The following is a 56,467-nucleotide window of genomic DNA, read 5'->3' as shown; positions in this document are numbered from 1 at the left end:
CCGGCTTTCCCCGTCGCTTCGAATGGGTGCTCGACGACCTCAGCGCCCTGGTCTCCGGCCGGCGGGTGGTGGCCGAGGGGTGGGGGCTGCGACCAGAACTTGTCGCGCCGCTCGTGGAGTCGGTACGGCAGATGGTGGTGCTGGTGCCAACCCCCGGGTTTCGCGCCGACCAGCTCAGTCGGCTGCCCCGGGCCAACGCCCCGGTGGCCGGGGTCAGCGATCCGAGTCGTGCGAACCGGCACCGGTGGGAACGCGACGAGTTGGTGGCGGCGGACGCGGTCGTGCAGGCCGAGCGACTCGCGGTCCGGGTGATCCGGGTCGACGGCAGCCTGGACGGGGAAGGACTTACCGACCTGGTGGCCGAGCACTTCGCCGCGTACCTCTGAATCTCCTTCAGGACAGTGGCGTCGGATCGGCGGGCAGGGCGGTGGGTGCGGTTGCCCGGCGGCCGGCGCGAGCACCGCCGAGCACCACCACCGCCACCCCGACCAGCAGCAGCGCCATCCCGACAAGCGCGTACGGGCGGGGCAACTGTCCCAGCCAGGCCCAGCCGAGCAGGGCCGCGCCGGGGGCTTCCAGCAGGATCAGCACGCTCACCGTGGTCGCCGAGATCTTCTGCAGGGCGTAGTTGAACATCGAGTGCCCGAGCAACTGCGCGCCGGCCACCAGGGCCAGGATGGCCAGCCAGGTGCGCCCGTCGAACCCGGTCAGCCGTACCCCGCCGACCAGGCACAGGGCCAGCAGGATCAGCGCGCAGATCCCATAGCAGATGGTGGTGTAGGTGGTGGTGCTGATGCTGGCACGGGCCCGTTCGCCGAAGGCGGTGTAGACGGCGGCGAACATGGCCCCGACCAGCGCCAGCACGTCGCCGAGGACGGCCCGACCGGAGACTCCCACGTCCACCCCGGTGGCGATCGCCGCACCGCCGACCGCCACCGCGATGCCGATCCACACCACCCGGGGCAACCGCCGCCCCTGGGCGCGGGCGATCAGCCCCTGCCAGACCGGTTGGGTGGCGACCAGGGCGGTGGACGTGGCGACGGTGGTGAGCTGGGCGCTCGGCACCCAGGTCGCGAAGTGCCCGGCGAGCGCGACCCCGGACAGCACGCAGAACAGACCCTCCCGGCGCCCCGCCCCGACGGTCAGCCGGCGGAACTCGGCGCGGCGTCGGGCCAGCGCGAACGGGCTCAGCACGGCCACCGCGAGCAGGTTGCGCCAGAACGCGATGGCCAGCGCGGGGGCCGCCGCGTACGCGATAAGCGGCGCGGACGACGACACGGCGACCACGGCCAGCCCGACCGCGCCGGTCGTCAGTGGATCCACTGTCGGTCGGGATGAAGGTGGGGGCACGGGACGTAATCCTCACACGTATGACGGTCAGCACGGAGGGTCATCACTCCGTTACGATCACGCGGTTCCGCGCCGGCGACCCCCGACCGCCCGGAGGCGTTCCCCCATGCCCAGCTACCAGGCGGTGCTGTTCGACTTCTTCGGCACCCTGACCCGCCCGGTGCAGCGCGGTGTCGCGCACCTCGGCACCGCCGAGCTGCTCGGCTGCCACACCGATGCGCTCACCGAGGTGCTGAACCGCACCTACTACGAACGGGCCACCGGCCGGCTCGGCAACGCCGAGGCGACCCTGCGGTGGGTATGCGCCCAGGTCGGCGTACACCCCACTGACCACGCGGTGCGGGCGGCGGTGGCGTCCCGGCACCGGGCGGTCCGCGCGGACACCTGGCTGCGGGCCGAGGCCGTGCCGGTGCTGGCGGCCCTGCGCCAACGCGGCCTGCGCACCGGCGTGATCAGCGACTGTACGCACGAGCTCCCTGCCTTCCTGCCCCAACTCGCGGTCGCCCCACTGCTCGACGTGCGGGTCTTCTCGGTGCAGGTAGGACGGTGCAAGCCGGATCCGGTGCTCTACCTGACCGCCTGTCAGCGGCTCGGGCTCACGCCGGCCGACTGCCTCTACGTCGGTGACGGCGGCAGCCAGGAGCTGACCGGCGCCGAGCGGGCCGGGATGACCGCCGTCCGACTCGCCGCCCCGGATCTGGCCACACACATGGTGTTCAACGCCGACCTGGACTGGCAGGGTCCCACGCTCGGCGCACTGGGTGAGGTGCTCACCCTCGTCGACGTGGTGGGCGTCGGCGGCCGGGCCGGTTGACCCGAGCAGCGGCGGCGGTCCGGTCGCGGCGGGCCGTCGCGGCCGGCGTTGATCGAGGCGCGGTCGCGGAAGACCGGCAGCGGACCGCGGGGATCGAGGCGCGGTCGCGGTCAGCGCCGGCGGACCCGGTGCAGGCGGAACGGCTTGCGGGTGGCCCGCACCGCCGGGGTGGCCCGGGGTGGCTCGGCCTGCGCGTCGGCGGGCAGCTCCGCGCCGGCCAGCGGCGTACCCGCCGGGGTGAGTCGGTTCACCGCACACCCGTCGGCCGCCCAGCGGGCCACCAGGTCGGCGGTCGGACCCGGCGCGTTGAGGCGCTTCGCCGCCACCAGCGGCGCGGCGGTGTCCCACGCCTCGGTGCCCGGCCGCACCCGGCTCACCCGGGCCGGCCAGGTGACGATCCGACCACCATGATCACCGCGCAGGGTGACCTGCGCCTCGGTCGCGTCGGCCAGACCCGGCGCGGCCTGCTCGCCCGGCCCGGAGACCACGAGCAGCGCACCCTCGAGCGGGGCGCACCAGAGGGCGAGCGACGGCCCACCGGCCACGCTGACCCAGGCCACCGCGGCCTTCTTCATCGCCTCGTCGACAAGCGGTGTGCCCCCGGGGGCGTTCTCGTCCGTCACACCCGCATCCTCCCGCATCGGCATCGCCGCTCAACCCACGAAGGGCGGAACGGTGATCTCGCCCCGGGCCACCGGCATCACCTGACCGGCGACCGTCGCCCCGACCGCCACCCCGTCCGCCGCGGTGACAGTGCAGGCCAGCGCGGACGGGCGGTTGATCTCCACGCCCTGACGCACCGCGTACCGGGACAGCCCGGCACCGGGCAGCAGCCCGGTCGCCACCAGCCAGACCCCGAGGCCGAGCGCCGCCGAGCCGGTCGCCGGGTCCTCCGGGACACCCAGCCCCGGCACGAACACCCGCGCGTGCGCGGTTTGCGCGGCGGCATCCCAGGAGAAGACGCTGACGTGCGACACCCCGTACCGCTGCGCCGCCGCCGCGTCCACCCGCGCACGGGCCACCGACTCCGCGCGCACCGGCAGGTACGGGAACTCCAGCCCGCAGCCCGCGACGCGGGGAGCCGGCCCGACGTGGTCGGCAGCGGTCAACCCGGCGATCTCCAGCAACGGCTCCGGGTCCAACTCCGGCCCGAGGGTCGGCGTGCCACCGGTCAACGTCGCCCCGGTCGCTGTCACCTCGACCGGCAGCACCCCGGCTCCGCACTCCTGGGTGACCTGCCCCACACCGAACATCCCTCGTCGGCTCGCGGTGACCGCCGCGCCGACGCTCGGGTGCCCGGCGAACGGCAACTCCTCGGCCGGCGTGAAGATCCTCGCCCGGTAGGTGGCACCGACCTGGGTCGGCGGCAGCACGAAAACCGTCTCGGAAAGGTTGAACTCAAGCGCGAGCGCCTGCATCTGCTCGGTGGCCAGCGCCTCCGCGCCGAACACCACGGCCAGCGGGTTGCCGGCGAACGGGCGGTCGGTGAAGACGTCCACGATCTCGTAGGCCAAGGTCGACATGTTGATAAACACTAGGCGCTTAGGCTGGTGCGCGTGAGCACGCCGACCCGGGTCTACATCGCCCGTCTCGCCGGAGTCGCCGTCTTCGACCCGAACGGCGACCAGGTGGGGCGGGTTCGCGACGCCGTGGCCCGGCTACGGGCGACCAAACGACCTCCGGAGGTGGTGGGGCTCGTCGCCGAGATGCCGATGCGTCGCCGGATCTTCCTGTCCATCAACCGGATCACCTCCATCGACGCGGACGCGGTGGTGCTCGGCTCCGGCACCCTCAACCTGCGCCGCTTCGAGAAGCGCCCGAACGAGCTGCTGGTCCTCCAGGAGTTGCTCGATCGGCGGGTGCAGCTCGACCCGGGCGGCCAGCCCGGCGCGGTGGTGGACGTCGCGATGGAGTGCAGCCGGGGCGACGAGTGGTCGCTGACCCGGGTCGCCGTACGCGAGCAGACCGGGCGACTCAGCCGCCGCGGCCACCTGCACCAGGTCGAGTGGGACCGGGTGCGCGGGCTCAGCGGCATCGCCGACAACCGGGGTACGGCGAATCTGCTCGCCGTCCTGGAGGACATGCGCCCCGCCGACCTGGCCAACGCGCTTCAGGACCTGCCCGACACACGGCGCAACGAGGTAGCGGCCGCGCTCGACGACGAGCGGCTGGCCGACGTGCTCAGCGAACTGCCGGAGCACGACCAGGTGGAGATCCTCGCCGCACTGGACCGGGAACGGGCCGCGGACGTCCTTGAGGAGATGGACCCGGACGACGCGGCCGACCTGCTCAACGAGCTACCCCCACCGGAGCAGGACGTGCTGCTGGACCTGATGGAACCGGACGAGGCCGACCCGGTGCGTCAGCTGCTGAAGTACACGCCGGGCACGGCGGGCAGTGTGATGACGTCGGAGCCGGTCATCCTCCCGCCGGACGCCACGGTCGCCGAGGCGCTGGCCCGGATCCGGGAGCCGCAGCTCTCCCCCGCCGTCGCCGCGCAGGTCTTCGTCACCCGGGCACCGCAGAACACCCCGACCGGCCGCTACCTGGGCATGGTGCACTTCCAGGCGCTGCTGCGCGAACCGCCGGCCGACCTGCTGGGCAAGGTGGTGGTCAACGACATCGACCCGTTGCGCCCCACCACACCGCTGCCGGAGATCACCCGTCGGATGGCGACCTACGACCTGGTCGCCATGCCGGTGATCGACCGGAACAACCGGCTGGTCGGTGCCGTGACGGTGGACGACGTGCTGGACCACTCGCTACCCCGGGACTGGCGGGACCGCGACGCCCTGACCGCCCCGGGCACCACCGACACCGTGCTGGACGGCGTGGATGGCTGAGCAGCGGCGGACCGAACGGCTGGACCAGCCGCGCGAACCCCGGGGCATCAAGCTGCCCCGGTTCGACGCGGAGGCGTTCGGCAGGTGGTCCGAGGGCATCGCCCGGGGCATGGGCACCGCGAACTTCATCGTCGTCATGACTGTGGTGATCGCGATCTGGTTCGCCTGGAACACGTTGGCCCCGGTGGACCTGCGCTTCGACCCGTACACCTTCACGTTCCTGACCCTGGTGCTGTCGTTGCAGGCCAGCTACGCCGCACCGCTGATCCTGCTGGCCCAGAACCGGCAGGCCGACCGGGACCGGTTGGCGTTGGAGGAGGACCGGCGGCGAGCCACCGCGCAGAAGGCGGACACCGAGTACCTGGCCCGGGAGATCGCCGCACTGCGGATCGCGATGGGCGAGGTGGCCACCCGTGACTTCCTCCGCTCGGAACTGGCCCGGCTGGCCGAGGAGCTGGACGAGGTGGGGCAGCGCCGGCAACGGTTGGAGCGCCGCCAGCAGGAGCGACGCGGGCAGCGGCCGACCGACGGCGGCGGCCTGGACGAGCCGCGCGACGACCTGGACGGCGACGTCGCCCCCGACCCCCGGCCGGACGGCACCGGGCCGCGCCGGTCGGAGAGCTGATCCGTGGGTCATCGATTGGCTCACACCGCCCCGGGCAGCAGCGGCAGCGGATGCCCCGCGACGTAGCATTGCGGGCATGTCAGCACCCGTGAGCACCGTCGAGGACGCGATCCAGGCCGCCCTGGCCACCGTCAACGACCCGGAGATCCGCCGGCCCATCACCGAGCTGGGCATGGTCCGCTCCGCCACGATCGCTGCCAACGGCGTCGTACGCGTCGAGCTGCTGCTCACCGTCGCCGGCTGCCCGCTCAAGGACAAACTGCGTACGGACATCACGAGCGCGGTCGCCGCGGTGCCCGGCGTGACCGGCGTGGAGATCGACTTCGGGGTGATGACCCCGGAGCAGCGGCAGTCGTTGCAGTCGCAGCTGCGCGGTGGGGGTGCCACCGAGGAGCCGGTCATCCCGTTCGCGCAGCCCGGCTCGCGCACCCGGGTGTACGCGGTGGCCAGCGGCAAGGGTGGCGTCGGCAAGTCCAGCGTGACTGTCAACCTGGCGGCGGCGCTGGCCGCCCGTGGGCTCTCCGTCGGCGTTGTCGACGCTGACATCTACGGCCACTCGGTGCCCCGGATGCTCGGCGCGGACGGCCGTCCCACCCGGGTCGAAGACATGATCATGCCGCCGCAGTCGCACGGCGTGAAGGTGATCTCGATCGGCATGTTCACCTCCGGCAACGCCGCGGTGGTGTGGCGCGGCCCGATGCTGCACCGGGCGTTGCAGCAGTTCCTGGCCGACGTCTACTGGGGCGACCTGGACGTGCTCCTGCTCGACCTGCCTCCGGGCACGGGTGACGTGGCCATCTCACTTGCCCAACTGCTGCCCAACTCGGAGATCCTGCTGGTCACCACCCCGCAGACGGCAGCCGCCGAGGTGGCCGAGCGGGCCGGCGCGATCGCCCTGCAGACCCACCAGCGGGTCGTCGGCGTCATCGAGAACATGTCCTGGCTGGAGTTGCCGGACGGATCCCGGATGGAGATCTTCGGTGCCGGGGGTGGCACGGCCGTCGCCGAGTCGCTGAGCCGGACCATCGGCGCCCAGGTGCCGCTGCTCGGTCAGATCCCGCTTGACACCCGGGTCCGCGAGGCCGGCGACGCGGGCAACCCGATAGTGCTGGCCGAGCCGGAGTCGCCGGCCGCGCAGGCCCTCGGCGCGGTCGCCGACCGGCTCGCGCTGCGCCGTGAGTCGCTGCTCGGCAAGCCGCTCGGTCTCAAGCCCGCCGGCCGCTGACCTCGACGCACACCGCCAGCCCGTCGGCCGCCCATCGGCCGACGGGCTGAGTCGTCTCGTGGTCGACTCGACTTTGAGGATGTCGGGGTATTCCACCCCGACGGAGAGGCCGACTTCCCGAAATCCGAGTTGATCACCGTCGGGCTGAGGCTCAGGCGGTGCGGAGCGGGTCCGTCAGGTGGCGTCGTCGTAGCTGGCGCGGGGAGCCGGCGCCGACGGGCTGCCGGTGGCCGTGCTGGGCCGGGAGCCGCCCGAGCGCACGTCCGCGGCGCTGGCCACGTCCTTCAGGTCGTCGTGCACGCTGCCGACGTCGGCGCGGAGGTTGTCGTAGACGCCCTGCAACGGCTTGCGGATCGCCGCCTCGTCCTCCTCGCTGAGGAGGTGCTTGCGGATGAAGGCCTTCGGGTGCAGGTCCTCCAGCTGGATGTCGGTGCCCAGCTCACGACTCAGGTCGCCGGTGGCGTTACGGGCCATGTTGCGCAGGTTGCGCACCAGCCGCAGGCCGTCGTTGATGACCGCGGGCAGCCGATCACCGAAGATCAGCAGCGCCAGGAGCAGCAGCGCCCCGATCTCCCACCAGTTCAGGTTCTCGAACATCCCGCTGGCCTCCTCTCCGCCTCAGCAGCAAGACTACGCACGCCGGGCGGCGTTCGGGCAAGGGGTTGAACGGTGTTCACTTCGCGTCCGCGGCGAGTGTTACCGAGGTGTTCTGCCGGGCGGAGCCTCGTCGAAACTCGACGGACACCACCGAGCCCGGCGCGAACTTGCGGACCAGCGCGGTCAGGTCCGTCGGCTCGGTCATCGGCCGCCCGTTGATCTTGAGGATGACATCGCCGGCCTTCAGCCCGGCGCTGTCCGCCGGGCCGGAGGGCTCCACCTCCGCCAGCCGCAGACCACCCCCGGCGACCCCACTCGGGCCGTCCGCCCGGGCACCGATCACCGTACGCCGGGCCTTGCCGGTGCCGATGATGTCCTGGGTGACCCGCTTGGCCTGGTTGATCGGAATGGCGAAGGCGAGGCCGATGTTGCCCGCCTCCTGCCCCTCGGCGACAAGCGACTTGATTGTCGAGTTCACCCCGACCACCCGTCCGGCTCCGTCGACCAACGGCCCACCGGAGTTGCCGTGGTTGACTGCCGCGTCGGTCTGGATGGCCGCGTAGTACCGGATCGGGCCACCCGGCTCGCCGGCCTGCATCGTCCGGTCCAGGGCACTCACGATGCCGGCGGTGACCGTGTTGGCGAGCGACAGCGGCGAGCCGATGGCGAGCACCGGGTCACCGACGGCCAGGGCGTCGGAATCGCCGAACTCCACAGGTCGCAGTCCGCTCCGACTCACCTTGATCACCGCGATGTCCGACTCCGGATCCTGACCGACGATCGTCGCCGGCGCGGTGCTGCCGTCGTTGAAGACCACCGAGGCCTTGCCGGTGCCACCGGCCACCACGTGGTCGTTGGTGATCACGTGACCGTCGGCGGTGGCGATGAAGCCGGAGCCCTCGCTGGTCCCGCCGAGGCTGCTCACCCGGATGGTGACCACGCTGGGCAGGACCCGTTCGGCGACCCCGGCCAGCGACTCCGGCTTGCGTTGGGCAAGCGCGGGTGCCTCCGCTGGCGCACCGCCGAGCACCACCCCGGCAGCCCCGCCACGGACCGCGAACGCGTAGCCCAACGCCCCACCGAGGGTGCCGGCCAGCAACGCGGTGATCACGGGAATGAGCAACAGTTGGCGTAACGTCGGCCGACCCGGCGCGTCCGGATCGGTGACCGGCTCGGGCTCGGAGCCGACCGCCACCGCCCCCGGCACCACCACCGCTGTCGGTGCCGACGGGTCCCGCCAGGGATCGGCGAGCGCGTCGGACCACCAGGGCGACGCCCCGGCGGTGCCAGGTCCGCCGGCCACAGGCACCTGCCAACCCGGTGCCTGTGCCACCGGCGGGTACCCGGAACCCGGCACGCCAGCCGGCGACCCGAACGGCACGCCGCCCGGCGGCGGCCCAACAGCCGTACCTCCCGGCGGCGGCCCAACCGGCAGGCTGCCCGGCGGCGGCACGGCGGCCGCACCCCCCGGCGGTGGTTCGGCGGGCAGGCTGCCCGACGGCGGCGCAGCGGGCGTGCTGCCGGCCCCCGGCGTGGTGGGCGATCCCGCTGGCGGGGCCCCTGCCCCGGGCGGTCGCGCCGGAGCCGGAGTCTCACCGCCCCGGCGCCAGTCCCAGCCGTCGGTCACGTCGGTGCCTCCCAGTCGGTCCCCGGATCCCGCGCCGCGTCGCCCGGCCACGGGCCGGTCTGGTCGCGGCTGACGGGATGCCGCTTCCAGGATTGCACGGATGCCCGCGGTGGAGTCAGCGGTTGCCCCTGTGATCGCGTCAGACGGAGGCCCGACTGCGCCCCCTGGCGGTCGCCTCTACGCTCACAGTGCCAACCCGCCCCCGCACCACGCACCGCTCCCGGAGGTGCCCCATCGCCACGGTCGCCGGTACCGGCAGTTCGTCGGCCCAGGCCCAGCAGTTCGCCGAGTCTTACGTCACCGAGGATCTCGTCCTGCGCACCGCCCGTAGCCTGGCCCTGGAGGTGGGCCTCGACGCGGTCACCCCCGGCGCCGGAGCGGCGTTGCGGCTCCTGGCTGCCGCCGGCAACGCCCGCGCGGTGGTGGAGATCGGCACCGGCACCGGGGTGAGCGGGGTCTGGCTGCTGCGCGGCATGCGCGCCGACGGTGTGCTCACCACTATCGACGTGGAGGTGGAGCATCAGCGGATCGCCCGGCGGATCTTCGCCGAGGCGGGCTTCGCGGCCGGCCGTACGCGGATCATCACCGGTCGGGCGCTCGACGTGCTGCCCCGACTCGCCGACGGCGCGTACGACCTGGTCTTCGTGGACGCGGAGGCGACCGGCTTCCACGCCTGCGTGGAAGCCGCACTGCGGCTGTTGCGCCCGGGCGGTGTGCTCGCCCTCAACGGCGTGTTGGCGAGCGGCCGGATCGGTGACCCGGCCGCCCGGGACGCGGAGACGGTGACGGTCCGCGAGACGATCAAAGCCGTCCGGGAGTCGGAGCACTGGATCCCCGCCCTGCTTCCGGTCGGGCACGGTGTGCTCGCCGCGGTGAAGTGCTGATCCGGGTCAGTCGACGCTGGCCAGCCAGCGCAGCAACCACCGCACGCCCCAACCGGTGGCGCCGCGGCTGACCTCGGCCTGGTCGCCGTCCGCCCAGGACGGGGCCGACATGTCCAGGTGCAGCCAGCGGTCCCGTAGTTCGCCCGTGAACTCGCGCAGGTAGAGGGCGGCCAGCACCGATCCGGCCCCCTGGGTCGGCGCACTGTAGAGATCGGCGATGTCGCTGCCCAGGTACTCGACGTAGTCGTTGTGCAGCGGCATCCGCCAGGCCGACTCGCCGGCCGCCTCGGTAGCGGCCAGCACGTCAGCGGCCAGTTGGTCGTTCTCGCTGTACAGGGCGGCGGTGCGCTTGCCGAGCGCCACGGCGTTGGCGCCGGTGAGGGTGGCCAGGTCGAGCAGCAGATCCGGTTTGAGCTCCCGCACCGCGTACGCCAGGGCGTCGGCGAGGACCAGTCGACCCTCGGCGTCGGAGTTGGTCGTCTCGCTTGTCGTTCCGCCGTAGTGCCGGACGACGTCGCCGGGGCGGAACGCCGAGCCGCTCACCATGTTCTCGGCGAGCGGGGCGAGCGTGGTGATCCGGACCGGCAGCCGTAGCGCGGCGGCGCCGAGGGTGGCGGCGACGACAGCTGCCGCGCCGGCCATGTCCTTGCGCATCAGTTTCATCGCCGGCACCGGCTTGATCGAGATGCCGCCGGTGTCGAAGGTGATGCCCTTGCCGACAAGCACCACATGGGTACGCGCGTCGGCGGGGTGCCAGTCCAGCTCGACGAGTCGCGGGCCGCTGGCCGAGCCACCGCCCACGGCGAGGATTCCGCCGAAGCCCTCGGCGGCCAACTCGGCCGGGCCGCGGACCCGCAGTCGCAGGTCCGGCAGGTCGGCTGCGGCGGAGGCCACCTGGTCGGCGAACCACTGCGGGGTCTTCACCGAGGCGGGGGTGTTGGTCAGGTCACGGGCGAGATGGGTCATCGCCGCGGTGGTCCGGGCCGTGGCGACGACGGCCTCGAAGGTGGCCGGGTCGGCGAGCAGCAGGTCGACGTCGGTGAGCGTCGGCGCGTCACCGGCCTCGGTCAGCCGGTACCGGTACGAGGCGAGCAGCAGCCCCTCGGTCAACCCGCGCACAGCGGTCGGAGTCAGCTCGGCCGGCAGCGCGATGGTGATATGCGTCTCACTCGCGCCGGTGCTGCGGGCCAGGGCCGCGCCGGCCGTCCGCCAGGCCGCCTCGCCACCGTCGCCGATGCCGAGCAGCAGGAGCCGACCGGGGGTACGGCCGGGGCGCAACTGGGTGTGGATCTCGCCAGCTCGGCCGTCCAGCCGGGCCGCCGACGCCAGCGCGGCTGTCTCGTCGGCCGTGCCGTCCGGCGGGGCCGCAGCCGTCGACACCGGCTCGGCCGAGGCGTCACCTCCCGCCGCCGGATCGGCGGGACGGACAGGCAGGACGAGGACGTCGAGCCGGTCGGGCTCGGCGATCAGACGGATGGCGAGCACGCGGAACCGTACCTCCAGGAAAGTGTCGCGGAGCGGGACTCAGCCCGCCTGCCCGCAGGAATGAAGACCCTGAGCCACCGGCGGTACCGGTGGCTCAGGGTCGCCGAACGCTCCGGGCGGTGGAAGCCGCCCGGACCACTCCTTACTCAGCCGGCCGCCGCCTTCAACGCGTCACCGAGCGCGTTGGCCTCGTCGGGAGTCATCTCGACGACGAGCCGGCCACCGCCCTCCAGCGGGACCCGCATGACGATGCCCCGCCCCTCCTTGGTGACTTCCAGCGGACCGTCGCCCGTCCGCGGCTTCATCGCCGCCATGTTGTCTCCCCTCAGACCTACACCAGGGTCGGTGGGTTGCCCCACAGCCACTTCGTCACGACCACCCGCAACTGTCGCGGAGGTGTCAACAAACGATTTTCCCTGATGAACACCGCCGGACCCAAACCGGAGCAGCATTGATGTAACAGCATCTAGCTTATCTTGAGAAGGCCTGTCACAATGTGCGGTCATGCAGGCACGGTCGGCACTCTTCGACCTGTACGGCGACCACCTCCGGCCGAGGGGTGGCCGCGCACCGGTTGCTGCCCTGGTCAAGCTGCTGGCGCCGCTGGGAATCGCACCGCCAGCCGTTCGCACCGCCGTGTCCCGGATGGTGCGTCAGGGCTGGCTCGAGCCGCTCCGGTTGATCTCCGGACCGGGATATTCGATCACACCGAAAGCCGCCCGACGACTCGACGAGGCGGCGTCCCGGATCTACCGGACCGGCCGGGTCACCTGGGACGGCCGGTTCGATCTGCTGGTGTTGGAGGCCCCGGGCTCCCGACGGGACCGGCAACGGCTGGCCGCGAACCTGAGCTTCCTCGGCTACGGCACGCTCGACGAGCAGACCTGGGTCGCCACCCGACCCGCCGACGACGTCGACCTGATCCTGGCCGAGGCCGGCATCCGGTTCGAGCGGTTCACCGCCTCCCACTTCTCCGGCACCCCCGGCGCCATGGGTGTGGTCCGGCGGGCCTGGAACCTGACCGAGATCGGCCGCGCCTACGAGCGGTTCGTCGCGGATCAGCGCCCCCTGCTCTCCGCCGTCACCGTGCGCAGCAGCGACGAGGAGGCGTACGCGACCCGGTTCCGGCTGGTGCACGCGTGGCGTACCTTCCTCTTCCGGGACCCGCAGCTGCCCCCGGCGCTGCTGCCCGAACGCTGGCCCGGCACCGCCGCGGCCAGTTTCTTCGACCGGCACGCCGCCCGCCTGCGGCCGGCCGCGGACCGGTACGTCGAGCAGTGCCTCGACGCCGGCAACCGCCTCGTCCGACAGAAGGGTCGTTAGACACGTGACCGAGCCGCTGCTCGTCGACCGGACCGACGCCGTCGTCACTCTCACGCTCAACCGGGCGAACGCGATGAACGCGCTCGACGTGGCGCTGAAGGAGGCGCTGCGGGACACCCTGGCGGAGCTGGAGACCGACCGGTCCTGCCGGGCGGTAGTGCTGGCCGGGGCGGGCGGCTCGTTCAGCGCCGGCCAGGACCTGCGCGAGCACGTGGCGACGCTGGAAAACGCGGCGAGCGATCCGCTGGGTACCGTCCGGGCGCACTACAACCCGATCGCCGCCCGGCTCGCCAACCTGCCCAAGCCGGTGATCGCCGCGGTTCGTGGGATGGCCGCCGGCGCGGGCGCGTCGCTTGCCTTCCTCGCCGACATCCGCATCGGTGGCCCGTCCACAAGCTTCCTGATGGCCTTCGCCAAGGTCGGCCTCGCCGCCGACACCGGCGCCTCGTGGACCCTGCCCCGGCTGGTCGGCCACGCCAAGGCGGTGGAGCTGCTGATGCTTGCCGAGCCGGTACGCGCCGAGGAGGCCTGCCGGATCGGCCTGCTCAACCGGCTGACCGACGACGACGAACTGGTGCTGCCGACCGCCCAGGAGTTGGCCGCGCGCCTCGCCGCCGGTCCGACTGTCGCGTACGGGGCGATCAAGCGGCAGCTCTCCATCGCCGACGCCGGCACCCTCGCCGACGCCCTCGCGGCGGAGGCGCAGGCCCAGTCGATCTGCGGCGCCACCGCCGACCACCGGGCGGCCACGTTCGCCTTCGTCGGCAAGCAGAAACCGGTCTTCGAGGGACGCTGAACGCGATTCGGACGCCGCCCTTACCGTCCTCGAACACGGGCCGCCTAGCGTCGGCGTCCATGAGCGACCGGGAAGCGGTGGCGCATCTGCTGCGCCGGGCCACCTTCGGGCCGACCGCAGACGAGGTGGACGCCGCCGAGCGGGCCGGACCGGCGGCGACGGTGGACCGCCTGCTCGATCCGGGGCGGGCCGACAGTGGCGCGGCGGCCACCCCGCCGCCGGCGCTGGCCCCGGATCCGTACGCCCGACTGACCGGCGAATCCACCCGCGAGCAGCGCCAGCAGGCCAACGCGGAGCGGCGCAAGCAACTCCAGCAGGTCACCGGCTGGTGGTTGGACCGGATGGTGGCCGCCGAGGACGGGCTGACCGAGAAGCTGCTCTTCTTCTGGCACGGGCACTGGGCGACGAGCGCGCAGAAGGTCAAGTCGGCCCGGATGATGCAGGGCCAACTGGACACGCTGCGCCGACACGGACGCGGGCCGCTGGCCCCGCTGGTGACCGCGATGGTGCGCGACCCCGCCCTGATCATCTGGCTGGACGGGCAGAAGAACACCCGCAAGGCCCCGAACGAGAACCTGGCCCGCGAGCTGATGGAGCTGTTCACCCTCGGCATCGGCGCCTACACCGAGGCGGACGTGAAAGCCGGTGCGCGCGCCCTGACCGGGTGGGTGGTCGACAGGCGGACCGGGGTGGCCCGCTTCGCGGCCAACCGGCACGACCCCGCCGAGAAGACGATCCTCGGGCAGCGCGGCCGGTTCGACGCCGAGTCGTACGCCGGGCTGCTGGCCGCCCAACCCGCGGCGGCGACGTTCGTGGCCGGGCGGCTCTGGTTCCGCTACGCCGGCACCGACGTCCCGGCCCCGGCGGGCCTGTCCGGCGCGGACACCATCGCGACCCTGCGGGCGATCCTCACGGCGTCGGCCTTCGCCCAGACCCGGGGCACGCTCGTCAAGCAGCCGGTGGAGTGGCTGGTCGGCGCGCTGCGGCAGCTCGGTATCCGACCGGCCGCCCTGCCGGAGCAGCAACACAAGCAACTACTGGCCAGCCTCAACGCGCTGGACCAGGTGCCGCTACGACCGCCGAGCGTCGGCGGCTGGCCGGCCGGGGCGGCCTGGCTGACCACCTCCTCGTTGCAGGCGCGGCTGCGGACCGCCGGACTGCTCGCCAGCGCGGTGAATCCGGCGGTGCTGGCCCGGCTGACCGCCGCGCCCACCGCCGGCCGGGCGGACGCGCTGGCGCGGCTCCTGGTGGTGGACGGCTGGAGCGCGCGGACCCGGGCCGCCCTCACCCCGCTGGCCGGCGAGCCCCGCAAGCTGCTGGCAGCCGGCCTGGTCAGCCCCGAATACACAGTCAGCTGAGCGGAGGAGTCGACATGGACACCCAGACCCGACGCAGGTTCCTGCTGACCAGCGGGGTGGTCGGCGCGGGCGCGCTGGCCGCCGGCGCCGGCGCGTACCGCCTGCGGGACCTGCTGGACACCGGCGGCGACCGTGATCCCCAGTCCCGCACGCTGGTGCTGGTGACCCTCTACGGCGGCAATGACGGGCTCAACACGGTCATCCCGTACGGCGACCCGGCGTACCGGGCGGCCCGTCCCGAGCTGGCCTATCCGGACGCGGAGGTGCGGCGGTTGGACGACGGCTTCGGCCTCAACCCGGCCCTGGAGGGTCTGCACCGGCGCTGGTCGAAGGGTGGGCTGGCGATAGTGCGCGGGGTCGGCTACCCGAAGCCGGACCGCAGCCACTTCCGGTCGATGGACATCTGGCACACCGCGCAGCCGGACCGGCCGGGCAACACCGGTTGGTTGGGTCGTTGGCTGGACCGGGCCGGCGGCGACCCCCGGCTGGCGGTCTCCTTCGAACCGGCGCTGCCGCCGCTGCTGGCCGGCGCGCAGAGCGCCGGCGCCGCCGTGCCGGTGACCGACCGGAAGGCAGCCAAGGGGCTGCCCGCGGAGACCCTGACCGCGCTCGCCGCCGCCGAGGCGGGTGAGTCGGCGGCCCGCAGCCGGGCAGCCGCCTGCTTCGCCGACCTACGGTCGGTGGACGAGATGATCCGCCAGGTCCGCGACTCCGCCGACCCGGACCCCGCGGACCCGGACGGCGAGCAGGCCCCCGCGACGGCCACCGGCGGGGCCCGCACGCCGCTGGACGCGCAACTGGACCTGGTCGCACAGTGCGTCGAGGCCGAGGTGTCCACCCGAGCCTTCTCGGTGTCGCTCGGCGGCTTCGACACGCACGCGGACGAGAAGCAGTTGCAGGCAGTCCTGCTGGGGCAGTTGGACCGGGCGCTCACCGGGTTCGCCGACCGGATGAGTCGCACCGAGGCGGGACGGAAGGTGGTGGTGGCGGTCTACTCCGAGTTCGGTCGCCGCGTCCGGGCCAACGCCTCGGACGGCACCGACCACGGCACCGCCTCGGACATGCTGCTGCTGGGTGCCGGCGTACGCGGCGGTTGGCACGGTGCGGCACCGAGCCTCACCGATCTCGACGACGGCGACCTGAAATACACCACCGACTTTCGGGACGTCTACGCCACGCTGCTGGAACGGGTGCTGGACACCGACCCGGGCCCGGTGCTCGCCGACTGGCGGGGACGCCTCGACAAGCTCTTCTAGTCGTCCTCTTCCGGGTCCTGGTTGGCCTGCTCGCCCAGCACGAACGCCTGCATGGCCAGCTCGTCGCCGGCCGGCGAGACGAAGGCGGGCAGCTCACGCGGGCCCAACTCCTGCACGTACGACCAGAACAACCGGACCGCCTCGGCCCGCGTGCCGGCCTCGATCGGCAGGTCGAGGCTGACCAGCCAGGTGCGCCGCGCCGGGGGCGGGCCGAGCTGGTCGGCAAGCGCCCGGAAGGCCGCCGGCTCCAGCGCGGTGACCGGCCCGTCGAGCGTCAGCAGATCGGCCGGCACCGGCTCGTCGAAGGCCCGCCGGGTGTACGTCACGACGACAGTCACCGGCTCGACCGGGGACTGCGGGTCGTCCGGGTCTTCGCGGTGGCGCTGACCCGGCGTGCGCACCCGACCCAGCGCGACCAGCCGCGGCGGGCCGTCGACAAGCACCGCCACCTGGTCTCCCGGGCCGGGCCGGGCGAGGTCGTCCAGCCCGGTCAGCTCCAGGGTGTCGTGGTGCACGAGCCGCTCTGCCTCGTACCGCTCGGCTGGCAGCAGCACGGCCCAGGCTCCCACGCCGTCGGCGCGGCCGGATCCGCCGGCCCGGTACGCGGTCTCGGTCGTCATGCCTGCCATCCCATCACGTCGCCGCGGGGAGCGTGACGTGACAGCCGACGATGTGATCGTCGACCATGCCGGTGGCCTGCATCAGCGCGTACGCGGTGGTCGGGCCGACGAACCGGAAGCCGCGCTTCTTGAGCGCCTTGGCCATCGCCGTCGACTCCGGGGTGATCGGCGCCAGCTCGGCGAACGAGGCGGGGCGGGCCGGTCGGGGCTCCGGGGCGAAGGACCAGAGCAGGGCGGACAATCCTTCCGGCACCTCCAGCGCGGCGCGGGCGTTGGCGATCGCCGCCTCGATCTTGGCCCGGTTGCGGACGATGCCGGCGTCGGCGAGCAGTCGGGTCACGTCGGCGTCGGAGTAGCCGGCGACGCTCGGGAGGTGGAACTCGTCGAAGGCCAGCCGGAACGCCGGGCGTTTGCGCAGGATGGTCAGCCAGGACAGGCCGGACTGGAACGCCTCGAGCGTCATCCGCTCGTAGAGCGCGTCGTCGCCACGCAGCGGCCGACCCCACTCGGTGTCGTGGTAGACGGCGTAGTCGGGGGTGCTCGACCCCCAGGCGCAGCGAGCCAGCCCGTCGGCGCCGATCACCAGGTCAGTCACGTCGTACACGCTAGGGCATCGCTCCGACACCCCATTGCCGCCGGCACCGGGCTGGCCGCCCGCGCCGGGCACGGTCAGGGCAGCCGGCCCTGCTCCACCAGCCTGGCGAACCTCTTCAGCGCCTGGGTGAGGCCGAGCTTCGAGCCGGGCCAGAGCACCGGCCACGCCAGCCGACCGGCGCGACCGCCCGGCAGGTGGAACCACTCGTGCCAGACGACCTGGGTGCGGTCCCGGCCCAACTGGGTGCAGCGCAGCACACCCGGGCCGCGCAGCAGCTGACCGTAGTGCACCACGCCGATCTCGTACGGTTCGTCGACCCGGACCACCCGCATCTCGTCGCGCAGCACGGCCCGGCCGAGCGCGGTCACCGCCTCCACGCGGCTGCCCTCGCGTCCGTCGCCCTCGACCACACGCACCCGGGTGAACGGGATCCAGTCGGACTGCCGGTCCCAGGCGAGCAGGGCGGCGAAGACCCGCTCGGCAGGCGCGTCGACGATCACTGTGGCGGTTACCTCACCAGCACCGGGTTGGGCGGCCTCACGAAGATCGTCGGCGCCCCCCGGGCCGGTCACGCCGACTCCGACCGAACCGTCGCGCCGTGCTGCCCGGTGCCGTCGGCGGGCTCGCCGTGGGTCTGCTCGCGATCGGCCGCCGCAGCGCCTGCCGGCGGGTCGGCCGGTGCCACGCCGTCGGAATCCGCAGATGACGAGGTGGCGGCGGGCAGCGCCTCGGCGCTTGTCGAGCCGACCGGGGCTGCCCCGGAGCCCGGCTCAGCGGCCGGCGTCACGACCGCCGCGTCGGTGTCGGCCGCATCGGACTCCGCCGCGTCGGAGTCGGCCGCGTCCGCGTTCACGGCGTCGGTGTCGGCTGCCTCGGACTTCGCCGCGTCGGGCTCGGCCGCGTCCGCGTTCACCGCTCGGCGGGCGGACTGTTCGCGGGCGTCGCGCAGCACGTCCGCGTCGTCGATGCGGCCCGCACGCAACGCGGTGACCTCCGCCTCCAGTACGCCGATCAGCTCCGACTTGTAGCCGATGTCGTAGGCGGCACGGCGCATCGCCTGATCGACCTGGGCCATCCGGTACCCGCGCAACCCGGTGTCGAAACGCACCGCCCCCACGTCGGATTCACGCAGTGGCCGGCTGCCGGGCAGCGCCACGGCCTGCGAATCCGGTTCGGCGGCCACCAAGCCGGGATCACGGCCGCTGACCAGCACCGTCACGCCGAATATCACCGCTGCGACCGTCAACGCCACGACCAGGAGGAGCAGAAGCTGACCCATGTACTGATCGTGGCACGGCAGCCGGCCGGGAGCGACCCCGCCACCCGTCCCGATCCGATCCGTACCGACGCCGGCCGGAGCCGCGGCCGGACCAGCGACTAGCGTCGGGGTCGGCCGACGCGGCAGCGACGGCGGACTCTCAGGAGGCGGGAATGGCCGGGGCGCTTCGGCTTGGCGGTCGCACGTTCGCCCCCGACGAGCTGGTGGTGATGGCAATCGTCAACCGCACCCCGGACTCGTTCTTCGACCGGGGAGCCACCTACGCCGCCGACAGCGCGCTGCGCGCCGTGGAGCGGGCCGTGGCAGCGGGTGCGGCGATCATCGACATCGGCGGAGTCAAGGCCGGGCCCGGCGCGGAGGTGGACGTCGTCGAGGAGATCCGCCGCACTGTCGACACCATCGCCGCCGTCCGGGCCGCGTTCCCGGAGGTGGTGATCTCCATCGACACCTGGCGTGCCGAGGTGGCGACGGAGGCGGTGGCCGCCGGCGCCGACCTGCTCAACGACACCTGGTCGGGTGCCGACCCGGCCCTGGCCCGGGTGGCCGCGCGGACCGGCGCGGGCCTGGTCTGCTCGCACGCCGGCGGCCTGGTCCCACGGACCCGGCCGCACCGGGCCGCCTTCACCGACGTGGTAAGCGACGTGGTCGCGACGGTGACCGGGCTCGCCGAGCGAGCGGTGGCAGCAGGGGTGCGCCCCGACGGCATCCTCATCGACCCGGCCCACGACTTCGGCAAGAACACCCGGCACTCGCTGGAGATCACGCGTCGACTGGGCGAGCTGACCGCGACCGGCTGGCCGGTGCTTGTGGCGCTCTCCAACAAGGACTTCATCGGTGAGTCGCTGGACCTGCCGGTGCCCGACCGGTTGGAGGGAACGCTCGCCGCGACGGCGGTCTCGGCCTGGCTCGGCGCCCGGGTGTTCCGGGCCCACCAGGTCGGTCCGACCCGTCGGGTGCTGGACATGGTGGCCTCGATCCGGGGCAACCGTCCGCCGTCGGCGACCCGCCGTGGTCTGGCCTGACCGTCGTCCGGTCGTCGCCGGAACCGACAGCCGGCGGGCGTGCTACCCGCCCGATCGCCGGCGGCGGTGACGCTCAGGTCCAGCGGAGGATGTTCCTCCGCCAGGCGTAGAGGATGCCGAGCGCGAGCACCGCCACGAACACCGCCATCTCCACCACCGTCACCAGACCGAAGCCCGGCCGGTCGAAGACCACCGCCCAGGGGAAGAGGAACACCGCCTCGACCGCGAACAGCACGTACAGGTACGCGTAGACGTAGTAGCGGATCTGCATCTGAGCCCAGTCCGCGCCGACCGGGTCGAGCCCGCACTCGTAACTGGCCCGCTTGCCCGGTGGGTCGGCCGGGCGCGCCGGACGTAACACCCGGTTGGCCGAGAACGCCGTAACAAAGAACAGAACGCTGGCGAGCAGCAAGAGCCCGAGCGTCGCGTACGAGCCCAGGTATCCGGTCACAGTCGGGAGCCTACCGTCCGCCCGGAGGGGTCGTCCCAAACACGTTACGGATTTGTTTCCGGATGGGACTAGTGCGCTGGGGCAACTGTTGCCGAACATTGGACCCCCACCCATGCACCGGAGGACAGATGGCCCGCCTGAAGGCATCGCCCGGTAAGCGGGCGGAGAGGCGGCGCCTCATGTCCCTGCTGGGGACCTCGCTCACGCTCGGTCTGCTCGCGGCGCTCGCCCTGGGGCCGGCCTGGGCCGGCGCGGCAACGCCGCAGGCGGATCCGGTCGTGGCGACCACCGACCCGGTGAACGAACCCGGGGGTGAGCCGGGGAGCAGCCCCACCGAGGACCCACCCCCGACCGAGGAGCCGGGCGGGTCCCCGGAACCGAGCACCCCGGCACCGGAGACCACCGCGCCGCTGCCGGAGTCGCCGCCACCGGCACCGGAGACCACCGCGCCGGAGGTGCCGCCGGCACCGAGCGTCACCGCGCCCGCGCCGGGTGGACCCCCCACACCGGCGCCCCCGGTGCAGCCCGCGCCGCCGGCCCCGCCGGTCCGCCCGCCCGCGCCGGGTTCGGAGGCGCCCCCGCCGAATCCACTCGGTGTGCAGGTCACCACCCAGGACGTCACGCTCCCCACCGCGTACTGGAACGCGGCAAGCACCGCCACCACCCTGCAGGTCACCGTCAACAACACCGGCACGACCGCGCAACGGATCCGGCTCTCGTACACGCTGCCGGTCGGGCTTACCGACGCGGGGACCAAGGGCTGCGCCGCCGCCGGTGGGGGTACGTACCACTGTGGGGCCTGGACGGCCGCGGCCGGCGTCCGGTTCAGCGCGGTGCTCCGGCTGCGGGTCGACGGCACCGCGTGGCGGCAGATGCCCCTCGCCGGCGTCGTCCAGGTCGTCGCGGACGCCCCGGGGGTCCCCGGGGAAGCGGTCGACGACCAGGGGTTCGCTGTGCTCTTCCCGCCCGGCCCACCGGCGCCCGGGATCACGCTGGCCGCCGACGAGGTCGCCTTCGACATCAGCGGCACCGCCAGCACCCTCACCCTCCGGCTGGGCAACACCGGCACGGTGGACGCCGCCGGCCGGGTCGAGGTGGTCCTGCCGGGCGGGGTGACCGTACCGGCCCCCCCGCCCGGTTGCGTGACCGTCGACCCGACCCGGACCCGCTGCGACGCGGGCACTGTTGCGGCGGGCCGGGCCGCCGAGGTGCGGCTACCGGTGGAGGCGACGCCGCAGGCCCAGCGGGAAGCGCCGTTGTCCGGTGCCGTGATCGGCCAACTCGACCCGCGCAGCGGCGCGACCCGGCAGATGCAGATGAGTTTCCGGATCACCGCGGCAGCGGCGCTGGCCACGCCTGTGGTCTCACCGCCCGCGCCGACCGGCTCCCAGGGCGTGCTTGCCGGGGGTGCCGCCGCCGGGCAGGACGGGACGACCTCGGTACGGCGTACCGCGATCCTCCTGATCGTGGTTTCCGCGCTGCTTGTGGTGCTTGCTCTCGCGCTGGCCACCATCGCGCTGCGGCGGCGGTTCGCCGGCGGCCCGACGCCCGAGCCGACGGCGCACCCCACCGACTGATCGACGGGCGGCCCCGGACCGGCGGGGTCCGGGGCCGCCGGCGCCGACAAGTGGTGATCTGAATTACGGCGGGCGGGTTATAACGCCGCAAAGACGGTCAATTATCCGCTCAGTCCGGTCCCATTCGGCGGACCTCCGGCAATGGTTAGGGCTCCCTTAGACGTAGGCTCTCAGATGAGGTACGACAGCGGCCGGACCAGCCTGGGGCGGTGCGGTGAAACGTCGCGTCAAGGAGGTTCAGTGGCCGGGCAAGGCGAGGTCGCCATCATGTTCAGCCGCCAGCGCGACCGCGCGCAGCGGGCGCGAGGTGCAGACGCGAGCGCGAGGAGTGAGCTGACTTTGCGAGCCCCACAGCCGCGAACGAAGGTGGCACAGTGACCAAGCAGATCCGTCAACTCGACCGGGTGGTTATCCGGTTCGCCGGTGACTCCGGCGACGGCATGCAACTGACCGGCGACCGGTTCACCTCGGAGACGGCGCAGCTCGGCAACGACATCTCCACGCTGCCAAACTTCCCCGCCGAGATCCGGGCTCCCGCCGGCACCCTGCCCGGCGTGTCGAGCTTCCAGGTGCACTTCGCCGACTACGACATCCTCACCCCGGGTGACGCGCCGAACGTGCTGGTGGCGATGAACCCGGCGGCCCTCAAGGCCAACCTGGCCGACCTGCCGCGCGGCGCGGACATCATCGTCAACACCGACGAGTTCACCAAGCGCAACCTCGCCAAGGTCGGCTACCAGGGCAGCCCACTCGACGACGACTCGCTCGCCGGTTACGTCGTGCACCCGGTGGCGCTGACCTCGATGACGGTCGGCGCGCTCGCCGACTACCAGGTGTCCAAGAAGGACGCCGAGCGGTCGAAGAACATGTTCGCCCTCGGCCTGCTCTCCTGGATGTATTCACGACCCTACGAGTCGACGCTGCGCTTCCTGGAGCGCAAGTTCGCGTCCCGTCCGGAGCTGGTCGCGGCGAACGTCGCCGCCTTCCGGGCCGGCTGGAACTTCGGCGAGACGACCGAGGACTTCGCGGTCCGCTACGAGGTCAAGCCGGCGAAGATGAAGCCGGGCACCTACCGCAACATCACCGGCAACGCGGCGCTCTCGCTGGGGCTGGTCGCCGCCGGGGTCCGCTCCGGGCTGCCGGTCTTCCTCGGCGCGTACCCGATCACGCCCGCCTCGGACATCCTGCACGAGCTGAGCAAGCACAAGCGCTTCGGTGTCACCACCGTGCAGGCCGAGGACGAGATCGCCGCGGTCGGCGCGGCGCTTGGCGCGTCGTACGGCGGGTCGCTCGGGGTGACCACCACAAGCGGCCCCGGCGTGGCGCTCAAGAGCGAGACGATCTCCCTCGCGGTGGCGCTGGAGCTGCCGCTGGTGATCGTGGACGTGCAGCGCGCCGGCCCGTCGACGGGCATGCCGACAAAGACCGAGCAGGCCGACCTCAACATGGCGCTCTACGGTCGGCACGGCGAGGCCCCGGTCGCGGTGATCGCGCCCCGGTCTCCGTCGGACTGCTTCTTCGCGGCGCTGGAGGCGGCCCGGATCGCGCTCACCTACCGCACCCCGGTGATCCTGCTGTCCGACAACTACGTAGCGAACGGTTCCGAGCCGTGGCTGCTGCCCGACGTGGAGTCGTTGCCCGACCTGCGGGTCGAGTTCGCCACCGAGCCCAACGGCGAGGACGGCACCACCTTCCTGCCCTACCTGCGTGATCCGGAGACCCTGGCCCGGCCGTGGGCGATCCCCGGCACGGCCGGGCTGGAGCACCGGATCGGTGGCCTGGAGAAGGCCGACAAGACCGGCGACATCTCGTACGACCCGGCGAACCACGACTTCATGGTTCGCACCCGGGCGGCTCGGATCGAGGCGATTCCGGTGCCGGACATCGAGGTGGAGGACCCGGACGGCGACGCCCGGGTGCTGGTCCTCGGCTGGGGCTCGACGTACGGACCGATCGGCGCGGCGTGCCGGGGGGTGCGCCAGCGCGGGCTGTCCATCGCCCAGGCGCACCTGCGGCACCTGGCGCCGATGCCGGCCAATCTCGGAGCGGTGCTGCGCGCGTACGACAAGGTGGTCATCCCGGAGATGAACCTGGGCCAGCTCGCCCACGTCATCCGGGCCCGCTACCTGGTCGACGCGATCAGCTACAACCAGGTCCGCGGCCTGCCGTTCACGGCCGCCGAGCTGGAGACGACGCTGGAAGAGGTCCTGAAGAATGTCTGAGCCCGTCGCCCTCAAGCTCACCGCGAAGGACTTCAAGTCCGACCAGGAGGTGCGCTGGTGCCCCGGCTGCGGTGACTACGCGATCCTCGCGGCCATCCAGCAGTTCATGCCGGAGTTGAACATCCCGCGCGAGCGGACCGTCTTCGTCTCCGGGATCGGCTGCTCGTCACGCTTCCCGTACTACATGAACACCTACGGGATGCACTCGATCCACGGCCGCGCCCCGGCGATCGCGACAGGCCTGTCGGTGTCCCGGCCGGACCTGTCGGTCTGGGTGGTCACCGGCGACGGCGACGCGCTCTCCATCGGTGGCAACCACCTGATCCACGCGTTGCGGCGCAACGTCAACCTCAAGATCCTGCTGTTCAACAACCGGATCTACGGTCTGACGAAGGGCCAGTACTCGCCCACGTCCGAGGTCGGCAAGGTCACCAAGTCGACTCCCGCCGGCTCGGCGGACGCCCCGTTCAACCCGCTCTCGCTCGCCCTCGGCGCGGAGGCCAGCTTCGTCGGCCGGACCATCGACTCCGACCGCAAGCACCTCCAGTCGGTGCTGCGGGCCGCCGCCGAGCACGAGGGTTCGGCGTTCGTGGAGATCTACCAGAACTGCAACATCTTCAACGACGGGGCGTTCGAGACGCTCAAGGACCCGTCGACGCGAGATGACTACCTGATCCGCCTGGAGCACGGCCAGCCGATCACCTTCGGCGCCGACGGGCAGTTCTGCGTGGTGCACCCGCCGGGTGGCTTCGGCCTGGAGGTCCGGGAGACCAGCTCGGTCCACCCGGAGGAGATCGTCGTGCACGACGCGACGGTGGCCGACCCGGCGTACGCCTTCGCGCTGTCCCGGCTGCCCGGCCTGGACCTGCGCAACACCCCGATCGGGGTGTTCCGCTCGGTGGACCGGCCGTCCTACGACAGTGTGGTGCAGGGTCAGCTCGCGGCCGCCAAGGCGACTGTCACCGAGACGCCCGAGCAGCAGCTCGCCGGCCTGCTGGCCAGTGGTGACACCTGGACGATCCTCTGATCCGTCAGTTGTGACGAGAGCGGCCGTCCCCGAACCGGGGGCGGCCGCTCTCGTCGTACCGGCGCTTTCTCAGCGCTGGGCGGAGGCCGGCGTCCAGAGGTTGTCGATCTCCTTCTCGGTCGCCGTGAGGCTCGCCTCGTGCAGCGGGATCAGCTCGGCCATCGCCGGCACCGTGGGTGCCAGGGTCAACTCGGTGCTGATGAAGCGCGGCTCCAGCCCGGTCATTGACAGGCCGTGTGGGAGCCACTGCTCCGCATGGTCCCAGCCGTGACGTGGGGTGCCCTCGCCATAGCCGCCACCCCGGGTGGCCAACACCACGAACTCGCGGCCGGTGAGCAGACCCTCCTGCGTCGTCGGGTCGTAGGTGAGGCCGGCGACGATCAGGTGGTCCACCCAGGCCTTGACGCTGCTGGGCGCGCCGTAGTTGTACAGCGGCAGGCCGAGCAGCACGACGTCGGCCTGCTTCACCTCGTCGACCAGTCGCTCGCTGAGTTCCCAGGATTCGCGCTGGGCCGGGGTGTGCTGGTCCGGCGGCGTCATCCGAGCCAGGCCGCCCGCCGCGTCGAGGTGCGGCAGCGGCTCCGCGCCCAGATCTCGGTAGGTCACAGTGCCGTCTGGGTGAGCCGCGCGCCAGTTGGCCACCGCGCGGGCGGTGAGCCGACGGCTTACCGACCAGTCTCCCCGAATGCTCGAGTCGATATGCAGCAGATGCATTATTACCCCTCCAAGGATCGTCTGTGCAGCACCAACTATTTATAGCAGGCCGATGTTCCGATCGCTCGGTAGACTGGGTCACATGTCCGCGCAGGCGCCTGAAACCCCGGAGCACCGCTCTGGGGCGCTGCTGGACCATCTGGCCCGGCGGATGCGTCTGCGCTCGGAGTCGGTGCTGGCACCACTGGGCCTACGCCCGCGGCACCTGGTGGCGCTCACCGTGCTGCGCGACAGCGGCGGGAGCAGCCAGCAGGCGCTCGCCAGCACGCTGGAGATGGACAGCACCAACATCGTCGGGCTGCTCAACGACCTGGAAGCCGATCAGCTGGTCGAGCGACGCCGATCGCCCGAGGACCGTCGGCGCCACGTCGTCGAACTCACCGAAGACGGCGCGAAACGCCTCAACGAGGCGGAATGCGCCCTCGCGAGCGCTGAGGACGAGGTGCTCGGAGCGTTGGGGCCCGCGGACCGGGAAACGCTCTACGACCTGCTTCGGCGTGCCGTCAACACGTCACCGGCCATCTGCACCGAGGCGCTCCGCGCCGACGTGGACTCCTGCTGACGGGGCGCGGAGCGACAGTCAGGCGGTCGTCGCCGACTGAGGGCGGTCGTCGCGGACGTGCACCAGCATGTCGCCGGTCTCGATCACCGCGCCGGCACGGTCTGCCAGGGTGACCACCTTGCCCCGCCGCACCAGGGCGATCACCAACGAGTCCAGTTCGCGGGGCGAGCGACCCACCTCGTCCCGCTCCGCCGAGCGCATCGCCAGCGCCATGCCCTGACCCGGAGTGAGCAGATCCTCCACCACGTCGATAAGCGGCGGGGCCGAGGTGGACAGGCCGAGCAGCCGGCCCGCGGTCGCCGACGAGACGATCACGTGATGCGCGCCGCTCTGCTTGAGCAGTGGCGCGTTCTCCGCCTCGCGGGCCGCCGCGATGATCCGGACCTGCCCGGCGGTGAGCTGCCGTACGGTCAGCGCGACAAGTACCGACGCATCGTCACTGTCGGTCGCGATGATCACGGCCTTGGCGTTCTTGACGTGTGCCTCGTTCAGCACCGACGAGCGGGTCGCCGAGCCCTCGATCGCCACCAGACCGGCGGAGGTGGCCTGCCGCAGGGCGGCGGCGCTGCGCTCCACCACCACGATCCGCGACCGGTCGAGACCGTTCTCCAGCAGGGCCGAGACGGCACTGCGCCCCTTGGTGCCGTAGCCGCAGATGATGACGTGGTCCTTCACGCTTCTCCTCCACCGCGACAGGCGACGGCCGGTCCGGTACTGCTCGGTCAGGACTTCCAGGGTGGTGCCGACCAGGATGATCAGGAAGATCACTCGGGCCGGAGTGATGAAGAGGACGTTCACCAGCCGGGCCGACGGCGCGGACGGCGTGATGTCGCCGTAGCCGGTGGTGGAGAGCGACACGACCGCGTAGTAGAAGCAGTCGAGCAGGGTGAGTCCGTCCTCGTTGACATCGCGGTAGCCGTCCCGGCCCAGATAGACCGCGGCGACCACTGCGAAGACCAGGCCCAGGGCGGCGGCGAGGCGCAGACTCAGCGCGCTCAGCGGGCCCCGACGCTGCGCGGGAAAATGGATCACCGTCGAACCTGCCCCGTCACCGTCGCCTGCACGAGCACAACATAGCGGGTACGCCAGCCCGGACACGTCCGGGTTGCCAAGCGGACAACCGGCTCCCCTGCCCGAGCTGCACCGCTCCTGGGCACTACTGCGAAAGGCAGACGTCCTGGACGCGCGGGGTACGCACCATGCTGCTGCTGCGGCGGCGGCTGATCGACGAACAGCGGCGCGGGCCCGGACGGGACCGCCGACGGGTTCGGCAGCGGGCATGATGGGGAGGTCCCCCGACGACGACCGCGAAAGGGAGGCCCGCGTGTCATTGCTGCGACGAGTGATCGGCGGGGTGCTGCGCCGCCACCGCCAGCGTCAGGGCCGCACGCTGCGCGAGGTGGCCGAGTCGGCCGACGTCTCGGTGCCCTACCTGTCGGAGGTCGAGCGGGGCCGCAAGGAGGCCTCCTCGGAGGTGCTCGCGGCGATCTGCCGGGCGCTCGGCATCAGCCTGGCCGACCTGCTCGGGGAGGCCCGCGACGACATGCGCCGGGTCGAGCCGCGCCTCCCGGCCGCGCCGCGGGCCGTGCTGACCCAGCTCGAGCGGGTCGACGCGACGCGACGGGAGATCGGCAACGCCACAGTGTTGGTGGCCCCCCGGTGGGGCGGGTTCGTCCCGCACGACCGGCCGGGGTTGAGCGAGCCGGTCCTCAGCATCGACTCGATCGCCTCCGCTGGCGGCTCGCACCCCGGCCCGCGTACCCCCTCCCGGCCTGGTGGCGAGCCGGCCCGGGCTGGCGCGCGGCGGCTGACCGCCGCGTAGGCCGCGCCGTTCTGCCGTCGGCGGATCTGCCGCCGGCAGAATCCCTGGGCCGCGGGCCGCCGTGGCCCGCACGCTGAAGGGGCCGGTCCATCGGGCGGTCCCACCGCTCGCCGGCGTGGTGGAAGGCGGCGGCATGATCTCCTACGGGGTACGGATGCTTGACGGCGCGCAGCCGTCCTTCGGCGACCAGGTGTTCGAGCGGCTGCTGCGGGAACGGATCGTCTTCCTCGGCACCGAGGTGACCGAGGAGTCGGCCAACCAGATCTGTGCGCAGATCCTGCTGCTCTCCGCCGAGGACTCCGACCGGGACATCTTCCTCTACATCAACTCGCCGGGCGGGTCGGTGAGCGCGGGAATGGCGGTCTACGACACGATGCGCTACGTCCGTAACGATGTGGCCACGCTTGCGCTCGGGTTCGCCGGCTCGATGGGCCAGTTTCTGCTCTGTGCGGGCGCCGCCGGCAAGCGGTACGCGCTGCCGCACTCGCGGATCATGATGCACCAGCCGTCCGGTGGAATGGGCGGCACCGCCTCGGACATCACCATCCAGGCGGAGAACATGCTGCACGTGAAGCGGACCATGCAGGAGCTGATCGCTCAGCACAGTGGACGGACCCTGGCCGAGATCCAGCAGGACTGGGACCGGGACCGGTGGTTCACCGCCGAGCAGGCCCGGGATTACGGCCTGATCGACCAGGTGCTCACCCGGGCCGGGCAACTGCCGACGACACCCTGATCGGCCGGTGCCGCCACCACTGGCGAAAATCGGGTAGCGGGCGCCTATTAGGGTCACGTCTATGCGTCGCTTGATCCCCACCCTATCGATAGCCCTCGCCGTCGCCCTCGTCGGCGGCTGCGGCACCAAATCCGACAACCCCGCGGCACCTGCCGCCTCGGCCCCCCCGGCCAAGCTCGAACCGGTCGCTGCCGTCAAGCAGGGCATGGACCGCAGCCTCGCCAGCTCGCTCAGCATGCAGGCGTCGGTGAAGGCCGGCCCCCAGTCGATCACCCTCAGCGGAAAGATGGACCCCGCCGCCAAGGCGATCCAGATCAGCGGCAACGCCCCGGAACCGATCGAGGTCCGGCTGATCGGCGAGGCCGCCTACATCAAGTCGGAGTCGATGGAGGGCGAGAAGCCCTGGATGAAGATCGACCTCGGCAAGCTCAAGCCGACGAGCACGCTGCGTCAGTCGTTCGACTTCAAGTCGCAGACCGGTCTCGTCGGCGGCACCGTGTCCGCCCAGGAGGTGGGCGGTGGCCGTTACACCGGCGTCGCCGATCTCAACAAGGCGGCCGAGGCCGCCAGCACCGAGGCCGGCATGCGGGAGGGCATCGAGTCGTCCGCCAAGTTGGCGAAGGACCCGACCGCGATTCCGTTCGAGGCGACCCTCGACGCCGACGGACGCCTCACCATGCTCTCCTACACGATCGCCACGAAGTCGCTTGGTGACCTCGTCACCGAGATGCGGATGAGCGACTTCGGCAAGTCGGTGACGGTGGAGGCCCCGCCCGCCGGCGACACCGAGGCCGCCGCCGAGGAGATGTACGCGTTCCTCTGATCAACAAGCACGTCGTCCGGCACGTGGGCTGCGGGTTTTCCGCGGCCCACGTGCCGTTGGGCACCAGACGCGACCCGGCAGGACACCCGCTGCGGTAAGGCTGTACCTGAGGTCACAGCACCACGGGTAACAATCCGCGGCGCCGATCCGTCCTCGTGGCAGACGACCACAAGGGAGACAAATGTTCGCCGCTCACGGCCCGGCGGCACCCTCCCAGGACAGGGAGCGTTGCCGGTCGATGTACCTTCGGCGGCATGAGTGGGGGCCGAAAACCTGGCAGCCGTATCCGGCGACGGCAGGTCAGCGAGGATGAACGCGCCGCGGCGGTGGAGGCGTACCGCGTGGCGGTCGCCCGTCTGCAGCACACCGCCTACCGCAACCTGCGGCAGTCCGTCGCCTACGCCACGATCTTCGTCGCGGTCATGGCCACCTTTATGATCTTCATCGAGCAGCCCACTCCGACGACCTTCCCGTGGTACGCGACCTCGGTCCTCGGTGGCGCGTTCGGCCTGTCCACCTACGCGGTGCGAGAGCCGCGCCTGCGGCGCTACCTGCTCGCGGCTGCCGTCGTCCTCGCTGTCGTGGGCATGACCGGCATCGTCCGCACGAACTGACGCTGTGCCGTACGCTTCCCGGCTCTGCTCGGACACTGTCATGCGGCTCGATGTCATACCGCGAATCCAGGATGGGTCTCATGAAGTTCCTCCTCACCTCCGCAGGCATCAGGAACCCCAGCATCTCCAGCGCACTCGTGGACCTGCTGGGCAAGCCGATCGCCGAGTCCAACGCCCTCATCATCCCGACCGGTGTGTACCCCTTCCCCGGTGGTGCCGGCCGGGCGTGGCAGGCGATCTCCGGCACGGCCCCGCACCCGATGTGTGACCTGGGCTGGAAGTCCCTGGGGGTGCTGGAGCTCACCGCGCTGCCGACCATCCGAGAAGAGAACTGGGTCCCGGCGGTCCGCGAGGCCGACGCTCTGCTCGTCTGGGGCGGCGACGTGCTGTATCTGACCCACTGGATGCGTGAGTCCGGCCTGGCGGATCTCCTGCCGTCGCTGAACGAGTCGGTCTACGTGGGAATGAGCGCCGGGAGCATCGCGGTGACCCCCTACAACTGCGACGCGGAGTTCGACCTGGCTTTCGTGCCGGACGGCAGCAATATGGCGGTCGGAGCCGACCGGGCGCTGGGACTGCTGGATTTCACGCTGTATCCGCACCTGGACTGCGAGGGCATGGCGGACGCCACGGCGGCCAACATCGAGAAGTGGGCGTCCGGGATCCCGGTCCCGACATACGCGATCGACGATGAGACGGCGATCACAGTGGTCGACGGCGCAGTGGAGGTCGTCTCCGAGGGCAACTGGCGGCTGTTCAACCCTTCCTGACGCCGGTGCTCCATACTCAGATGCCGTGACCACCGATCATGGCGCCCTTCCCGTGCTTGTCATCGACGGGACGTCCTTCTCCGATCTCGATGGCCTCGCCCGCGAGTTCTCACGGCTGCTCGGCCACTCGACGTGGAACGGCAACCTGGACGCCCTCAATGACATCCTGCGCGGAGGCTTCGGGACACCTGCGGACGGATGGGTACTGAGGTGGGTCAACTCCGAGCTGTCGCGAGACGCGCTCGGCTACGACGCCACCGTCCGATGGTTGGAGCAGATCCTCCGGACCTGCCACCCGTCACACCGGGCAAGCATCACGGCCGAGATCAGCGACGCGCGACGCGGCGAGGGACCGACGCTGTTCGACAGAATCGTCGAGATCATCCGTCACTACGGCCCGGGCGGCGACGAGTCCGAGGACGGCATCGTCCTGGAGTTGGCCTAGCTTCCGGGCTGGACATCGTGACGCAGTGGCAGTGGGAACCGGTGACGCTACCGCCCCGATCGGCGACGCTGACGAATGCTGCGGGTGAATGGCTGCATAGCCGTACGCGCCCTGCTGGAAGCGGCGGACCTCCTCGCCAGGCGGTCTCCGAGCGTCCAGCCTCCCCGGACGGGGATCGAGCACCCGGCGGCATCGAAAGCCCCGGAAGACGGATCAGTGATCAAGGCTACGACCTGGTGCCCCCGGCAGGATTCGAACCTGCGACACACGGTTTAGGAAACCGATGCTCTATCCCCTGAGCTACGGGGGCGCGAGCGCACAGTCTAGCGACCTGGGGTTCACCTGGGGTGGCAGGGACTGGCCCACGTTCACCCGCGTTCCCCGGACCGCCGTTGTCCCAGCCCAGGACCACAGCCGGAGCACACGAACCCCGGTTTGCGACCGTCGGTACGCCGCGGTCACCCGCGTTGGCCGCGGTTCGCCCTGGTTGGCATCCGCTGGAGAGCACACACCGCGCACATCACCGAAGATCATGATGGGCGCTCCCTCGGCCCGGGACCGTCGGCCGCGCACTGGACGGTGGTGACCGACACGAATCAGCCCTCGGCCTCAAGCACGCCGAAGGCGAGGCCCGCAGAGCACGTCAGCGGACGATTGGTTCATAGGGTTGGTCCGTCGGGCCTGTGAAGACGACGCCCCACCCTGATGCCTACGGCGACGGTCCCCATCAGGTGTCCGCTCATACCGATGACGTGCACCGGATCATGGGCGATTTGGGTGTCGATCGCCATAAACGAAGAAGTGCAGAACGAAGCTACGACAGGTCGAGTGTCAGTTCCACCCAAGCAGTTTGGCCAACCAGCTGCCAAGGAGTCCGACTGGAACGGCGGCGAGAAGGCCGCCGACGAAGAACAGCCAGCTACTCCGAATAGAACCAGCTTGGACCCTTCTGAGTTCGGCCGCATGTTCGGTCTGAAGCCGGACAATTTCGTCCTTCAGTACCGCTACTTGGGCCCGGAAAGCCTCATTCGATTGTTCGCCGAGGACGGCCGCGATGCGTCGCGCCTCGTCTTCGTGGAGCGCGGCTAGCGACTCCGCCTGCTCGGCCTTGGCAATCAGTTCGGCGGTAGTGTCTTTGAGTTGCTGGGTACGAGCCATGATCTTCTGGAGCTGATCCGCCGAACGGAGCAGGGCGGAAGTCACATTCTCGATCTCCACACTTAGCTCTATGTCGCGGCCGTCATCCTCAGCGACACGCCGCTCAGCGGCTCCTTGAACCCAGAGTTCGACCGCATGGCGCACCTGTTCGGGAGTGGCGCTAGCAATCTGGAGCGTGGAATCGCCGACTCGCACCTCGACTCGGGACCGCCGTCGCAGCCAGGAGCGCGCCCACTCTACGAGCGTGCCAGACGCAGCCGTCGCGACGAGTCCGAGCACCGCCGCCAAGATTGGCGAGATATCCACAGGTGCCTGTATAGCAGGGGCACGCACCGAGGAGGTTCCGCGCATCCCGCGAAGGCGGCGCACACATCCGGTCACGGTTCGGCCCAGGCAGCCAGGCCGCCGGATCCGGATCTGCCGCTGGCAGTGTTCACCGCGACGGATAACGCCTGCGTTGCCGCCGACGGCATCCGCTTCTGCGGCCGACCGCGCGTCACGTTGCGTGACAGGCGTGGGTGGTCGAACGCTCGGTCGTCCCGAATTGAGGATGCCTGCTGGCGTTCGATCAGGCAAGATCAAGCCATGCCGTCGGAGCCCGGTGCGTACGAGGCCAACGGGTTGTTGGGTCGTCTCGTCGGCTTCCGTCTCTACTCGGTCCAGTTCGTCATGGACTACGTGCAACTGCGCTTCGACGGACCGACGGAGGACATGCCTGTCCTCAACTGCGACGTGTTGCCCGTGGTGGAGGCGCCGGCCGGTCTGGTCGCTCAGGGGCAGCTAGGCTACGCCGACGCCTTGCGCGCATTCATACCCTTCCTTGTTGTGGCGACGGCGGAAGGCGCCGGCCAGGGCCTTCGAATCGAGTTCGCCAAAGGGGCGATCTGCCTGCGTCCAGCGGTCGATGAGGTGTCCGGGCCGGAGATCGCGCTCCTGAGCGGCTTCAAGGATGGGCATTGGATGTGCTGGCGGCCCGGCGAAGACTCCTTTGGAGACCTTGCGTGATGCACCGAAACGGTCTAGCGCACACAATCCATGCTGCCAAACCGCCATGTGGACGGGTAGGTGACCACTCGCGGCTCGCGGCGCGGATCTCGATGTTGTGGAACCCCGTCCTCCGCCTGCAGTGTGGGAGGCTTTAGTCGTGCCAGAGACCGGTGAAAGCGATGCCTTCGAAGCAGCCTACATGGCCGAGCTGAAGGCCCTGCTAACTCGGCACGGGCTGGTCCTCAACTACCAGCATGACCGAGCGGCGATCGATACGGGCCTGCACCTTTTCCTAGAAGGAGAAGGAGCGAGGAAGGCGAGTCAGGTTCGAGTGTGGTTTCAGGCCAAGGGCAGGAGGGCCGGCACGCTGCCGCTGGCGGCGTATCAGGCTGCCCACACCGTGGACGTTAAAGTGAAAGTGGACCACCTTCGGTTCTGGGTGGCAGCACCCGAGCCTGTCTATCTTGTGGTCTACGTGGAGTCCGCTGCCGATTTTATTGCCGAGGACGTCCGGGACATCGTTGAACGGCAGTGGCCGCGCGGCGACTTTTACTCCGCCATCCCTGTCGGCCAGGGCGAGGTTACGCTGCGCGTCGCGAGGTCGATGAAGCTGGATGAGGCACGTATCGTTGCCATGCTGCGGCACCGAAGCATGCGGATCGATGGGCCCGCATTTAGGGGACGGCCTTTGGGACATCGATATGATCCGATCAGGTCTCAAATCGCGCCACCGCCCCCGGCCACATTCGAGCAACTCGTCGAGCGACTGCTCGCCGCACATGATTTCCGAGGGCTGGAGGTCATCGACATTGCACCGGATCTGAAGGCTATCCGAGGACGTCTGTACGAGACGCTGAGCTGGCAGTCGCCGGCCTTCGCCGAGTACGGCTACGGACCCGACGACGACTTTCGCATCGAGCCCTCCTACGAGACCCTGCATGGCGAAGTCGTGATTATCATCGACCGGGCTATCGGACGGAAGAGGCTGGATGACGCCGAACGCACAGCAACCGTAGAGCTCATCGATCGATGTCGTGCCCCCGGCGCGAACCTCGCCGTCATCTTTAATGGTTGTGACCTCAGCGGGACGGGTGGCTTATGGCGCAGCACCCTCCGCGACTCGGGAACCCACGGCTCCTACGCTCAGGTGCGGCAGGCCGGCGTCGAGGCCATCACGTTTCTGCTGCTCGTGACTACCCTCGTGTACCTTGACTTCGCTCCTGAGATTTCCTGGGACCACATCAATTTCCTCTATACGAGCTGAGCCGCCCGATTCGCCGAGCACACGTCGTGGAGCCATCCGCTCATGCCGCGATGATGGCAGCCTGCGAGCCCCAGGTCGGCCCCTCCCGCAGGAGGACTCCGCGTAGGTAGTCCTGCTCGACGAGGGCGCAGCTGCGGCTGCTACCGAGACGCCGTGGCTTAGGGCAGCGATCCGGTGTGCGTGGCGGTCGTGGATGCCACTTGCCTGTCAGTTGTCGCCGATGCGCAACAGCGGTACGTCGTAGAGGCTCGCCTCGGGGATACGGCACATGATGGGCGCAGCGACCTCGATGATCAGCATCTCGGTGAGGAACTGGACCGTGGCGGCGAGCAGGTGACTGGTGTGGCCGGTCGCGCTGTGCTCCTTGAGCCCGACGCTGACGTGGATGTGCGGCGCGATCCGGTCGTGGGCGTCGTCGTAGGCGATGGTGCCGCCGCCGAGCGCTTCGACGTCGGTCAGGTGCACCCGGTCCCAGACCGGGGCTTGGGGGTCGTCCAGAGGCTGGCAGGTGCCGACGATCTCGACCGTGCTGAACCCGGCGATGAAGACGGGGATGTAGCCGTGCTGGATGCCGTTGGCGCGGCAGGCGTCAGCGAGGGCGGTGGAGAAGTCGTCGCCATGATCGAAGATGACGCCGATCATCCGTCCGGGCGTGAGATCGTGGCTGCGCATACTGAGGCACTTCCGGCCGGGTTGGTCGGGGGAAGTGGCTGTGGTGGGTCCAGCCGAGGACGTACGCCCGTCAGGGGTGAAGAATCCTGTCGTAGTCTTCGTCGTACCAGCCGTCGGTGTTGTGCTTCGCGATGGTCCCCGCGCTGCGCGTTAGCATCAGTACGTCGCCGTTGAGGGTCAGGGCCGCATCCTCGGCCCTGCCGGCGAGGATTCTGGCCACGGTCGCCAGCATGTGGGGTTTGCCCTTGTCGGCCAGGGTTTCCTTGCGCATGTAGAAGCTGACGTCGACGTAGGTCTCCGGCTCCCATTCCCACAGAGCGCCACCGTCGTCCTCGGCGCTGTAGTAGCCGTGCCGGCCGCCGGTGATGTCCACGACGTACCCGCGCTCGTCGTTCAGGTCGGCGCTGAGCACCCTGCCGCCGGACGCCGTGGACGTCTCGACCGCTCCGGGAGCAGCTAACGCCGCCACCTGCTCCAGTGGAATGTCGCCCGCCAGCGCAAGCCGGTACTCGACAGCCATTTGCACCCCTTCATCAGTCTCGCCGGATGATCTGAATGATCGCACCGTCGCGCGTTACCGCCGCCAGTTCTTTCAGCCCCGCTACGGGCCAGTCCTGGAAATGCTTGTGCAGGGCGGCGAGGTCTCCTCGCTAGTCGTGGAAATTCACCATCACGCGTTGGGTCTGCTCCGCGTCGACCTTTCTGGACACGGCGCTCCAGACGGCGCGGGGCGGGACGGGAGCAGTGGGCGCGTAGCAGTCGAAGACATGCCCCTCGATGAGGAAGTCGGGTGCCTTTTCCGGCCTCCCAGAATCCCCGGTCTCGCGTCGCGCGTCCGCGACCTCCTGTCTCGTGGGGTTTTGGTGGACCCGGTACCCCTTGCCGGCGACCCTGTCGGCACACTCGTTCTCCAACTCCAGGGCACGGCGCTCCCGTGGCTTTTTCGTTCGCGGAGATCCGGGTTCGACGTCCGGTAGGCGTCCCACCGCCGACGCCGGTGGGACGCCTGGTCCACGGGGTTGCTGCGTCAGGGTCCGTGGAGACAGTCCTGCCCAGGGTGGGGGTCGTCGGGGATGGGCTGCCGGTGGTATGAGGGGTGGGGCTGGCCGGTGGATGACCGCCAGCCCTCGTCAGTTTCCCGACGAGCCCAACTGCCGGGCCTGCGCGATCGCCGCCTCAACGGCCTGCCGGGTCCCGCCGGTGCGCTGAACGACCAGCACCAGGACCTGCTTGATGGCTTCCAGGGCCTGCAACAGCGGCCCGGGCTGCCCGCCCTGCAGGACCACGGCGACGAGCTGCTGCGCCTCACCGACTCCGGTGATGGCCCCGGCTGCCGCGTCACGAGCGGCGTCCACGGCGGTCAGCACGGGCGCCAGCCCTGCGATCGTCTCCTGCGGGGTGGCCTCGTTCGGCACCGCCAGGGTGGCCTTCGTCGCCTCACCGATCGAACCGGCAAGACTCCCCAGGCCACCCTGGATGCCCGTGATCGCGTTGCGTACCCGGGCCACACCCGCCGCCACGGCGACGAGGCCCGCGCCCGCGGCCCGCAACGCCACCTCCTGTGCCTGGCTGTCAGCAGCGGCTGCCAACCCCTGTGCACGTTCGACTCCGGTCATCATCGCGCGAAGTTCGGCGGCGATCTTCTCGATCTGCGACACGTGGCCGGCATCCCCAATCGATGAGGGCGAAAGTGCTCGACAGCTGAACCTACCGGGCTCCTTGCCAGGGGCAACCAGGCACCGACGAGGCGGTCGGCACCGCAGATGACCCCCAAACTATCGGTCGTCTCTGCATCTGCGAACAGATGCCGGGTGTCGTTGTGGCTGGTCAGGGCCCAACGGAGGGTCGGGTCACGAGAGCGGCTGCTGCACCCAGGTCGTGACGCTCGTGGTACGCCGCGACAGAGGCGGTGGCCCCACCGGCGACAGGCACGGCCAGGAAGTGGTGGAATGCGGCGTCGATGGTTTCGCCGTGGCCGACGAGGACGCGCTCACCTACATACCGGGTCATGATCTCGCCGATGGCGACGCTGGCCCGATGCAGGTAGTCCCGCCAGGTTTCGCCGCCGGCCGCGAGCGGACGGTCCGCATCGAGGGCAGGGATGTCCCCGTACTCAGCGACGACGTCGGTCCACGGCCGGCCGCCGGCGGTGCCGTAGTCCTGCTCGGCGAGGTCGGCGACGGTCTCGGCGTCCAGTTGAGGTGAGCGCCCATGATCGCAGCGCTTCCCGGGCTCGGCGCAGCGGCGTGGTGTAGATGGCGAATCGGGCGCTCGTGGTGCTCTTGACCGAGTCGTTGGGCTGGTCGTTCGATCTGGCGTCGGCCTCGGTCGGTCGGTCCGCGACACTCTTGGAGGCCTCCGACCGCTTCATCACTCTCGCCCTGGCCGCCCTCGCCGTCCTGGCTGTCTGCGCCGGCGACGCGACCGACGACTCAACCGACAGCCGGCTGATCAAGCTGACCGTCAACGAGATCCGCCGCCTGATCAACGCCCGCATCATCCGCCCGATCAGCGACCTCGGCCACCGTTTGCACTGGTCAGGCTGGGCGACGGCAGCACCGAGCCCGAGCCCGACGAGCCCACTACACACGCCGCCTCAATCTCGAACTCCAACCATGATCCTGAACGGCGGCTGCCGTGCTAGTCCGATCTCGGCCCATCCACCGAGCGGCCTGGTGCCCGTATCTCCTTTCTGCGCTCACTGGACGCCTCCATATCCTTGGCACCCGCAACGATCGCGGCAGATCAGCCGTATCCGCCGGAAACACAGCCGAAGCCGACGCTCGCCGCCGACAGTGGGAATCGGAGGAATGCCCCCGACCGCTGCATTTCGGTACGCCCACCGGTCGTATCCGGAAGGCGGGACCGTCCACTCTCACGCGCATCCGACGCAACACCCGAGTGAGCAAGTCAGTGCCGACACGTCATGGCACCATTGATCCACACCTCGCCGGATTCGTACCGAATGAAGTTCGACGCCTGAACGTGTGTAACCGCCCAGTGGTGGCACTGCTACTCCCGCACAGCTAGTAGCATCTGGAGGGCTCGCCAACGGGGAGGCAAGTGCACATGTTCGAAGCCTTGGGGCTGAATTCAATGACCGAATCCGTATATCTAGCGCTTCTCGGCAATCCGGGTGCCAAGCTCGACGCCGTCGCCTTGGAAATGCAACTGCCGGAGGAGCGGGTCCGCAACGCCTTCGACGAACTGGTGCAGATGTCACTGGTGTACGAGCCGCCTCAGGACGGTGGCCGGTTCCGCGTGGTCAATCCGGCGACCGGGATTGCCGCGCTGGTCGCCCGCCGCCAGCGCGAGATGGAGGAGTCCCGGGCCGCGCTTGAGCTGCTGGTCGCCAGCCGGACCGTCGACCGTACGCCGACTGTGGAGCCCGGCGTCGAACGCCTGGAGGGCATCGAGGCCATCCGCGCCAAGATCAGCGAACTCGCCGAGTCCTGCGTCTGGGAGAACGCGTCCCTGATGCCCGGCGGCGCGCAGTCCCAGGAGAGCCTGCTGGCCAGCCAGCAGCTGGACGCGGTGGCGATCGACCGCGGGGTCCGGGTGCGCACCGTCTACCTGGACAGTGTGCGCAATGACCCGCACACCCTGAAGTACGCGAGCTGGCTGTCGGACCTGGGCAGCGAGGTGCGGACCGCGCCGACGCTGCCGCTGCGGCTGCTCATCGTCGACCGGCGGGTGGCCGTGGTCCCGGCGCAGACCGAGGATTCCAGGGCGGCTGCGGTCGTGGTGACCAGCGAGGGCGTGGTGGCCGGCCTGGCTGCGCTGTTCCAGTCGGTGTGGCGCACGGCGACGCCGCTCGGCTCACCCAGGCGCCGCGACGACGAGGGACTGTCCGCGCAGGACCGGGACGTGCTCAAGCTGCTCGGTCAAGGGCTGACCGACGAGATGATCGCCCGCCGGATGGGCGTCTCGGTGCGCACCGCCCGGCGGATCGCCTCCGATCTGCTCACCCGGCTCGACGCGCGCAGCCGTTTCCAGGCCGGCGCCAAGGCCGTGGTCCGGGAGTGGCTGACCGCTGATGATCTGGAGTGATCGGTGCGAGGGACGGGAACCTGCAGCTGCCGGTGTTGCCCACTCCCCACGGATCCCTGAGCGGCGACGATAACGGGGTGTCTGGTGATCCGGTACGGTCCGTTCGAAGCACGTCTCGACCGCAGGCTGCTGAGCCTGCTGTCGGGTCACGCGCGCACGGTTCCTGGCTGGCCTGCGGATGCACCACCGCATGGTGGACATGCGGCTGATCGGGCCGGTGCCTGTCAGCCGCCATCGCCGATCACGTCAGGGCCACCGGCGGCGTAATGGCCTGCGGATGCACACCCTCCGACTTTGCCGTGACCGTGACGGAAAAAGCCCGGTCGGATCATAGGATCCGACCGGGCCCGCCCGAGATATTAGTATCAGTCCCAACCGAAGTTGTACTGCGCCGCACCACCGGTCGAGGCCCCCGAGGAAGCCTGCGAAACACCGGATCCGGCAGCTCCAGAAATGGCGGCGGAGGCGCCACCGATAGTCAGCAGTGCGGCGAGGGTGAGGACGGCCTTGCGCATCTTCTCTTCTCCCGTGTCATCAGCGTTCGGGTTCTGCCACAACTCTGGCCGACCGGGTTCGGCAGGCAAACATGTTTGCCCTGGACGGAGGCTGCAACAACCGATGTGGACGCCCCCGCCGAAGCAGGCCGGAATTACCCGGCGCCACGCCTGGCAGGAAAAGGCCACTGGTTCTGCCCACCGTTCGACGTTAGGTTGTCAACGCAGGCACTCGGCCGATCGCCTATTGAAAGGTCGCCGAGTCGGCGGGCATCAGGGGTTCGGCGAGAGCGCCGCCTTCGGAAAGCCCTAACGAATTCAACGGGGGAAGACGGAAATGAACCTGCAGATCGGCCTCCTGGGAACGACCATTCTTCGTCACGACGGCCGCGAGACATCCGTGCGACCCAACCAGGCGCGCACGATCCTGGCGCTACTGGCACTCTCCTGCGGCCGGGTGGTGTCCACCGAGCAGCTCATCGACGAGCTGTGGGCCGATCGGCCGCTGGGCAACGCCCGCAACGCGCTGCAGGCGAATGTCGCCCGCCTGCGACGACTGCTGGCAAGCCTGGTTGGCCTGGACGCTGACCTGGTGCGCGCCGAGGCCAACGGCTACCTGCTGGACCTGCAGCCCGACGCGGTCGACGCCAAACGGTTCGACGACCTGGCCCGGGCCGGTTCGGCGTGTCTGCTCACGGATCCGGCCCGGGCGGCCGGGCTCTTCGAGGCAGCGCTACAGCAGTGGCGGGGCATGCCGCTGCTCGACGTCGCCGGCGGGCACACCTGCCGCGCGGTGACGGTCCGCCTTTCCGAGCGCCGCCTGGACGTCCGCAAGCAGCTCGCCGAGGCGAATCTGGTCCGCGGCGCCACCCACGGGCTGATCAGCGAGATCAAACAGCTGGTCGCCGAGCACCCGTCCGACGAGCAGCTCAGCGAGCTGCTGATGCTGGCGCTGTACCGCAGTGGGCGGCAGAGCGAGGCGCTGGCGGTGTTCCACAACATCCGCAGCTGGCTGGGCGCGGAGTTCGGCCTGGAGCCGGGCCCCCGGCTGCATCAGGTCCAGCACGCGATCCTCAACCAGGACCGCAGCTTCGCCGCGCTGCGGCCCTCCCCGGTGTCGTAGCAGTCACGGGTACGCAAGAGAAGGCCGTCACCGGCACCGAGAGGTATCGGCGGCGGCTTGTTCGTGTGCGCCGCTCACACCTGCGCCAACGCGGCAACCCGCCGATCGTCCACCACCAGCGAGGTGGCACCGATCACCGCCACGGCCGCCGAGTAGCGCGGCCCGGCGTCCAGGTCGGCCAGCGCGATCGCGGCGCCCCCCGGCAGGCCGGGGAACGCCAGCACCGACGTCGGCACCCGATGGCCGGCGACGGTGAGCTGGGTCATCGGCACGACCAGCCCGTGTCCGGTGGCCTTGAGCACCGCTTCCTTGCGACTCCAGTAGATGCCGAACGCCGCTTCCCGGACCTGCGCGGGCAGGGCCGCGAAACGGCCGAGTTCGACGTCGGAGAGCACCTTCGGGGCCAGCCGCTCGTAGTCGCCGGCGCCGACCTGCTGAACGTCGACGCCCGGCTCGCCGGTCTCGCAGACGGCCAGCGCCACCCACGTGCCCGAGTGCGAGAGCGAGAACCGCGTACGGGCTTCCGGCACGTACGGCTTGCCGTGTCCCTGACCGCAGTGCCGGCAGTCCCGGCGGATCGGGACGTCCTCGGGCCGGCAGTTCAGCAACGTGCCGAGCGTGGTCCGCATCAGCGCCCGGCCGGTGAGGAACCGGTTGCGGTCGGCCGGGTTGCGCAGCCGCTCGTACCGGTCGCGTTCCTCCGCGCTGAGCAACCGGTGCGCGCCCGGATCCCACTGCGGCCGCGCCCAGTGGACCGTGCAGATCGCCGCTGCCAAGCGGTCACACCCCGGCCGGTTCGTGAGCGCTGTCCCCGGTCAGGTGCAGGAACACCTCGTCCAGGGTGGGCCGGCGCAGCGCGAACTCACTGACGTCGATGCCGTGGGCGCGTAGCCGGGCCACTGTCGCGGAGAGCCCGTCGAGACCGCCGTCGGTTTCCAGCGAGACGGTGCCCTGGCGTTCGTCGGTGAGGATCTCGCCGACCGCCACCTCGCGCAGCAGTGCGGTGGCGCGCGGAATGGCGGCCGGGTCGGTCAGGCCGATCTCCAGGCGCTGCCCGCCGACGCGGGCCTTGAGCTCCTTGGCGGTGCCCTCGGCGGCCACCCGGCCGCCGTCGATGACCACGATCCGGTCCGCGAGCGCGTCGGCCTCCTCCAGGTACTGCGTGGTCAGCAGCACGGTGGTGCCCTCGGCGACCAGCCCGCGGACGGCCTCCCACAGGCCCAGCCGGTTGGCCGGGTCGACACCGGTGGTCGGCTCGTCGAGGAACAGCACCTTCGGCTGCCCGACCATGCAACTGGCGAGGTCCAGGCGGCGGCGCATGCCACCGGAGTAGGTACCGGCCGGCCGGCCGGAGGCTTCGGTCAGGCCGAAGCGCTCCAGCAGCTCGTCCGCGCGCCGGCGGGCCCCGGCCCGGCCCAGGTGCAACAGGGTGCCGATCAGCACCAGGTTCTCCCGGCCGGTGAGCACCTCGTCCACCGCCGCGTACTGGCCGGCCAGGCCGATGCTGCGGCGCACCTCGCGAGGTGTGCGCACCACGTCGTAGCCGGCCACCCGGACCCGGCCGGCGGTCGGCGCCAGCAGGGTGGCCAGGATCCGTACGGTCGTGGTCTTGCCCGCCCCGTTGGGCCCGAGCAGGCCCAGCACCGTGCCGGACGGCACCTTCAGGTCGATGCCACGCAACGCCTCGTGGCCGGGGTACGCCTTGCGCAGCCCCTCGACCTCGATCGCGTAGTCCTCGGTGTACCCGCTCATGCCAGCACGCTCTCCTGGCCGGCGATGCCCCGCGGGCGCAGGTCGGTCCAGGTCGCGTCGATGTACCGGGCGGCCGCCTCGTGCGTGGCCTCGTCCAGCACGACACGCCAGCCGGCCGGCACCGCGGCGAAGCTCGGCCAGAGGCTGTACTGGCCGTCGTCGTTGACCAGCACGCGGAAGATGCCGTCGGAATCGTCGAAGGGGTTGGTCACGATTACTCCTCTGAGCTGCCGGCGGGAGGGCACTGCCGGCAGGTGCCGACGAGCCGTTGTGACCAAACTTTGACAGTTCGCGCTGACCGTCCGCTGACGTCCTACTGATCGGCTTTGAGGTGCGAAAACGGCCCAGGCCGCGAGGGGCCTGGGCCGTTCTCAACAGGATTTTTGTCTGACTGGATTGATCATCAGCGCGCGGGGGTGAACACCTCCGGTGCCGCGCTCTCGACGCTGGTCTGCACCGGAACGGCCGCCCTGCGGCGCAGGCCGGGCCACCAGTTGGCGTGTCCCAGCAGCGCCATCAGCGCCGGCAGGACGACGACCCGGATGATGGTGGCATCGAGCACGATCGCGACGGCCAAGCCGACACCGATCTGCTTGAGCTCGATGAAGCTGAGCGTGCCGAAGATCGAGAAGACCGCCACCATGACGATCGCCGCGCTCGTCACCACGCCCGCGGTGCGCGTGATACCGGAGGCGATCGCGTTGCGGGTGGTCATCCCGGACACCACCTCCTCGCGGATCCGGGTGACCACGAAGACGTGGTAGTCGAGCGACAGCCCGGACAGCACCACGAACAGCAGCATCGGCACCCAGGAGACCACGTGGCCGGTCGAGGTGAAGCCGAGCAGGCCCTCGGCCCAGGTGCCCTGGAAGACCAGCGCGAGCACGCCGAACGAGGCTGCGGCCGAGAGCAGGTTGAGGAAGACCGTGGTCAGGCCGATAACGACCGAGCGGAACGCCAGCAGCATCACCAGGAAGGTCAGCAGTAGCACCGCGGCGACCACCCACGGCAGCCTCTCGTTGAGGTTGGCGGTGTAGTCCATGTCCGAGGCGGCCTCGCCGCCGACCGCGACCTCGGCGCCGGACAGGCCGCCGACGGTGGCCGGCACGATCGTGTCCCGCAGCCGGTCGACCGCGTCGTGGGCCTGGTCCGAGTCCGCCTTGTACGGGGTGTTCAGCTCGAGCACACCGACCCGGCCGTCCGGGGAGTAGCGGATCTGCGGCGGCAGGCCGGAGCGGAACGCCTCGTCCTGCTGCGCCCGCTCGGCCAGCTGGTCGAACCGGGCCCGCAGCGCGGCGACGTCGCCAGAGGAGATCTCGGCGGCGACCTGGATGGTGTTGCCGGACGACGGGAAGTTCTCGGTCACCCGGTCGTAGGTAGTCATCGTGGACAGGCTGCGCGGGAAGTCGCTGATCTGGGTCGACTTGAGATCCATGCTCGCGGCCGGCACCGCCAGCGCCACCAGGGCGCCGGCCGAGAGGACCAGTGCGATGACCGGGTGCCGCAGAACCGGGCCGAGCAGGGCGTTCCACAGCCGCGGGCTGCGGGTCGAGGTGTTGCTGTCGGGCAGCCAGCGCAACCAGCGGCGGCGCGGCCGCATCATCCGCGGGCCGAACTTGGCCAGCAGGGCCGGCAGCACGGTGATCGAGGCCAGCATGGCGACCGCGATGACCAGGATGGCACCGGTGCTCATGGCCGCGAAGACGGCGTCACCGGCGAGGTAGAGGGCACCCATCGACAGGATCGCGGCGACGCCGGAGACCAGCACCGCGTGCCCGGAGGTGGCCGCGGCGATCTCCACGGCGGCGATGTTCTCCCGCCCAGCGCGGCGCTCCTCGCGGTATCGGCGCAGGTAGAACAGCGAGTAGTCGACGCCGACCGCCATGCCCATCAGCACGACGATGTCCGGCACCATGCCCGGGTCCGGCACCACCTGCGAGGCGAGCGCCCACAGACCCAGCACCGACAGCACCGCGGAAAGCGCGAGCAGCACCGGGACTGCGGCCATCAGCAGCGACCCGAACGCCACCACCAGGATGATCAGGGTCACCGGCACGCTGAACGTGGTGGCCTTGGCGATGTCCTTGCCGATCCACTCCTCGAACTGGCTGTTGATCGAGGCCGATCCGGCCTGCTCGACCAGCAGGTCCGGGTGGGCGCCCTGCACCTCGGTGGTGACCTTCTGCAGCGGGGCCACCCGCTCGCCGGCGGTGTCGTAGTCACCCTTCATGGTGACCTGCAGCAGGACCGCCGCGCCGCTCTCGGCGGGCACCGGCTTGGCGACCGACTCCACCTCGGGGACGGCGCCCAGGCGGCGGGTGAGCTCGTCGGTGGCCCGGGTGGCCGCCACGGTGTCGAGCCGGCCACCGCCGGTCTTTGTGATCAGGATGTTCTCCACGGCCGGGTCCTGCAGGCTGCCGTCGTCGATGATCCGGGCGGCCGTGGCGGCCTCGCCGACCTGCAGTTCGGCCTCGATGGCCTGGCGGGTCTCGGTGGCGCCGCCGGCGAGCACGGCCGCCACCACGAACACCACCCAGACAATTGTCGCCTTCCACGGATTCAGCGCACTCCAGGTGGCTACCCTGGTCGCGACCGCCGTCTTCTTTCCCGACATTTTCAAGCCTCTCTCTGCGCAGCCCGGCCCGCGCTCCGATTCGCGGAGCGGTGCAGAGCGATTCACATTCGGTTCATTCGGCGGTACGCCGGGGATCGTTGTGCCGGCAGGATTAACTGACGCTGACGATTTCGGTGGGCACCTCGACCGCGACGTCGGTGGTGCCGCCCAACGGGCTGAACACCGTGACGATGCCGTCGAAGGGGAGCAGCCGGCGCTCGATGCCCTTGAGGCCGGTGCCGCGCTCGGGGTCGGTGCCGCCCACGCCGTTGTCGTGCACGGTGACCCGCAGCTTGCCGTCGATGTAACGCATGTCGACGCTGGCGTGGGTGGCGTGGGCGTGCTTGATGACGTTGTTCAGGAGTTCGGAGACCACGAAGTAGACGGCGGACTCGACCGGCGGTGTCACCCGGCCGGGCACGTCCTCGGTGACCTCGACCCTCAGCGGCAGCGACATGGCCAGGGCTCGCACCGCGTCGACCAGACCGCGGTCGGCAAGCACCGGCGGGTGGATGCCGCGGACCAGGTCACGCAGCTCCCGCAGCGCTGTCGCCGAGCTGTTCTTGGCGTCGGTGACCATGACCAGGGCCTGCTCCGGGTCCTTCTTCAGCAGCGTCTCGGCGGCGGCCAGGGTCATGCCCATCGAGACCAGCCGAGCCTGGGCGCCGTCGTGCAGGTCACGCTCGATCCGCTTGATCTCGGCGGCCTGCTGGCTCACCGCGTCCGACCGGGTGACGGCCAGGTGCTGCACCCGCCGGGCCAGTTCGGCGCGGCTGCGGCCGTCGAGCATGGCGCCGGCCCAGCGGCCGTGCACCCGCTGCAGCACCCGGGCCAGGATCACGCCGACGAAGATCTCGACCAGGCCGAGGCCGGCGGCCAGCCACGCGGTGGTCTGGCTGTTCAGCGGGATGAAGGAGAACCAGCTGTTGTCCCAGCCCCAGTCCTTCTCGACGATTTCCCAGGTGAACGGGAGGGTCAGGCCCCAGAGGCCCTCGACGATCGCGACGACCGGCAGGAAGCCGAGCACCGGGCCGACGAACGGGTTGACCAGCAGCCAGCGCAGGTCGCGCCAGGTGGAGCGGTCGCCCAGCATGGTCCAGGCCCGCTGCAGGTCGCCGACGAAGCCGGGGCGGTCCGGCAGCGGGAGGTACTCCTCCTCGGCGTTGACGCCGGCCCACTGGCGGGCCAGTCGGCGCTGCAGGGCGGTCAGCGAGCGGGCTCCGTTGAGCGCCCGGGGCAGCAGCGGCACCCCGACGCCGACCACGGTCAGGCACACACAGAGGCTGATCCACAGCAACTGCAGGGCCTCGACAATCGCCAGGCCGGTCAGTGCGGCACCGCGCAGCAGAGCCGTACCAGAATTGGTGTTTGTCACTTTGTTTCGGCTTTCGTCGGCGGCCATTCCCGGGCCCTCCCCGTCTTTTCTGTGTTGCCTCAATTATGCCGATGGGGACCCTTGGGCACAGTGGTCGTAGAACCACAATCGCGCCGCCGGCCCTCCGCCTGTGAAGCGGAGCGGAGGGCCACCGTTCCGTACGGTTCGGCCGTCAGTCGGCGGCACGCAGGCGCCGTACGCTGAGCCAGCTCGTGGCCAGTAGCAACGCGCCCACCGTGATCATCAGAACAGCGCTCGCGTGGTCACCGGCGAAGCCGGGCACGTCCTGTCCGGGCGCGCCCCACAGCCTGCGGATCACCGTCGCCACGGCGCTCACCGGGTTCCAGTCCACCACCGGGCGCAGCCAGCCCGGCATGGCTGAGGTGGGGAAGACCACGTTGGACAGGAACGTGAACAGCACCACCACCAGCGCACCGATCGAGTCGATCGACTCGACCGACCTCACCAGCAGGCCGATCAGGATGCCCACCCACGCCATCACGTGGATGAACACGATCACCACCCCGAAGCCGGCGGCGACGTCCAGCGCACCGGCGTGCGGGCGCCAGCCCAGGACCAGGCCCACGCCGGTCACCGCGAGCAACCCCGCGATCCCGGCGACGGTGTCACTGATCGCGTGCCCGGCCAGAACCGCGGCCCGGGAGATCGGCAGCGACCGGAACCGGTCCATCAACCCGCCGTGCACGTCCATCGAGGCGCTGATAGCGGTCGGGCCGATACCGGCCAGACCGACCTGAAGCACCACGCCGGCCATCAGGTAGTCGATGTAGCTACCGGTACCGGGCGACACCAGCGCGCCCTCGAACAGATAGCCGACCGCCACCAGCATCACCAGCGGGTTCATCACCATCCCGACCAGCCGGCCGGGACTGCGCCGCAGCCGCCGCAAACGGCGGCCGCACAGCGCCACCGTCTCCACAAACAGTGCGACCGGCCCTGTGGCCGGGACCGTACCCGCCTGCGTCGTCATCGTTGCGCCTCCTTGCCCGCGAGAGCACTCAACTCCCGCGCCACCCAGGAACCGATCCGCGTCTGCGGGCCGGGATGCATCATGAACTCGTGGACGCAGTCCACGTCGAGACGGTGAATCTCGCCCGCCACGTGCCGTTCCCAGCGCCGGGCCCGGTCCGCCAGCAGCGCTGGATCGACCCGTTCGGTGGCCGTGACCAGGTGCAGCGCTCCGGTGTAGACGCCCGGGACGTGGGCGTGGACCAGCTCGGCATGCCGGCGCATCAACGTGAGCATCCGGGTGGCCCGCTCCATCCCGATCGCGGCCAACCCGCCGTCCGAGCTCTGCAGCCGGTCCACGATCCGCGCCAGGGTCATCGGCGGCTCACCGCTGCCCTGCTCCGCGTACCCGAGGTACTCGGCGAGCCGAGCGGTCAGGTCCGCCTCGTCCGGCAGCGGCTCGTCGCGCGCCGCCTCGTAGGGAAAGCTGTCCAGGTCGGCCAGGAAGGCCACCTGCTCGCCGTCGGCCTGCAGCATTCGGGCCATCTCGAAGGCCACCAGGCCGCCGAACGACCAGCCGAGCAGGTGGTACGGCCCGGACGGCTGGATCGCGCGCACCTGCTCCAGGTAGGCCCCGGCCAGCTGCTCGATGCTCTCCGGCAGTCCCGCCGCCGGGTCGTGGTACGGACTCTGCAGCCCGTACACCGGCCGCTCGGCCTCCAGGTGCGCGGCCAGCCCCGCGTAGGTCAGGCTCAGCCCCATCCCGCCGTGCACGCAGAACAGCGGCGGCAGGGTGCCCGACCCGCGGATGGTCAGCACGGGGGCGAAGGCGTCCGTCGAGCCGTCCGCAGCCGTCTGCGGGCCGGCCCTGAGGATCCGCTCGGCCAGCCGTGCCGGGGTGCGGTCGGTGAAGACGTCCACGATGGTCAGCCGCAGCCCGGCCTGTTCCGCGTGGGACACCAGGTGTACCGAGCGGATGCTGTTGCCGCCGCAGTCGAAGAAGTCGTCGTCGACGCCGACCTCGTCGACGCCGAGCACCTCGGCGTACGCCCGGCAGAGCGTGCGTTGCAGCGCGGTCCTCGGCGGACGGCTCGCCGCGCGCCGCCGCTGCGGTGCCGGCAGCGCCGCGCGGTCGACCTTGCCGTTGATCGTGGTCGGCAGCTCGTCCAGCACCACCAGGTCGTCCGGCACCATGTAGTCCGGCAGGCCGCGGCGCAGTCGGGCCCGCAGCCCGGCCTCGTCGTCCACGGCGTGGCCCGGCTCCGGCACCAGGTAGCCGGTCAGCCGCGGGAACCCCGGCCGGTCCTCCCGCACCAGCACGGCGGCCTGGGCGATCGACCCGGCGGCCAGCAGCGCGCTCTCGATCTCGCCGGTCTCCACCCGGTAGCCGCGGATCTTCACCTGATGGTCGGAGCGACCCAGGTAGTCGATGCTGCCGTCGCCGAGCCAGCGGGCGACGTCGCCGGTGCGGTACATCCGGGCGCCGTCCGGGCCGAACGGATCGGCCACGAACCGCTGCGCGGACAGCGCGGGACGGCCCAGGTAGCCCAGCGCCAGGCCGGTGCCGCCGACGTACAGTTCGCCGGGCACGCCGGCCGGCACCGGCTGTAACCGGTCGTCCAGCAGGTAGATCCGGTGACCGGCGACCGGGCGGCCGATCGGCGGGCGCGCGCCGGCCCGCAACGGGTCGCTGACGCTGGCGCACACCGTGGTCTCGGTCGGCCCGTACGCGTTGATCATGATGCGGTTCGGGGCCCACCGCTCGACGACCTCGGGCGGGCACGCCTCACCCGCGACCGCCAGAACGAACCCGTCAGGCAGGTCGCAGTCCTGCGGGAACGCGCCGACCACCACCGGCGGCAGCACGGCGAGCGTGATCCGCTCGGCGTGCAGCAGCTCGACCAGTGGCCGGCCGGCCCGCGCCTCGTCCGCTGCGACCACCATCGCGCCGCCGGAGAGCAGCGACACGCACATCTCCCAGAACGCGGCGTCGAAGCCGAACGAGGCGAACTGCAGCCCGCGGGACTCCGCGCCGACGCCGAACCGCGCGCCGTGGTCGGCGGCCAGATGCACGCCGCTGGCGTGCGCGACCACCACTCCCTTGGGACGGCCGGTGGACCCGGAGGTGTAGATGACGTACGCCGGGTCGTCGGCCCGCAGCGGGCGGCGTCGCTCGCCGTCGGTGACCGCGCCGGGCTCGTGCCGCGCCAGCGCCCCGGCGGTGCCCGCGTCGTCGAGCAGCAGCACGGGCGGCAGCTCCGGCAGTTGGGGCGTGGTGGCGGCGGTGGTGATCAGCAGTACCGGCCGGGCGTCGCCGAGCAGGTAGCCGATCCGCTCGGCCGGGTTGGCCGCGTCGATCGGCAGGTACGCCGCACCGGCGGCGAGCACCGCCAACGCCGCGACCACCGGCTCGGTGCCGCGCGGCAGGGCCAGCGCGACGATGTCGCCGGCGCCCACCCCGCGGGCCAGCAGTTCCCGGGCCAGCCGGTGCACCCGGGCGCCGAGCTGGTCGAAGGTGAGCCGCTCGGTCCCGGCGACCAGCGCCTCGCGGGCACCGCCCTCGGCGGCCCGCCGGGCGAAGAGCCCCGCCAGGTCGCGGTCGGGCAGTGCGGTCCGCAGCGACGAGCGGCTCCACTCGCCGAGGATCTGGGCCCGCTCGGCCGGCTCCAGCGCGTCGATCCGGCTGACCGGCAGCGCCGGGTCGTCGACCAGCGCGGCAAGCACCAGCAGGAACCGCCGGACGACGCGCTCGGCACTGGCCGGGTCGAACAGGTCGGTGTTGTACTCCAGCGCGCCGTCCAGGCCGTCGCCGTCGTGCTCGGACAGCGTCAGCGCCAGGTCGAACGTGGACGCCACCACCCCGGTGTCGTGCGGAGCCGTCGTGATGCCCGGCAGGTCCAGCACCGGCGCGGCGGTGTTCTGCAGCACCAGCGCGACCTGGGCCAGCGGTGGCCGGGCCAGCGAGCGGGCCGGGTTGAGCGCCTCCACCACCTGCTCGAACGGCACGTCGGCGTGGGCGAAGGCGCCCAGGTCGGCCTCGCGGATCCGGGTGAGCAGCTCCCGGACGCTCGGGTCGCCACTCAGGTCGGTGCGCAGCACCAAGGTGTTGACGAAGAACCCGACCAGGGTCTCGGTGGCCCGGTCGGTGCGCCCGGCGACCGCGGTGGCCAGCGCGATGTCGCGGCCGGCGCCCAGCTTGCTCAGCGTGGTCGCCAGCGCCGCCTGCACCACCATGAACGGGGTGACCTCGCACTGCCGGGCCAGTGCGACCACAGCGGCGTGCAGCTTCGCCGGCACGCGCAGCAGCACCCGGTCACCGGCGTAACCGGCCACCGCCGGCCGGGGCCGGTCGGTGGGCAGGTTCAGCTCCTCCGGCAGACCGGCCAGGGTGCGCCGGAAGTAGCCGACCTGCTGGGCGGCCAGGCTGTCCGGGTCATCGGGGTCGCCGAGCAGGTCTCGCTGCCAGAGCGCGTAGTCGGCGTACTGCACCGGCAGCGGCTCGGCCGCCGGGCCGCCCTGGCCGGTGCGCTCGCGGTAGGCCGCGGCCAGATCTTCGGCAAACGGGACGGCGGACCAACCGTCGAAGGCGATGTGGTGGAAGACCAGCAGCAGCAGGCGCTCGTCCGGGGTGGCTTCGAACAGGTACGCCCGCAGCGGCACCTCGGTGACCAGGTCGAAGCCGCGGTGCGCGGCCGCCTGCACGGCTGCCGGGTCGGCGCCGGGCACCACGTGCAGGGTCGCCTCGGCGTCAACGACGTGCTGGCGTGGCCGCTCGGCGTCCTGCGGGAAGATCGTGCGCAGGATCTCGTGGCGCCGGCTCACGTCGGCGACCGCACCGGCCAGCGCGGCGACGTCGAGCGTGCCGCGTAGCCACAGCGCCAGGGTGACGTTGTAACCGCCGCCGGCCGGGTCGAGCCGGTTGAGGAACCAGAGCCGGCTCTGCGCGGGCGACAACGGCAGCCGCTCGGGGCGCGGGGCGCTGACCAGCGGCGTACGCGTCGCGGTGTCCGCGACGTGCAGCGCGGCGGCCAGGCGGCGCGGGGTCGGCTGCTCGAAGACCGTGCGCACTGCCACCTCGACTCCGAACGCGGCCCGCACCCGCACCAGCAGCCGCGCCACCAGCAGCGAGTGCCCGCCCAACTCGAAGAAGTCGTCGTCCGGGCCGACCGAGGCGGCGCCGAGCACCTCGGCGAAGAGCTGGCACACCAGCTCCTGCTCGGGGGTGCCGGGCGCCCGGCCGGCCGTGCGGGTGAACTCCGGCTCCGGCAGCGCCTTGTAGTCGATCTTGCCGCTGGGTGTCATCGGCAGGTCGTCGAGTGGCAGCACCACTACCGGCACCATGTACTCCGGCAGCCGCTGTGCCAGGTAATCGTGCAGTTCGCGGCCGTCCGGCCGGGATCCGCCGGGTGCCAGCTCGGCGTACCCGATCAGCCGGACGCCGGCCGCGCCGGTGCTCGCGACGACCGCCGCTCGCAGCACCGTCGGGTGCGTGGCGAGCACCGACTCGATCTCGCCGAGCTCGATCCGGTGCCCACGGATCTTCACCTGCCGGTCCACCCGGCCCAGGCACTCCAGGAGGCCGTCGGCGGCCCAGCGGGCCAGGTCGCCGGTGCGGTACATCCGGGAGCCGGCCGGGCCGAACGGGTCGGCGACGAACCGGCCGGCGGTAAGCGACGGCCGGTTGAGGTAGCCGTGCGCCAGGCCGTCACCGGCGATGTACAACTCGCCGGCCACACCGGGCGGTGCCGGGCGCAGCGCGCGGTCGAGGACGTACACCTGGGTGTTGGCGATCGGTGAGCCGATCGGCGGCGCGCCCGCCCGGGTGATGTCGACCCGCCAGGCGGTGGACCAGATGGTGGTCTCGGTCGGGCCGTACAGGTTGACCACGTCGGCGGCGTGCGCGGTGAGCTGCGCGGCCAGCGCGGTGCCCAGCGGCTCGCCGCCGGTCAGCACCCGCAGGCCGGACAGGCAGGACGGGTGCGCGGCCGCGAGCACCTGCCAGTGGCTCGGGGTGGCCTGCATGACTGTGGCGCCGGCGCCGGTCACCATGGCGGCCAGCGCGTCGGGGTCGCGGGCGGTGGCACGGTCGGCGAGCAGCAGCGTGGCGCCGGCCAGCAGCGGCACGAACAGCTCCAGCATCGCGATGTCGAAGCCGAATGTGGTCACCGCGAGCAGCCGGTCGGCCGGGGTGACCTCGAGGCGCTCGCGCATGTCGAGGACCAGGTTGGTCAGGGCGCCGTAGGGCACCACGACCCCCTTGGGCCGGCCGGTGGAGCCGGAGGTGTAGATGACGTACGCCGGGTCGTCCGCCGCGTACCGGATGGCGACCGGCTCGGCCGGCGTGGCCGCCAGCTCCCGCTCGAACTCCGCGGTTCCGAGGTGGATCGGCCGGGCGGCGCCCAGGTCCGCGTCGAAGCCGCAGGTGGTGAGCACGAGGTCGGCGGCGGTGTCGTCGAGCATGAACCGCACCCGGTCGGCCGGGTGGTCCGGGTCCACGGCCAGGTAGGCCGCGCCGGCCTTGAGCACCGCGAGCGCGGCGACCACCAGGTTGGTGCCGCGCGGCAGCGCGATCGCGACGATGCTGCCCGCGCCGGCGCCGCGCTCCCGCAGCAGCCGGGCGAGCCGGTTCGCCCGCTCGTCGAGCTGCCGGGCGGTCAGCGTGGTCTCGCCGCTGACCAGCGCCGTGGTCTCCGGCCAGGTCTTCACGGTCGCCGCGAGCAGCTCCGGCAGCAGGCCGGCCGGCCAGGCCACGGCGGTGTCGTTGCGTTCGGTGAGCAGCGTCGAGCGCAGCTCGTCGTCGAGCAGGTCGAGCCCGCCCAGCGGCGTGTCGGCCTGCTCCGGCAGGCTGCCGAGCAGCCGCACCAGCAGGTTCGCGATCCGCCGGGCCTCGCCCTCGGCAACGGTGTCCGGCCGGTAGCCGACCTGCAGCTCCAGCTCGTCGCCGGGCACCGCTGTCAGACTCAGCGGGTACTCGGTGGCGTTGCGGACCTCGGCGCCGTCCACGGTCAGGCTGCCGCGCAGCCAGCCGAGCGCGTCGTAGTCGGCCGGGTAGTTCTGGAACATCAGCACCGTGTCGAACAGGTCGGTGATGCCGGCGGCCTGCTGCACCTCGGCGAGGCCCAGGTGCCGGTGCGCCAGCAGCGCGGCCTGTTGCATGTGCAGCTCGGCGAGCGCCTGAGTGACCGGTACGGCCGGGTCGAGCCGGCCGCGTACCGGCACGGTGTTGGCGAACATGCCGACCATCGACTCGGCGCCGGCCACCCCGGCGGCGCGACCCGCGTCGACCGCGCCGAAGACCACATCGGTACGCCCGGTCAGCTGGCCGACCACGATCGCCCAGGCCAGTTGCACCGCGGTGTTGAGCGTCATCCCCTGGCCGCGGGTGAAGCCGGTCAGTCGTCGGGTCGCCGCCGCCGGCAGGCGCACCGTGTGCACCGACGGCAGCACGGGCGCCTGCGGTGCGTCGGGCGCCACCCGGGTCGGCCCGTCCAGGCCGGCCAGCTCGCGGCGCCAGGCCTCGGCGGCCGCCTGGCGGTCGCGTCCGGCGAGCCAGGCGTAGTGCTCGCGGTAGCCGGCCGCGGCCGGCTCCTGCGCAACGCCGGCGTACGCCGCGAACAGGTCGTTCAGCAGGATCGGCAGCGACCAGCCGTCGACCAGGATGTGGTGGACGGTGAGCAAAAACCGCCACCGGTCGGCGCCGTGCCGGATCAGCGTGGCGCGCAGCAGCGGCGGCCGGCTCAGGTCGAAGCGGGCCGTCCGGTCGGCGTCGGTGTGCTGCTCGAGCCGGGCCGCGCGCTGTGCCTCGGGCACCGCGCTCAGGTCCACCTCGGTCAGCTCGATCGGCACCGACGCTGGCACCACCTGCACCGGCTCGCCGGAGCGGCCGGTGCGGAAGCAGGCCCGCAGGCCCGGATGCCGGTGCAGCAGCTGGGCGTAGGCCTGGCGCAGGCGGGCTGGGTCGAGGTCGCCGCGCACGTCGGCGACCAGCTGTAGCACGTACACGTCGGCGCCCTGTTCGACGCGGCGGGCGTGGAACAGCAAGCCCTTCTGCAGGGGTGTGAGCGGAAGAAACTCGCTGCTCCTCGCGCGGTGGTCGATGCTCATTGCAGCTCCAGATCGAAGTCGAGCTCGTCCATCTCGTCGACGGACAACTCGATTAGCGGCACGGTCGCCGCCGGGGCGGGTTCGTCGCCGACCGCGACGGCCAGAGCAGCCAGAGCAGCCGGTTGCGGCGCGGTGAAGATGTCCTGCGGAGTGATCTCCCAGCCGCGTAGCCGGGCGCGGGCGACCACCTGCACGGCCGCGATGGAGTCGCCGCCGAGCATGAAGAAGTTGTCCGTCGCGCCGACCTGCTCCAGGCCGAGGACCTCGGCGAACACCGCCCGCAGATCGAATTCGGACGGCTGCTCACGGCTCGGCGTGAACGCCGGCGCCGACGTCTCGGGCCACTGCCGCGCGACCGCCGGGCTGATCGGCCCGGCCAGGTCGTCCACCGAGGCGCGCGGATCGGCGCCCGCCACGGTGGTCAGCAGTGCCAGGAACTCCTCGGCAATCTCGGTGGCCCGGTCCGGGCCGATCGCCTCGGGTGCGTGATCGAAACGCAGTTCCAGCTCGGCGCCGGGCTGCACGACCAGGCTCAGCGCATAGTGCCGGGAATCGCGGGCGACAACGTTCTCCACCCTTGGTTCGCCGGTCAGCTCGCCGGGGTCCAGGGCCGGGAAGTTGTCGAAGACCACAGCGGTGTCGTAGGGCTCCCCGACGCCGGCCAGCGCGGGGTTGCCGCGCAGCATCTCGGCCAGGCCGAGGTAGTCGTAGCGGCGCAGGTTCGCCTGCTCGTCCTGGACGCGGCGCAGCAGGCCGCCGAACGCCTCGCCCGGCTGCAAAACGACCCGCACCGGCAGGGTGTTCAGGAACATCCCGACCGTCTGGTCGATGCCGGCCAGCTCGGCCGGGCGGGTGGAGACCGTGCAGCCGAAGAGCAGATCGTCGCGCCCGGTGAGCCGGCCCAGATGCAGGGCCCAGCAGGCCTGCACCACGGTGCCGACGGTGACCTCATGCCGGGCGGCCAGCGCGGTCAGCGCGGCGGTGACGCCAGCCGGCAGCCACCGCGTCGACGAGGCCGTACGCCCGATCGCCATTCGCGGCTTGTGCCCCGCCACCAGCGTCGGGCCGGACGCGCCAGCCAGCGCGGTGTGCCAGGCCCGCCGGGCGGCATCGCGGTCCTGCCGGGCGATCCAGTTCAGGTAGTCGGTGAACTGCGGCCCTGAGATCTCCGCGAGATCCTCGTCCTGGTACATCGCGAGCAGGTCCCGTACCAGGTACGGCATGGACCACCCGTCGACGGCGATGTGGTGCAGCGTCCAGATCAGACGCGTGCGCGCCTCGTCCAGCCGGGCCAGGGTGAACCGCATCAGCGGCGGCCGGTCCAGGTCGAACGGCTGGTCCCGGTCCTCGTCGGCCAGCCGGTCGAGCTCAGCGTCGCCGCTGGCGGTCAGCTCGCGCCACGGCACCTTGCCGTCCGGGCGGACCAGGGCGACCGGGCCGCCG

General features: G+C 71.3%; 52 protein-coding genes, 1 tRNA gene and 2 pseudogenes (2 of these 55 running past the window's edge). 25 read left to right on the top strand and 30 right to left on the bottom strand.

Going from position 1 to position 56,467, the window contains the following annotated elements:
• Positions 1-386: the 3' portion of a hypothetical protein gene (locus AB0B86_RS05280; RefSeq protein WP_357415475.1), read on the top strand. It extends 259 nt beyond the left edge of the window; 386 of the gene's 645 nt are visible here — the last part of the coding sequence; its start codon lies beyond the left edge, outside the window; it ends in the stop codon at positions 384-386.
• A gap of 7 nt (positions 387-393) precedes the next feature.
• Here the strand turns inward: AB0B86_RS05280 and AB0B86_RS05275 are convergent, their stop codons facing one another.
• Positions 394-1,350 (bottom strand): DMT family transporter, encoded by a 957-nt coding sequence (locus AB0B86_RS05275; RefSeq protein WP_357415472.1) that lies wholly within the window; start codon positions 1,348-1,350, stop codon positions 394-396.
• 106 nt (positions 1,351-1,456) lie between these two features.
• Between AB0B86_RS05275 and AB0B86_RS05270 the strand changes: the two genes are divergently transcribed.
• Positions 1,457-2,164 (top strand): HAD family hydrolase, encoded by a 708-nt coding sequence (locus AB0B86_RS05270; protein ID WP_357411662.1) that lies wholly within the window; start codon positions 1,457-1,459, stop codon positions 2,162-2,164.
• Between the two features lie 110 nt (positions 2,165-2,274).
• Here the strand turns inward: AB0B86_RS05270 and AB0B86_RS05265 are convergent, their stop codons facing one another.
• Both AB0B86_RS05265 and AB0B86_RS05260 read right to left on the bottom strand, forming a co-directional pair.
• On the bottom strand, positions 2,275-2,805 hold the full coding sequence (locus AB0B86_RS05265) for a hypothetical protein (protein WP_357411663.1): 531 nt from the start codon (positions 2,803-2,805) through the stop codon (positions 2,275-2,277).
• A 12-nt stretch (positions 2,806-2,817) separates the two neighbouring features.
• Complete coding sequence (locus AB0B86_RS05260) at positions 2,818-3,687, bottom strand: PhzF family phenazine biosynthesis protein (RefSeq protein ID WP_357415467.1); 870 nt, start codon at positions 3,685-3,687, stop codon at positions 2,818-2,820.
• Between the two features lie 33 nt (positions 3,688-3,720).
• Here AB0B86_RS05260 and AB0B86_RS05255 point away from each other — a divergent pair, with 33 nt between their 5' ends.
• The 3 genes from AB0B86_RS05255 (at position 3,721) to AB0B86_RS05245 (ending at position 6,857) form a co-directional block, all read left to right on the top strand.
• Entirely contained in the window at positions 3,721-5,007 is a 1,287-nt protein-coding gene (locus AB0B86_RS05255) for a CBS domain-containing protein (protein ID WP_357411665.1), read from the top strand.
• A complete protein-coding gene (locus tag AB0B86_RS05250; RefSeq protein ID WP_357415459.1) occupies positions 5,000-5,632 on the top strand; it encodes a DUF1003 domain-containing protein in 633 nt (210 codons plus the stop codon). The genes AB0B86_RS05255 and AB0B86_RS05250 overlap by 8 nt, the downstream gene beginning before the upstream one ends.
• Before the next feature lie 76 nt (positions 5,633-5,708).
• Positions 5,709-6,857 carry an Mrp/NBP35 family ATP-binding protein gene (locus tag AB0B86_RS05245; RefSeq protein WP_357411667.1) on the top strand — a complete coding sequence of 383 codons (1,149 nt, stop codon included), beginning with the start codon at positions 5,709-5,711 and terminating at the stop codon, positions 6,855-6,857.
• A 174-nt stretch (positions 6,858-7,031) separates the two neighbouring features.
• Here the strand turns inward: AB0B86_RS05245 and AB0B86_RS05240 are convergent, their stop codons facing one another.
• Positions 7,032-7,454 (bottom strand): preprotein translocase subunit TatB, encoded by a 423-nt coding sequence (locus AB0B86_RS05240; RefSeq protein WP_357411668.1) that lies wholly within the window; start codon positions 7,452-7,454, stop codon positions 7,032-7,034.
• Between the two features lie 76 nt (positions 7,455-7,530).
• Complete coding sequence (locus AB0B86_RS05235) at positions 7,531-8,787, bottom strand: trypsin-like peptidase domain-containing protein (protein WP_357411669.1); 1,257 nt, start codon at positions 8,785-8,787, stop codon at positions 7,531-7,533.
• 527 nt (positions 8,788-9,314) lie between these two features.
• Here AB0B86_RS05235 and AB0B86_RS05230 point away from each other — a divergent pair.
• A complete protein-coding gene (locus AB0B86_RS05230; protein ID WP_357411693.1) occupies positions 9,315-9,965 on the top strand; it encodes an O-methyltransferase in 651 nt (216 codons plus the stop codon).
• 6 nt (positions 9,966-9,971) lie between these two features.
• Here the strand turns inward: AB0B86_RS05230 and AB0B86_RS05225 are convergent, their stop codons facing one another.
• Positions 9,972-11,450, bottom strand: coding sequence for a leucyl aminopeptidase family protein (locus AB0B86_RS05225; protein WP_357415449.1), 1,479 nt, complete (start codon positions 11,448-11,450; stop codon positions 9,972-9,974).
• A 146-nt stretch (positions 11,451-11,596) separates the two neighbouring features.
• Entirely contained in the window at positions 11,597-11,764 is a 168-nt protein-coding gene (locus tag AB0B86_RS05220; RefSeq protein WP_007455245.1) for a DUF3117 domain-containing protein, read from the bottom strand.
• Positions 11,765-11,954: 190 nt separating this feature from the next.
• On the opposite strand from AB0B86_RS05220, the gene AB0B86_RS05215 reads away from it, so the two are divergent.
• From AB0B86_RS05215 to AB0B86_RS05200, 4 genes are read left to right on the top strand one after another with little or no spacing between them, the layout of a single operon-like run.
• The gene (locus AB0B86_RS05215; protein ID WP_357075855.1) at positions 11,955-12,773 is read left to right on the top strand and encodes a PaaX family transcriptional regulator C-terminal domain-containing protein; all 819 of its coding nucleotides are present in this window, start codon (positions 11,955-11,957) and stop codon (positions 12,771-12,773) included.
• Between the two features lie 4 nt (positions 12,774-12,777).
• Positions 12,778-13,569, top strand: a complete 792-nt coding sequence (locus tag AB0B86_RS05210; RefSeq protein WP_357411671.1) for an enoyl-CoA hydratase-related protein — start codon at positions 12,778-12,780, stop codon at positions 13,567-13,569.
• Positions 13,570-13,628: 59 nt separating this feature from the next.
• Positions 13,629-14,927: a DUF1800 domain-containing protein gene (locus tag AB0B86_RS05205; protein ID WP_357415444.1), complete on the top strand. Its 1,299-nt coding sequence runs from the start codon at positions 13,629-13,631 to the stop codon at positions 14,925-14,927.
• A gap of 14 nt (positions 14,928-14,941) precedes the next feature.
• Positions 14,942-16,183 (top strand): DUF1501 domain-containing protein, encoded by a 1,242-nt coding sequence (locus AB0B86_RS05200; protein ID WP_357415440.1) that lies wholly within the window; start codon positions 14,942-14,944, stop codon positions 16,181-16,183.
• Here the strand turns inward: AB0B86_RS05200 and AB0B86_RS05195 are convergent.
• From AB0B86_RS05195 to AB0B86_RS05180, 4 genes are all read right to left on the bottom strand, one after another.
• Positions 16,180-16,803, bottom strand: coding sequence for a hypothetical protein (locus AB0B86_RS05195; protein WP_357415436.1), 624 nt, complete (start codon positions 16,801-16,803; stop codon positions 16,180-16,182). The two genes, AB0B86_RS05200 and AB0B86_RS05195, sit on opposite strands and share 4 nt — an antisense overlap.
• A 13-nt stretch (positions 16,804-16,816) precedes the next feature.
• Positions 16,817-17,398: a DNA-3-methyladenine glycosylase I gene (locus AB0B86_RS05190; RefSeq protein WP_357415434.1), complete on the bottom strand. Its 582-nt coding sequence runs from the start codon at positions 17,396-17,398 to the stop codon at positions 16,817-16,819.
• A 74-nt stretch (positions 17,399-17,472) separates the two neighbouring features.
• A complete protein-coding gene (locus tag AB0B86_RS05185) occupies positions 17,473-17,970 on the bottom strand; it encodes an SRPBCC family protein (protein WP_357415431.1) in 498 nt (165 codons plus the stop codon).
• Entirely contained in the window at positions 17,967-18,677 is a 711-nt protein-coding gene (locus AB0B86_RS05180; protein ID WP_357415428.1) for a DivIVA domain-containing protein, read from the bottom strand. The genes AB0B86_RS05185 and AB0B86_RS05180 overlap by 4 nt, the downstream gene beginning before the upstream one ends.
• 152 nt (positions 18,678-18,829) lie before the next feature.
• Between AB0B86_RS05180 and folP the strand changes: the two genes are divergently transcribed.
• On the top strand, positions 18,830-19,699 hold the full coding sequence (gene folP / locus AB0B86_RS05175) for a dihydropteroate synthase (protein ID WP_357415425.1): 870 nt from the start codon (positions 18,830-18,832) through the stop codon (positions 19,697-19,699).
• Between the two features lie 73 nt (positions 19,700-19,772).
• Here folP and ndhC read toward each other — a convergent pair whose 3' ends face one another.
• Entirely contained in the window at positions 19,773-20,150 is a 378-nt protein-coding gene (gene ndhC / locus AB0B86_RS05170; protein WP_088986508.1) for an NADH-quinone oxidoreductase subunit A, read from the bottom strand.
• 179 nt (positions 20,151-20,329) lie between these two features.
• Here ndhC and AB0B86_RS05165 point away from each other — a divergent pair, with 179 nt between their 5' ends.
• The 3 genes from AB0B86_RS05165 to AB0B86_RS05155 all read left to right on the top strand — a co-directional run bounded on the left by AB0B86_RS05165 (position 20,330) and on the right by AB0B86_RS05155 (position 24,976).
• Positions 20,330-21,727 (top strand): hypothetical protein, encoded by a 1,398-nt coding sequence (locus tag AB0B86_RS05165; RefSeq protein ID WP_357415421.1) that lies wholly within the window; start codon positions 20,330-20,332, stop codon positions 21,725-21,727.
• A 374-nt stretch (positions 21,728-22,101) separates the two neighbouring features.
• Complete coding sequence (locus tag AB0B86_RS05160; protein WP_357411680.1) at positions 22,102-23,949, top strand: 2-oxoacid:acceptor oxidoreductase subunit alpha; 1,848 nt, start codon at positions 22,102-22,104, stop codon at positions 23,947-23,949.
• Positions 23,942-24,976, top strand: coding sequence for a 2-oxoacid:ferredoxin oxidoreductase subunit beta (locus AB0B86_RS05155; RefSeq protein ID WP_357411681.1), 1,035 nt, complete (start codon positions 23,942-23,944; stop codon positions 24,974-24,976). Before AB0B86_RS05160 ends, AB0B86_RS05155 begins: the two co-directional genes overlap by 8 nt.
• A gap of 69 nt (positions 24,977-25,045) precedes the next feature.
• Here the strand turns inward: AB0B86_RS05155 and AB0B86_RS05150 are convergent, their stop codons facing one another.
• Positions 25,046-25,690, bottom strand: coding sequence for an NAD(P)H-dependent oxidoreductase (locus AB0B86_RS05150; protein ID WP_357411682.1), 645 nt, complete (start codon positions 25,688-25,690; stop codon positions 25,046-25,048).
• Positions 25,691-25,772: 82 nt separating this feature from the next.
• On the opposite strand from AB0B86_RS05150, the gene AB0B86_RS05145 reads away from it, so the two are divergent.
• A complete protein-coding gene (locus tag AB0B86_RS05145) occupies positions 25,773-26,252 on the top strand; it encodes a MarR family winged helix-turn-helix transcriptional regulator (protein WP_357411683.1) in 480 nt (159 codons plus the stop codon).
• A gap of 18 nt (positions 26,253-26,270) precedes the next feature.
• Here the strand turns inward: AB0B86_RS05145 and AB0B86_RS05140 are convergent, their stop codons facing one another.
• On the bottom strand, positions 26,271-27,284 hold the full coding sequence (locus tag AB0B86_RS05140; protein ID WP_357411684.1) for a potassium channel family protein: 1,014 nt from the start codon (positions 27,282-27,284) through the stop codon (positions 26,271-26,273).
• A gap of 292 nt (positions 27,285-27,576) precedes the next feature.
• On the opposite strand from AB0B86_RS05140, the pseudogene AB0B86_RS05135 reads away from it, so the two are divergent.
• The 6 genes and pseudogenes from AB0B86_RS05135 to AB0B86_RS05110 form a co-directional block, all read left to right on the top strand.
• Positions 27,577-27,810 (top strand): annotated as a pseudogene (locus AB0B86_RS05135) (helix-turn-helix transcriptional regulator); the annotation flags it as partial.
• Between the two features lie 397 nt (positions 27,811-28,207).
• Positions 28,208-28,810, top strand: coding sequence for an ATP-dependent Clp protease proteolytic subunit (locus tag AB0B86_RS05130; RefSeq protein ID WP_357411694.1), 603 nt, complete (start codon positions 28,208-28,210; stop codon positions 28,808-28,810).
• A gap of 61 nt (positions 28,811-28,871) precedes the next feature.
• On the top strand, positions 28,872-29,633 hold the full coding sequence (locus AB0B86_RS05125; RefSeq protein ID WP_357411685.1) for a hypothetical protein: 762 nt from the start codon (positions 28,872-28,874) through the stop codon (positions 29,631-29,633).
• A gap of 254 nt (positions 29,634-29,887) precedes the next feature.
• On the top strand, positions 29,888-30,247 hold the full coding sequence (locus AB0B86_RS05120) for a hypothetical protein (RefSeq protein WP_357411686.1): 360 nt from the start codon (positions 29,888-29,890) through the stop codon (positions 30,245-30,247).
• A gap of 80 nt (positions 30,248-30,327) precedes the next feature.
• Complete coding sequence (locus tag AB0B86_RS05115; protein ID WP_357411687.1) at positions 30,328-31,017, top strand: Type 1 glutamine amidotransferase-like domain-containing protein; 690 nt, start codon at positions 30,328-30,330, stop codon at positions 31,015-31,017.
• Positions 31,018-31,042: 25 nt separating this feature from the next.
• Positions 31,043-31,462, top strand: a complete 420-nt coding sequence (locus AB0B86_RS05110; RefSeq protein WP_357411688.1) for a barstar family protein — start codon at positions 31,043-31,045, stop codon at positions 31,460-31,462.
• A 234-nt stretch (positions 31,463-31,696) separates the two neighbouring features.
• Here the strand turns inward: AB0B86_RS05110 and AB0B86_RS05105 are convergent.
• Both AB0B86_RS05105 and AB0B86_RS05100 read right to left on the bottom strand, forming a co-directional pair.
• Positions 31,697-31,772: transfer RNA gene (locus tag AB0B86_RS05105), tRNA-Arg, on the bottom strand.
• A 521-nt stretch (positions 31,773-32,293) separates the two neighbouring features.
• Positions 32,294-32,926 carry a hypothetical protein gene (locus tag AB0B86_RS05100; protein WP_357415410.1) on the bottom strand — a complete coding sequence of 211 codons (633 nt, stop codon included), beginning with the start codon at positions 32,924-32,926 and terminating at the stop codon, positions 32,294-32,296.
• A 279-nt stretch (positions 32,927-33,205) separates the two neighbouring features.
• Between AB0B86_RS05100 and AB0B86_RS05095 the strand changes: the two genes are divergently transcribed.
• On the top strand, positions 33,206-33,625 hold the full coding sequence (locus AB0B86_RS05095; protein ID WP_357402428.1) for a hypothetical protein: 420 nt from the start codon (positions 33,206-33,208) through the stop codon (positions 33,623-33,625).
• A 181-nt stretch (positions 33,626-33,806) separates the two neighbouring features.
• Positions 33,807-34,871 carry a DUF4365 domain-containing protein gene (locus tag AB0B86_RS05090; protein WP_357402430.1) on the top strand — a complete coding sequence of 355 codons (1,065 nt, stop codon included), beginning with the start codon at positions 33,807-33,809 and terminating at the stop codon, positions 34,869-34,871.
• Positions 34,872-35,078: 207 nt separating this feature from the next.
• On the opposite strand, the gene AB0B86_RS05085 is transcribed toward AB0B86_RS05090, so the two are convergent.
• The 5 genes and pseudogenes from AB0B86_RS05085 to AB0B86_RS05065 form a co-directional block, all read right to left on the bottom strand.
• A complete protein-coding gene (locus tag AB0B86_RS05085; RefSeq protein WP_357402432.1) occupies positions 35,079-35,543 on the bottom strand; it encodes a DUF296 domain-containing protein in 465 nt (154 codons plus the stop codon).
• A gap of 70 nt (positions 35,544-35,613) precedes the next feature.
• Complete coding sequence (locus AB0B86_RS05080; protein ID WP_357402434.1) at positions 35,614-36,063, bottom strand: SitI3 family protein; 450 nt, start codon at positions 36,061-36,063, stop codon at positions 35,614-35,616.
• Between the two features lie 13 nt (positions 36,064-36,076).
• Positions 36,077-36,463 (bottom strand): annotated as a pseudogene (locus AB0B86_RS05075) (hypothetical protein).
• 210 nt (positions 36,464-36,673) lie between these two features.
• Positions 36,674-37,201 carry a DUF6244 family protein gene (locus tag AB0B86_RS05070; protein WP_357402436.1) on the bottom strand — a complete coding sequence of 176 codons (528 nt, stop codon included), beginning with the start codon at positions 37,199-37,201 and terminating at the stop codon, positions 36,674-36,676.
• A 169-nt stretch (positions 37,202-37,370) separates the two neighbouring features.
• Positions 37,371-37,889: a histidine phosphatase family protein gene (locus AB0B86_RS05065; RefSeq protein WP_357402438.1), complete on the bottom strand. Its 519-nt coding sequence runs from the start codon at positions 37,887-37,889 to the stop codon at positions 37,371-37,373.
• A gap of 750 nt (positions 37,890-38,639) precedes the next feature.
• On the opposite strand from AB0B86_RS05065, the gene AB0B86_RS05060 reads away from it, so the two are divergent.
• Positions 38,640-39,593 (top strand): LuxR C-terminal-related transcriptional regulator, encoded by a 954-nt coding sequence (locus AB0B86_RS05060; RefSeq protein WP_357402440.1) that lies wholly within the window; start codon positions 38,640-38,642, stop codon positions 39,591-39,593.
• A gap of 365 nt (positions 39,594-39,958) precedes the next feature.
• Here AB0B86_RS05060 and AB0B86_RS05055 read toward each other — a convergent pair whose 3' ends face one another.
• Entirely contained in the window at positions 39,959-40,108 is a 150-nt protein-coding gene (locus tag AB0B86_RS05055) for a hypothetical protein (protein WP_357402442.1), read from the bottom strand.
• Between the two features lie 316 nt (positions 40,109-40,424).
• Here AB0B86_RS05055 and AB0B86_RS05050 point away from each other — a divergent pair, with 316 nt between their 5' ends.
• Positions 40,425-41,210, top strand: a complete 786-nt coding sequence (locus AB0B86_RS05050) for an AfsR/SARP family transcriptional regulator (RefSeq protein WP_357402444.1) — start codon at positions 40,425-40,427, stop codon at positions 41,208-41,210.
• A 74-nt stretch (positions 41,211-41,284) separates the two neighbouring features.
• Here AB0B86_RS05050 and AB0B86_RS05045 read toward each other — a convergent pair whose 3' ends face one another.
• From AB0B86_RS05045 to AB0B86_RS05010, 8 genes are all read right to left on the bottom strand, one after another.
• Positions 41,285-41,986: a 4'-phosphopantetheinyl transferase superfamily protein gene (locus tag AB0B86_RS05045; protein ID WP_357402446.1), complete on the bottom strand. Its 702-nt coding sequence runs from the start codon at positions 41,984-41,986 to the stop codon at positions 41,285-41,287.
• Between the two features lie 4 nt (positions 41,987-41,990).
• A complete protein-coding gene (locus tag AB0B86_RS05040; protein WP_357402448.1) occupies positions 41,991-42,962 on the bottom strand; it encodes an ATP-binding cassette domain-containing protein in 972 nt (323 codons plus the stop codon).
• A complete protein-coding gene (locus AB0B86_RS05035) occupies positions 42,959-43,177 on the bottom strand; it encodes an MbtH family protein (RefSeq protein ID WP_357402848.1) in 219 nt (72 codons plus the stop codon). The genes AB0B86_RS05040 and AB0B86_RS05035 overlap by 4 nt, the downstream gene beginning before the upstream one ends.
• Before the next feature lie 188 nt (positions 43,178-43,365).
• Positions 43,366-45,576 (bottom strand): MMPL family transporter, encoded by a 2,211-nt coding sequence (locus AB0B86_RS05030; RefSeq protein ID WP_357402450.1) that lies wholly within the window; start codon positions 45,574-45,576, stop codon positions 43,366-43,368.
• A 112-nt stretch (positions 45,577-45,688) separates the two neighbouring features.
• Positions 45,689-46,951 carry a sensor histidine kinase gene (locus AB0B86_RS05025; RefSeq protein ID WP_357402452.1) on the bottom strand — a complete coding sequence of 421 codons (1,263 nt, stop codon included), beginning with the start codon at positions 46,949-46,951 and terminating at the stop codon, positions 45,689-45,691.
• Positions 46,952-47,123: 172 nt separating this feature from the next.
• Positions 47,124-47,942 carry an ABC transporter permease gene (locus AB0B86_RS05020; protein ID WP_357402454.1) on the bottom strand — a complete coding sequence of 273 codons (819 nt, stop codon included), beginning with the start codon at positions 47,940-47,942 and terminating at the stop codon, positions 47,124-47,126.
• Positions 47,939-55,024: an amino acid adenylation domain-containing protein gene (locus tag AB0B86_RS05015; RefSeq protein WP_357415392.1), complete on the bottom strand. Its 7,086-nt coding sequence runs from the start codon at positions 55,022-55,024 to the stop codon at positions 47,939-47,941. Before AB0B86_RS05015 ends, AB0B86_RS05020 begins: the two co-directional genes overlap by 4 nt.
• Positions 55,021-56,467: the 3' portion of an amino acid adenylation domain-containing protein gene (locus AB0B86_RS05010; protein ID WP_357415388.1), read on the bottom strand. The gene runs 4,796 nt beyond the window's last position; the window shows 1,447 of its 6,243 coding nt (coding positions 4,797-6,243); the start codon falls outside the window, past its right edge; it ends in the stop codon at positions 55,021-55,023. Before AB0B86_RS05010 ends, AB0B86_RS05015 begins: the two co-directional genes overlap by 4 nt.

Origin of the sequence: Micromonospora sp. NPDC049047 (assembly GCF_040649135.1) — a bacterium.
Lineage (GTDB): Bacteria > Actinomycetota > Actinomycetes > Mycobacteriales > Micromonosporaceae > Micromonospora.
The sequence above is the reverse complement of the archived record's forward strand: the minus strand, read 5'-3'. Positions and strand labels throughout refer to the sequence as shown.

Coding starts and splice junctions, on each gene's coding strand:
- AB0B86_RS05145 (WP_357411683.1), top strand. CDS start 25,773: ATGTCCGCGCAGGCGCCTGAAACCCCGGAGCACCGCTCTGGGGCGCTG.
- AB0B86_RS05120 (WP_357411686.1), top strand. CDS start 29,888: ATGAGTGGGGGCCGAAAACCTGGCAGCCGTATCCGGCGACGGCAGGTC.
- AB0B86_RS05195 (WP_357415436.1), bottom strand. CDS start 16,803: ATGACGACCGAGACCGCGTACCGGGCCGGCGGATCCGGCCGCGCCGAC.
- AB0B86_RS05115 (WP_357411687.1), top strand. CDS start 30,328: ATGAAGTTCCTCCTCACCTCCGCAGGCATCAGGAACCCCAGCATCTCC.
- AB0B86_RS05060 (WP_357402440.1), top strand. CDS start 38,640: ATGACCGAATCCGTATATCTAGCGCTTCTCGGCAATCCGGGTGCCAAG.
- AB0B86_RS05130 (WP_357411694.1), top strand. CDS start 28,208: ATGATCTCCTACGGGGTACGGATGCTTGACGGCGCGCAGCCGTCCTTC.
- AB0B86_RS05155 (WP_357411681.1), top strand. CDS start 23,942: ATGTCTGAGCCCGTCGCCCTCAAGCTCACCGCGAAGGACTTCAAGTCC.
- AB0B86_RS05095 (WP_357402428.1), top strand. CDS start 33,206: ATGCCGTCGGAGCCCGGTGCGTACGAGGCCAACGGGTTGTTGGGTCGT.
- AB0B86_RS05080 (WP_357402434.1), bottom strand. CDS start 36,063: ATGGCTGTCGAGTACCGGCTTGCGCTGGCGGGCGACATTCCACTGGAG.
- AB0B86_RS05020 (WP_357402454.1), bottom strand. CDS start 47,942: ATGACGACGCAGGCGGGTACGGTCCCGGCCACAGGGCCGGTCGCACTG.
- folP (WP_357415425.1), top strand. CDS start 18,830: ATGGCCGGGGCGCTTCGGCTTGGCGGTCGCACGTTCGCCCCCGACGAG.
- AB0B86_RS05245 (WP_357411667.1), top strand. CDS start 5,709: ATGTCAGCACCCGTGAGCACCGTCGAGGACGCGATCCAGGCCGCCCTG.
- AB0B86_RS05085 (WP_357402432.1), bottom strand. CDS start 35,543: ATGCGCAGCCACGATCTCACGCCCGGACGGATGATCGGCGTCATCTTC.
- AB0B86_RS05250 (WP_357415459.1), top strand. CDS start 5,000: ATGGCTGAGCAGCGGCGGACCGAACGGCTGGACCAGCCGCGCGAACCC.
- AB0B86_RS05030 (WP_357402450.1), bottom strand. CDS start 45,576: ATGTCGGGAAAGAAGACGGCGGTCGCGACCAGGGTAGCCACCTGGAGT.
- AB0B86_RS05125 (WP_357411685.1), top strand. CDS start 28,872: ATGCGTCGCTTGATCCCCACCCTATCGATAGCCCTCGCCGTCGCCCTC.
- AB0B86_RS05270 (WP_357411662.1), top strand. CDS start 1,457: ATGCCCAGCTACCAGGCGGTGCTGTTCGACTTCTTCGGCACCCTGACC.
- AB0B86_RS05220 (WP_007455245.1), bottom strand. CDS start 11,764: ATGGCGGCGATGAAGCCGCGGACGGGCGACGGTCCGCTGGAAGTCACC.
- AB0B86_RS05180 (WP_357415428.1), bottom strand. CDS start 18,677: ATGGGTCAGCTTCTGCTCCTCCTGGTCGTGGCGTTGACGGTCGCAGCG.
- AB0B86_RS05200 (WP_357415440.1), top strand. CDS start 14,942: ATGGACACCCAGACCCGACGCAGGTTCCTGCTGACCAGCGGGGTGGTC.
- AB0B86_RS05015 (WP_357415392.1), bottom strand. CDS start 55,024: ATGAGCATCGACCACCGCGCGAGGAGCAGCGAGTTTCTTCCGCTCACA.
- AB0B86_RS05215 (WP_357075855.1), top strand. CDS start 11,955: ATGCAGGCACGGTCGGCACTCTTCGACCTGTACGGCGACCACCTCCGG.
- AB0B86_RS05240 (WP_357411668.1), bottom strand. CDS start 7,454: ATGTTCGAGAACCTGAACTGGTGGGAGATCGGGGCGCTGCTGCTCCTG.
- AB0B86_RS05165 (WP_357415421.1), top strand. CDS start 20,330: ATGTCCCTGCTGGGGACCTCGCTCACGCTCGGTCTGCTCGCGGCGCTC.
- AB0B86_RS05205 (WP_357415444.1), top strand. CDS start 13,629: ATGAGCGACCGGGAAGCGGTGGCGCATCTGCTGCGCCGGGCCACCTTC.
- AB0B86_RS05260 (WP_357415467.1), bottom strand. CDS start 3,687: ATGTCGACCTTGGCCTACGAGATCGTGGACGTCTTCACCGACCGCCCG.
- AB0B86_RS05040 (WP_357402448.1), bottom strand. CDS start 42,962: ATGAGCGGGTACACCGAGGACTACGCGATCGAGGTCGAGGGGCTGCGC.
- AB0B86_RS05090 (WP_357402430.1), top strand. CDS start 33,807: ATGGCCGAGCTGAAGGCCCTGCTAACTCGGCACGGGCTGGTCCTCAAC.
- AB0B86_RS05265 (WP_357411663.1), bottom strand. CDS start 2,805: ATGCGGGAGGATGCGGGTGTGACGGACGAGAACGCCCCCGGGGGCACA.
- AB0B86_RS05055 (WP_357402442.1), bottom strand. CDS start 40,108: ATGCGCAAGGCCGTCCTCACCCTCGCCGCACTGCTGACTATCGGTGGC.
- AB0B86_RS05050 (WP_357402444.1), top strand. CDS start 40,425: ATGAACCTGCAGATCGGCCTCCTGGGAACGACCATTCTTCGTCACGAC.
- AB0B86_RS05150 (WP_357411682.1), bottom strand. CDS start 25,690: ATGCATCTGCTGCATATCGACTCGAGCATTCGGGGAGACTGGTCGGTA.